At 34.4% G+C, this 57671-nt stretch carries 44 protein-coding genes (2 of these 44 running past the window's edge); 27 read left to right on the top strand and 17 right to left on the bottom strand.

All coding sequences use genetic code 11. The features are described 5' to 3' along the window. The 5 genes from PL77_RS08915 to PL77_RS08935 all read right to left on the bottom strand — a co-directional run. A protein-coding gene (locus tag PL77_RS08915; RefSeq protein WP_044203918.1) for a M1 family metallopeptidase crosses the window boundary here: on the bottom strand, window positions 1–568 show its 5' portion. The gene continues 1772 nt to the left of window position 1, outside the view; 568 of the gene's 2340 nt are visible here — the first part of the coding sequence; it begins with the start codon at window positions 566–568; its stop codon lies beyond the left edge, outside the window. A gap of 258 nt (window positions 569–826) precedes the next feature. Next, complete coding sequence (locus PL77_RS08920) at window positions 827–1972, bottom strand: glycerate kinase (RefSeq protein ID WP_044203920.1); 1146 nt, start codon at window positions 1970–1972, stop codon at window positions 827–829. A gap of 8 nt (window positions 1973–1980) precedes the next feature. Continuing rightward, window positions 1981–3096: a DNA-processing protein DprA gene (gene dprA / locus PL77_RS08925; RefSeq protein WP_044203921.1), complete on the bottom strand. Its 1116-nt coding sequence runs from the start codon at window positions 3094–3096 to the stop codon at window positions 1981–1983. Window positions 3097–3246: 150 nt separating this feature from the next. Next, window positions 3247–4029, bottom strand: coding sequence for a 16S rRNA (adenine(1518)-N(6)/adenine(1519)-N(6))-dimethyltransferase RsmA (gene rsmA / locus PL77_RS08930; RefSeq protein ID WP_044203923.1), 783 nt, complete (start codon window positions 4027–4029; stop codon window positions 3247–3249). Window positions 4030–4205: 176 nt separating this feature from the next. Beyond that, window positions 4206–7715 (bottom strand): T9SS type A sorting domain-containing protein, encoded by a 3510-nt coding sequence (locus PL77_RS08935; protein ID WP_044203925.1) that lies wholly within the window; start codon window positions 7713–7715, stop codon window positions 4206–4208. Between the two features lie 374 nt (window positions 7716–8089). On the opposite strand from PL77_RS08935, the gene pdxA reads away from it, so the two are divergent. From pdxA to PL77_RS08950, 3 genes are read left to right on the top strand one after another with little or no spacing between them, the layout of a single operon-like run. Beyond that, window positions 8090–9460: a 4-hydroxythreonine-4-phosphate dehydrogenase PdxA gene (gene pdxA, locus PL77_RS08940; RefSeq protein ID WP_063769005.1), complete on the top strand. Its 1371-nt coding sequence runs from the start codon at window positions 8090–8092 to the stop codon at window positions 9458–9460. Between the two features lie 19 nt (window positions 9461–9479). Next, the gene (locus tag PL77_RS08945) at window positions 9480–9899 is read left to right on the top strand and encodes a hypothetical protein (protein WP_052444278.1); all 420 of its coding nucleotides are present in this window, start codon (window positions 9480–9482) and stop codon (window positions 9897–9899) included. A gap of 3 nt (window positions 9900–9902) precedes the next feature. Continuing rightward, complete coding sequence (locus tag PL77_RS08950) at window positions 9903–10367, top strand: Fur family transcriptional regulator (RefSeq protein ID WP_044203929.1); 465 nt, start codon at window positions 9903–9905, stop codon at window positions 10365–10367. Between the two features lie 32 nt (window positions 10368–10399). Here the strand turns inward: PL77_RS08950 and PL77_RS08955 are convergent, their stop codons facing one another. Then, entirely contained in the window at window positions 10400–11518 is a 1119-nt protein-coding gene (locus tag PL77_RS08955) for a DegT/DnrJ/EryC1/StrS aminotransferase family protein (RefSeq protein ID WP_044203931.1), read from the bottom strand. Then, window positions 11519–12799, bottom strand: a complete 1281-nt coding sequence (murF, locus tag PL77_RS08960) for a UDP-N-acetylmuramoyl-tripeptide--D-alanyl-D-alanine ligase (RefSeq protein ID WP_044203932.1) — start codon at window positions 12797–12799, stop codon at window positions 11519–11521. Window positions 12800–12993: 194 nt separating this feature from the next. Between murF and PL77_RS08965 the strand changes: the two genes are divergently transcribed. From PL77_RS08965 to PL77_RS08990, 6 genes are all read left to right on the top strand, one after another. Then, window positions 12994–13926 carry a malate dehydrogenase gene (locus tag PL77_RS08965; protein ID WP_044203934.1) on the top strand — a complete coding sequence of 311 codons (933 nt, stop codon included), beginning with the start codon at window positions 12994–12996 and terminating at the stop codon, window positions 13924–13926. Window positions 13927–14150: 224 nt separating this feature from the next. Next, window positions 14151–15479, top strand: coding sequence for a protoporphyrinogen oxidase (hemG, locus tag PL77_RS08970; RefSeq protein ID WP_044203936.1), 1329 nt, complete (start codon window positions 14151–14153; stop codon window positions 15477–15479). 140 nt (window positions 15480–15619) lie between these two features. After that, window positions 15620–16276 (top strand): fructose-6-phosphate aldolase, encoded by a 657-nt coding sequence (gene fsa, locus PL77_RS08975; protein WP_044203938.1) that lies wholly within the window; start codon window positions 15620–15622, stop codon window positions 16274–16276. Window positions 16277–16417: 141 nt separating this feature from the next. Then, the gene (locus PL77_RS08980) at window positions 16418–16621 is read left to right on the top strand and encodes a hypothetical protein (protein ID WP_044204043.1); all 204 of its coding nucleotides are present in this window, start codon (window positions 16418–16420) and stop codon (window positions 16619–16621) included. Window positions 16622–16623: 2 nt separating this feature from the next. Then, window positions 16624–17340 (top strand): cell division ATP-binding protein FtsE, encoded by a 717-nt coding sequence (locus tag PL77_RS08985; RefSeq protein ID WP_044203939.1) that lies wholly within the window; start codon window positions 16624–16626, stop codon window positions 17338–17340. Beyond that, complete coding sequence (locus PL77_RS08990; protein ID WP_044203940.1) at window positions 17333–17701, top strand: DUF983 domain-containing protein; 369 nt, start codon at window positions 17333–17335, stop codon at window positions 17699–17701. The genes PL77_RS08985 and PL77_RS08990 overlap by 8 nt, the downstream gene beginning before the upstream one ends. A gap of 65 nt (window positions 17702–17766) precedes the next feature. On the opposite strand, the gene PL77_RS08995 is transcribed toward PL77_RS08990, so the two are convergent. The 3 genes from PL77_RS08995 to PL77_RS09005 form a co-directional block, all read right to left on the bottom strand. Then, on the bottom strand, window positions 17767–20679 hold the full coding sequence (locus tag PL77_RS08995) for a glycosyl hydrolase (RefSeq protein ID WP_044203941.1): 2913 nt from the start codon (window positions 20677–20679) through the stop codon (window positions 17767–17769). A 78-nt stretch (window positions 20680–20757) separates the two neighbouring features. Then, window positions 20758–22155, bottom strand: a complete 1398-nt coding sequence (locus PL77_RS09000) for an outer membrane protein transport protein (protein ID WP_156152300.1) — start codon at window positions 22153–22155, stop codon at window positions 20758–20760. Between the two features lie 79 nt (window positions 22156–22234). After that, window positions 22235–23515: a citrate synthase gene (locus tag PL77_RS09005; RefSeq protein WP_044204044.1), complete on the bottom strand. Its 1281-nt coding sequence runs from the start codon at window positions 23513–23515 to the stop codon at window positions 22235–22237. A gap of 409 nt (window positions 23516–23924) precedes the next feature. Between PL77_RS09005 and topA the strand changes: the two genes are divergently transcribed. From topA to lpxK, 3 genes are all read left to right on the top strand, one after another. After that, window positions 23925–26363 (top strand): type I DNA topoisomerase, encoded by a 2439-nt coding sequence (gene topA, locus PL77_RS09010; RefSeq protein ID WP_044203945.1) that lies wholly within the window; start codon window positions 23925–23927, stop codon window positions 26361–26363. Window positions 26364–26624: 261 nt separating this feature from the next. Then, on the top strand, window positions 26625–27815 hold the full coding sequence (gene sucC / locus PL77_RS09015; protein ID WP_044203947.1) for an ADP-forming succinate--CoA ligase subunit beta: 1191 nt from the start codon (window positions 26625–26627) through the stop codon (window positions 27813–27815). Window positions 27816–27884: 69 nt separating this feature from the next. Next, entirely contained in the window at window positions 27885–28901 is a 1017-nt protein-coding gene (gene lpxK / locus PL77_RS09020; protein WP_044203950.1) for a tetraacyldisaccharide 4'-kinase, read from the top strand. Here lpxK and PL77_RS09025 read toward each other — a convergent pair. Then, window positions 28856–29545 carry a hypothetical protein gene (locus PL77_RS09025; RefSeq protein WP_044203951.1) on the bottom strand — a complete coding sequence of 230 codons (690 nt, stop codon included), beginning with the start codon at window positions 29543–29545 and terminating at the stop codon, window positions 28856–28858. The genes lpxK and PL77_RS09025 overlap by 46 nt on opposite strands. 84 nt (window positions 29546–29629) lie before the next feature. Next, complete coding sequence (locus PL77_RS09030; RefSeq protein WP_044203952.1) at window positions 29630–30193, bottom strand: Crp/Fnr family transcriptional regulator; 564 nt, start codon at window positions 30191–30193, stop codon at window positions 29630–29632. 123 nt (window positions 30194–30316) lie between these two features. Here PL77_RS09030 and PL77_RS09035 point away from each other — a divergent pair, with 123 nt between their 5' ends. The 8 genes from PL77_RS09035 (at window position 30317) to greA (ending at window position 39897) form a co-directional block, all read left to right on the top strand. Continuing rightward, window positions 30317–31231: a hypothetical protein gene (locus tag PL77_RS09035; RefSeq protein WP_044203953.1), complete on the top strand. Its 915-nt coding sequence runs from the start codon at window positions 30317–30319 to the stop codon at window positions 31229–31231. Between the two features lie 78 nt (window positions 31232–31309). Next, entirely contained in the window at window positions 31310–31630 is a 321-nt protein-coding gene (locus PL77_RS09040; protein WP_044203955.1) for a hypothetical protein, read from the top strand. A 113-nt stretch (window positions 31631–31743) separates the two neighbouring features. Beyond that, complete coding sequence (locus tag PL77_RS09045) at window positions 31744–32184, top strand: hypothetical protein (RefSeq protein WP_044203957.1); 441 nt, start codon at window positions 31744–31746, stop codon at window positions 32182–32184. Window positions 32185–32326: 142 nt separating this feature from the next. Continuing rightward, a complete protein-coding gene (locus PL77_RS09050; protein ID WP_044203959.1) occupies window positions 32327–36682 on the top strand; it encodes a CusA/CzcA family heavy metal efflux RND transporter in 4356 nt (1451 codons plus the stop codon). A gap of 12 nt (window positions 36683–36694) precedes the next feature. Beyond that, window positions 36695–37882, top strand: coding sequence for an efflux RND transporter periplasmic adaptor subunit (locus PL77_RS09055; protein ID WP_044203961.1), 1188 nt, complete (start codon window positions 36695–36697; stop codon window positions 37880–37882). 217 nt (window positions 37883–38099) lie between these two features. Beyond that, on the top strand, window positions 38100–38810 hold the full coding sequence (locus PL77_RS09060; protein WP_063769007.1) for a 4Fe-4S binding protein: 711 nt from the start codon (window positions 38100–38102) through the stop codon (window positions 38808–38810). Further along, window positions 38810–39319 carry an NADH-quinone oxidoreductase subunit J gene (locus tag PL77_RS09065; protein ID WP_044203962.1) on the top strand — a complete coding sequence of 170 codons (510 nt, stop codon included), beginning with the start codon at window positions 38810–38812 and terminating at the stop codon, window positions 39317–39319. The genes PL77_RS09060 and PL77_RS09065 overlap by 1 nt, the downstream gene beginning before the upstream one ends. 107 nt (window positions 39320–39426) lie before the next feature. Next, window positions 39427–39897 carry a transcription elongation factor GreA gene (greA, locus tag PL77_RS09070; protein WP_044203963.1) on the top strand — a complete coding sequence of 157 codons (471 nt, stop codon included), beginning with the start codon at window positions 39427–39429 and terminating at the stop codon, window positions 39895–39897. A 64-nt stretch (window positions 39898–39961) separates the two neighbouring features. Here the strand turns inward: greA and purU are convergent, their stop codons facing one another. The 4 genes from purU to PL77_RS09090 form a co-directional block, all read right to left on the bottom strand. After that, on the bottom strand, window positions 39962–40834 hold the full coding sequence (gene purU / locus PL77_RS09075) for a formyltetrahydrofolate deformylase (RefSeq protein WP_044203964.1): 873 nt from the start codon (window positions 40832–40834) through the stop codon (window positions 39962–39964). A gap of 6 nt (window positions 40835–40840) precedes the next feature. Beyond that, the gene (locus tag PL77_RS09080) at window positions 40841–42352 is read right to left on the bottom strand and encodes a GH3 auxin-responsive promoter family protein (protein WP_044203965.1); all 1512 of its coding nucleotides are present in this window, start codon (window positions 42350–42352) and stop codon (window positions 40841–40843) included. A 205-nt stretch (window positions 42353–42557) separates the two neighbouring features. Beyond that, window positions 42558–43298 carry an LPS export ABC transporter ATP-binding protein gene (lptB, locus tag PL77_RS09085; protein ID WP_044203966.1) on the bottom strand — a complete coding sequence of 247 codons (741 nt, stop codon included), beginning with the start codon at window positions 43296–43298 and terminating at the stop codon, window positions 42558–42560. A 130-nt stretch (window positions 43299–43428) separates the two neighbouring features. Next, window positions 43429–44301: a DUF4178 domain-containing protein gene (locus PL77_RS09090; protein ID WP_044203967.1), complete on the bottom strand. Its 873-nt coding sequence runs from the start codon at window positions 44299–44301 to the stop codon at window positions 43429–43431. Window positions 44302–44464: 163 nt separating this feature from the next. On the opposite strand from PL77_RS09090, the gene PL77_RS09095 reads away from it, so the two are divergent. Both PL77_RS09095 and scpB read left to right on the top strand, forming a co-directional pair. Beyond that, a complete protein-coding gene (locus PL77_RS09095) occupies window positions 44465–44842 on the top strand; it encodes a TraR/DksA C4-type zinc finger protein (RefSeq protein ID WP_044203968.1) in 378 nt (125 codons plus the stop codon). A 67-nt stretch (window positions 44843–44909) separates the two neighbouring features. After that, window positions 44910–45503 carry an SMC-Scp complex subunit ScpB gene (gene scpB / locus PL77_RS09100; protein WP_044203969.1) on the top strand — a complete coding sequence of 198 codons (594 nt, stop codon included), beginning with the start codon at window positions 44910–44912 and terminating at the stop codon, window positions 45501–45503. Between the two features lie 29 nt (window positions 45504–45532). Here scpB and PL77_RS09105 read toward each other — a convergent pair whose 3' ends face one another. Beyond that, on the bottom strand, window positions 45533–46687 hold the full coding sequence (locus PL77_RS09105; protein ID WP_082026460.1) for a helix-turn-helix transcriptional regulator: 1155 nt from the start codon (window positions 46685–46687) through the stop codon (window positions 45533–45535). A 487-nt stretch (window positions 46688–47174) separates the two neighbouring features. Between PL77_RS09105 and PL77_RS09110 the strand changes: the two genes are divergently transcribed. From PL77_RS09110 to PL77_RS09130, 5 genes are all read left to right on the top strand, one after another. Then, window positions 47175–48917, top strand: coding sequence for a hypothetical protein (locus PL77_RS09110; RefSeq protein ID WP_156152301.1), 1743 nt, complete (start codon window positions 47175–47177; stop codon window positions 48915–48917). A gap of 174 nt (window positions 48918–49091) precedes the next feature. Further along, entirely contained in the window at window positions 49092–52160 is a 3069-nt protein-coding gene (locus PL77_RS09115) for a TonB-dependent receptor (protein ID WP_052444279.1), read from the top strand. 13 nt (window positions 52161–52173) lie between these two features. Then, a complete protein-coding gene (locus PL77_RS09120) occupies window positions 52174–53601 on the top strand; it encodes a RagB/SusD family nutrient uptake outer membrane protein (protein ID WP_044203975.1) in 1428 nt (475 codons plus the stop codon). A gap of 59 nt (window positions 53602–53660) precedes the next feature. Continuing rightward, on the top strand, window positions 53661–55106 hold the full coding sequence (locus PL77_RS09125) for an FISUMP domain-containing protein (protein ID WP_044203976.1): 1446 nt from the start codon (window positions 53661–53663) through the stop codon (window positions 55104–55106). A gap of 17 nt (window positions 55107–55123) precedes the next feature. Next, window positions 55124–57671 carry the start of a S8 family serine peptidase gene (locus tag PL77_RS09130; protein WP_082026461.1) on the top strand. Its footprint extends 4925 nt past the window's final position, so the window shows 2548 of its 7473 coding nt (coding positions 1–2548); its start codon is at window positions 55124–55126; the stop codon falls past the right edge of the window.

Raw genomic sequence — 57671 nt, forward strand, 5'->3', positions numbered from 1 at the left:
GGTCGTTGATGTTATAATACCAATCAATGTTGAATGTAACTTTTTCACCTGGGTTCAAAGCCTGAGGTAAATCCAAACGCATCATTGTTTTGTTGATGGTATATTTAATAGGATTTCCAGAAGCATCCGTTACTTTTTGGATTTTGTGACCTCCATCATATTCAGGGAAACCGTCAATGCCAGCCAATTGGTTGATGTTGACACTTTTTCCCACTTTGTTTTGTCTGATTTTGTAAGTATCAGAATCAGTGGCTCTCATGTTTTGATCTAACTGAATCCAAAGGTAAGTTAGAACGTCAGGAGAGTTGTTGTAGTAGGTTACTGTTTCAGCACCTGTCAGTCTGTGCAATTTCTCATCAATTGATGCTTCAATTACATAATCTGCTTTTTGTTGCCAATATTCGTGCCCTGGAGCACCAGAACCTGTTCTATAAACGTTCGGTGTAGGTAGTTCTTCATCAAGTTGTTTAAACTTGTTATTGTTGTAGAACTCCTTCTGACCAAAAACTAATCCCGTACTTGACACTAGTACAACGAACGAGATAAATAATTTGGTAATTCTAGTCATAAGAATGGAAGTTGCTAAAAAATGAAAGTTAAAATAATTATTAATTGCTGAGCCTAAAATATTAATTGGCGTAACTAATAGATAGAATTTCAAAACTTTAAAAAGGGTAAAAGGTTTTGAAAATTCGGGGGTTTATCCTACCTGTACCTTATTTTAGTGATAAGATTTGGTACTCTAAACGGTTTCCTATCATATTAAAATGCAATTTGATAAAATTTTAATGATTAACGCCATTATGAGTGTGAAAATCTGTTAATCTTAGAATTCTTGATCTGCCTTATTTTTACTTAAGTGGAATATTTTAGCCACCTGAAAAGTAGTGTTTTCTAAATTATACTTGGTTTTTTGGATTGCTTTTTCAATACTATCAAATCTTTGGTTTATTGAGAAAATAGAGAAGAAAGGGTGCTCATCTTCAAAATTCAATATATTACTTCCAACGAAGCAGATTGTTGGAACGTAAAATTGGTTGCCATATTCAGCAATTGCACAAGGTATTTTACCATCAAGTGATTGTTGATCTAAACATCCTTCTGAAGTGATTACTAAATCTGCTTTTTCGATTTCATTTTTTAATCCCATAACCTTCATCATAAATTGACTTCCGTTCATGGGTTCTGCATCAAGATAGGCCCAAAGCCCTGCAGCTGTTCCTCCTGCTGCACCGCCGCCAACTAACGTAGTAGTGTCTTTTAAAGTGATGTTTTGAGTTACTTTAGCGATTGCACTTAAATTTTCATTCAAATGTTTTACTTCTGTCACTGATGCTCCTTTTTGTGGAGCAAATACAGCGGCAGCACCTTTTTCACCTAATAGTAGATTTTCAACATCAATGGCCATAAAAAAACGAATATCATGAATAGTCTCGTTTAACGCACTAATGTCAATACGCTTAATTAAGTGGAGATTTCCTCCATTGGGGATGATTATTTCATTGTTATCAGACATGAATTTTGCCCCGAGTGCATGAATAGCACCAAGGCCAAAATCAGTAGAAGCACTTCCTCCAAGCCCAATAATAATTTCTTTACAACCATCCTCAATGGCTTTTTTTATAGTAATTCCTAATCCTTCAGTATTTGCTTTTAAAGCATCTTGATGACCTTCCGCTAAGGTTTGCATACCACAGTTGGAGGCCAAATCAACAATTGCTGTAGCATTATTTACCTTGTAATAATACCCTTGGTGTTTTCGACCCAAAGCGTTTTTAGTGGAGACTGTTATTTTTTCTCCATTTTTTTCTTCCCCTACAATCTGAGCAAAACCATCACCTCCATCGGCCATTGGCTTCACAATTATTGTATCGGTAGGTCTAACTTTTAACCAAGTATTTTGAATGATTTGTCCTGTTTCTGATGCATTAATGCTGTTTTTGAAAGCATTAGGAGCTACTAAAATTCTCAATGGAGGGATTAATTAAGTGTATAAATATTTCCGGCTTTTAGTTTGACAACTCCTTTCAACTCCAATTGTAGCAGTAAGCTTGCTAGTTTTGGTAAAGGAATTTGTGTCTGGATTGCAATCTCTTCAATTTGTAAAGGATGTTCAAAGATTATCTTTGTTATTTTTTGCTCCAGTGTAGTTAAGTTGTTTTTTTGAAATAGTGACATTTGGTTATTTTGTTTAGAATTTTTACTCCAATTCATTTCGGTAAGAATATCATCCACCGAAGAGAAAAGGTGTGCTTTTTTATATTTAATTAAATTATTACATCCCTCGGCAAGAGGGTCCGTGATTAATCCAGGTACGGCAAATACATCTTTATGATAACTATTGGCTATATCAGCAGTGATCAAAGCCCCTCCGCGTTTTTTGGCTTGAACTACAATTACTGTATCCGCTAATGCTGCAATTATTCTATTTCTTGCAGGAAATTTAGGTGCGTCAGGTAGTGATAACATACTATTTTCTGAAATCAATCCACTTTTTTGGTCCGCTAACATCTCATTTGCTGTTTTTTGATGCAATTTTGGATAGACGCTTTTTAAGCCGTTTGCCATTACGCCAATAGTTCCTAATTTGTATTCAAGGGCAGCTCTGTGAGCGTGAATATCAATACCATAGGCTAAACCACTAATGATATTAATTCCTGGTAGTTCAGAAAGCTTTTCTACAATCCTTTTGGTGACATAGTGGCCGTAATTTGTAGCAGCCCTTGAACCAACAATTGCTACATTTTTACTAGCATTTAAAGCCAAAGCTTTTCCTTTTACATAAATAAGGTAAGGAGCATCTTTTTGAAGTTTTAAACGTTTAGGAAACTCCTTGTCCATGTAAGTAAGGATACGAGTATCGTTTGCCTCTGCTAACTGAAATTCTTTTTCTGCTTTCTCTAGTTTGCTTTTAGAATTTAGGATGGAATTAGTGATAAACTCACCAATGTTTGGTATTTTGATTAAGTCCTTATAAGAGCTATTATAGACATTTTCAGCACTTTCTAAGTAGCTAATTAATTGTTTACAAGTTGCTCCACCAATTCCGTTTATATCATTAAGCCATAGTTCATATATTTTTTGAGTTTCTGTCATGTTTAAGTTTGATGAATCATATAAAAGCGTTTGGAAATAGTTGTTTTTTAAAATAGGTATTACAATTTAGTGAATTTATCAAAAAGATCAATAAAAAAGCCATTAACCTGAATAGATTAATGGCTCATTATGTTCAAATAGGAGTGATACCTATTTTCTTGATTCTTCAATTCTAACAGTAAGATCAATAAAATCTTCCACCGAAAGTTCTTCTGCTCTTTTCTTAAAGATTGGATCTTCAAGTAATTCAGCAGGAAGGCCATAAGGTTTCATAGCGTTACGAAGCGTTTTACGTCTAGTACTGAAAGCTTGTTTTACCACTTTAAAGAAGGTTTCTTCTTTGCATGGAAGTGACTTTCTATCGTTTCTTTGAAGTCTGATGACAGCAGAATCTACTTTTGGAGGTGGAATAAACACTCCTGGAGGAACAGTGAAAAGGTATTCAACGTCATAGAATGCTTGTACTAAAATAGTCAGAATACCTGCAGTACGTCCTCCTTTTTTAGTGGCTATTCTTTCAGCTACTTCTTTCTGAATCATTCCTACACATTCGGTAATTTGATCCTTATTCTCTAAAATCTTAAAATAGATCTGCGTAGAAATATTATAAGGGAAGTTACCAATAAGACCTACTGGATGTGGAGCAATATTTCCAAAGTCAAGTTTTAAGAAATCCCCTTCAATGATTTGTTCTTTTGGTAAACCAACCTCCTTTGCTAAGTAGGCAACAGATTCAGTGTCTATTTCTATTACAGTGGTTTTGTACTCTTCTTTTTGCATTAAGCGAGTAGTTAAAACACCTGTACCGGGGCCGATTTCATAGATTTCTTTGTAATCACCAAAAGAAGTCATTGCATTCACAATGTCATCTGCAATTTGTAGGTCATTCAAAAAATGTTGTCCTAAATGCTTTTTAGGTTTGACTTTAGACATAAGTATTATTTATGTTTTTATAGAAGTAAGTACTAAGACAAAATAGTATAACACGAATTCATGTAATTTTTGACTTAGTACTTAAGCACGTTTTGTACTTAAAATATTTTCGCAAAAAACGGATATTAAAATATACAAAACAAATCCATTCAAGACCGATTGCAATCTTTTAAGATCTATTGTACGGCTATTTTGAAAGATTTCTTTATTTCATCATTATATAAAACCAAAATATAAATTCCCTTATCGTTGGTATTTAAAGTAAGAGGAATTTTATTTTTCCCTGACAATGTGGTGAAAGAGGAGGATTGGAGCACTTTTCCTTCAATGTTCACCAATTGATAGTAAAAAGTTTCACTACCATTTGTTTCCAATTCTACATTTGTCTCATTATTTACCACTTCGGTAGGATACACTTTTATTGATTGAAACAATGCTTGATCGACATTATTACTTGTAACAGGGTCTTCGACTTTACTCTGAATATTTAAGTAAGTTACAGCCCAACCCCAATTTTGGTTGGATTCACCTGAACTTAGTTTAAATCGAATTAAAATAGTATCTCCTGCACTGTAAAACTCTTTTAAATTGATTTGGTGTCTAATCTCTAAGTTTTGTGCACCATTTGAGCCTAAGTTTGAATAATGTTCCCAGAATCGATTAAAACTAGCGTCATAAGAACCTGATATATTTACCCAATCACCATCACCTTTTTTAGCTTCTATACTTACATAATCATCATCGGTTGCAACAAGTGTAACATCCTTATAGAAAAAATTTGGATTATCATCTTTAACAATGATTGGAGTTCTTAAATAACAATAGTTTAACGTATTGTTAGTGTAGGGATGTTCACTATGCAGTGCCGCAAAATCAAAATTTGTGACTGATGATTGGAAAGAAATCCCTTTTGCTATAAAATCAGAAGAAGTGCTGTAATCCGTGAATTCATTGTAGTATGAATCACTTGGCGTATAATATGGAGTGATATTTAGTGCAGTTACTTTTCCTTTGTAAGGTGTATTATTTTTATAACTAATAAATTGTATTTCATTTTCAATTAAATCTGAGCTATCCAATTCCAATAAATGTTCTCCTTCATCATAAGGAGTATTGAAACCTTTTAAACGTTCTTTTGATTTTGAATACACTACAATTGAATCAGCTGCTGCATCTATATTAATATTGACTTCAATACCTGAAAGGGTTGAATTATAGCTTAGAATTTCAGGTTGAGGATTGATTGGAATATCAATTGACCAAATGCCTCTACCATGAGTGCCTACATAGACTTGATTGTCACTGTATTTCATATCCCAAATACATACATTTGGGATGATACCGTCTAGAGGATGCCAAGACGTACCTCCATCTAATGATTCGAAGATACCAATTTCAGTACCCGCCCATAAAAAGTTGTCATTGAAAGGGAAAACTAATAAATCATAAACAGCTACGTTAGGGAATCCAGTTGCTGAAGATTCATTTTGATGAAAACCACTGATGTCTACCCAATTTTCTCCGAAATCTGTAGTCTTTAATATTTTTGGAGCGTTAGCATAAGAAAATAGTACATAGGCGTTCTCCTCATAAATTGGATCGGGGACGATCCCTGAAATTGACCCTGAAACAAAAAGATCGTTTACATTATTACTCGTTGGGCTAAATGAAACACCTTCATTTGTAGAAACATAAAGAGCGTCACTGAAATTATGACCTGCCCAAACAATATCTGTGTTTGCTTCTGAGATTTCCACATCCATGAAAGTAGAAACACCCCATTGATTGCTTGAAATAGGAGATAAAGTCCAATTGCTGCCAAAATCTGAAGATTTCCATACACCTTGTTTGCCAATCGCAAATACTACATCAGGATTTTGTTTAGAGTTCGCCAATTTTGTGATAAAGGGGGCATCTTCTCCTTGATCTTCTAAGCCATTAGTACTTTCAAAATAAACACTTCCTCTGTTATTACTTTTAAAAATAATATTATTGTAAATAGACCCAAGCAATTTATCTTCATCTTCACTATGCCATATAGCATCAAAGCCATCACCTCCAATAAACATTCTGTAATTTGAATCTTTTGTTGGGTTTGTGGACGAAATCCAAGTGCCGTTATCTTGAGAACCTCCAATATATTGGTTTACACCTGTACGTTTATCAATGCCGTAAAATTGAGTCGTATTGTATCCATAACCTGCAAAAGTCCAATCTCCATTTTCTTCGCCTGGATTAGTCCCGGTATTGGAGTAATAAACACCTCCATCGTTAGTATTGATGATATAAAATTGATTTTCTGTTGTTTTTACAGAGACAAAAGAATGATGATCGGGGTGAAGTCCTTCTATAATAGTGCTTCCATTTCTAAAGAAAGAAGGATTGATTGTTCTTCCACTTGCTCCGTAAGCATCAGAAACTCTTTGGAACTCTACATTGTTATCTTCATCCAAAATATTTATCTTCCAAATATCAACACCACCAACGTAGAAAGAATTCTCATCATAAGGGTGAGCTAAAACAGCGTTATCATACCAACCTTGACCTCCAAGTACCTTTATTTCATCATTTGCTCCTAACAATGCCCAACTATTTCCAGCATCCCTAGATAAGTACAAATTTCCATCTTCACTTGCATCTCCATCGCCTGCAATTGAGGCATAAATGAAGTTAGGGTTAACTTCAGAAATTCCTAATTCAATTCTACCTGTTACTCGATACCCGCTCAACAAACTCCAAGTTTGTCCCATATCCGTAGATTTTAAAATTCCTTTGTTATTGATCGTAGCATACTGAACATTAAAGTCGTCTGGACTTGCAACTACTTGATGGATCGCAAACGAAAAACCACTTCTTCTTTCTTCATACGTCTTTGTCCATGATTCACCGCCATCTTTACTCACAAAAAGGGATGACCTGTAACTGTTACCTGGATTGGCGGAGGTACAAACCGTTAAATTATCTGCATTTGTTGGGTCAATTATTAATCGATTTACGATTTGGAAATCTTCATTGTTTAGAGTGTTTTCTAAACTAAACCAAGTATTACCACCGTCAGTTGATTTAAAAACACCATCACCTTTTACGCCGTCAATATTTCCATATCCTTCACCAGTACATGCATATAATATGTTAGGATTGCTTTCAGATTGACTAATATGGGAGACAGAAAGAGTGGGTAATTCATCTGTTAAGGGAGTCCAGTTTTGCCCTTTGTTGGTTGTTTTCCAGATGCCACCTGATACAGAACCAATAATCCATGTGTTGTGAGAAGGATCATTTCTATCAACAATTAATGTTCTAGTTCTTCCAGGAACATTTTTTGGTCCTCTTTCAATCCACTGTTCGTCTGTAACTGTTTGTGTTATACGTCTATTACTTTTAAAATATGCATTAGCCTTCAAGGTTTCCTTTAGCTTATAACCTTTCTGATACTGAGCCTCATTTTGTCCGTCTCTTACTTTTAAAGAACGCATGAGTTGAAGAAATTTATCAGGTTTATCAGACTTGATATATCCTTTCGCATTTTTTTTTAATCTTTTTTCATTATATCTCTCAAAGACAATGTCTTTTGACTGATGTTGAATGATTTCCTCTGAATGGCGATTTTCTTGGTAGAAATAATAAAATGCACCAAAAGTCATAAGGAAGAGTAGTCCTGATAAAAAGTTTTTTTGATTGATCATTGTTATTTATAAAGTAATTCTTTATTCGAGATGAATTATTGATAAACAAAAAAGTATAAACCTCCATATTACTACAAAGGGTTATAAGATAGAGCTGTACTATAAGGAACTCCAAATATATGTAAAGGTTGTGAAAGTAATAGATATAAGAGGTTTTAGATTAGATTTTTAGAAATATTAAGAATATACAATTTTTGAACCGTCGCTTTTGAAAAGTTTTATACTTGTATCAAGATTAAAGTGTAAACTTTTATCATTAATTTACTTGAATAATACAATAAAAAATCTTTAAAAGTATTACTTTTGAAAGAAGACTATTATTATGAACATTTAGTTGAGGAATTGAAGGCTTACAAAAAAAGTCTACCTAAGTTATGAGAGAGAATAAAAATCAAAAAAATAATAGAAGATCTGACAAACCTCGTATTGGTATTACTATCGGTGATTACAATGGAATCGGACCGGAGGTTATCGTAAAGGTTTTACAAGATAAACGTATAACAAATATTTGTACTCCTGTAGTATATGGTTCAGGTAGAATACTGACTAAATACAAAAGGATTTTAGGAATAGAGGATTTTACTTATCATCAATTTAATAACAATAGTTATCTGCATGATCAAAAAATTAATGTTGTCAACTGTTGGTCTGATGTTCAGGAATTAGACCCTGGAAAAGTGAGTGAATCAGCAGGGAAGTGTGCTTTTTTATCTATTGATAAAGCTTCTGAAGACTTGAAAAGCGAAGTAATTGATGCAGTAGTGACAGCACCAATTAACAAAGAAAACATTCAAAGTGATGACTTCAAATTTGCGGGTCATACCGAGTACTATCAAGAAAACTTCGCCACCAATGGAGATACACTCATGACCCTTTGTGAAGGTGATTTGAGAGTAGGCGTTGTGACAGGTCATATCCCATTAAAAGATGTAGCAGATAGCATTACCAAAGAGCGATTGAGCTCTAAATTAAATGTCTTTCTAGAGTCTTTGAAGAACGATTTTGGTATTACTAAACCTAAAATTGCTGTAATGGGGTTAAACCCTCATGCTGGTGAGGGTGGTTTATTAGGAGATGAAGAAATTAACGTGATTGCTCCTGTAATCAAAGAATTTAAGAAAAGAGGAAACCTTGTTTTTGGCCCTTTCCCTTCTGACGGTTTCTTTGGAACTATGTCCTTTAAAAATTATGATGGTGTACTTTGTATGTACCATGATCAAGGATTAATACCGTTTAAATTACATGCTTTTGAAAATGGTGTGAATTACACCGCTGGATTAAGTATTGTTAGGACATCTCCAGACCATGGAACAGCGTATAATATTGCAGGAAAAGGTATTGCTGATGAGAAATCATTTAGAGCTGCACTTATGCAAGCGGTAGATATTGTAAAAGTTAGGACTAATGTGATTACAAATAAAATTCGTCCTAATGCAAAACAAATGCTTCAAGATCGTAAGGATCAAATGAAGGTTCAAAAAGCTTTAGAAGTAGCAACAGAAGGAGCAGAAGAGTTTGATCTGAGCGAGTTGGAAGCTGGTGAACGTAAGGAAGAACAAGTGACTCGTCAGCAAAAAATGCTTGAAAATAAGAGTAAAGGGGGGAATCAAAAGCAAGATCGCCGACCTAATCATCAAAATAAAGAGCATTGGAAGCCAAGAAAAAACTTTAATAAAGGAGGAAATAGAAATGCGGGTGAGCAAGAACAAAAATCAATTAAACAAAATAAAGAAGCTAAGCAGTAAGGCAATAGTATTTCCACTATTGTTTTCCTTAATTATTTTATCGGGATTTGCAGGACCAAACCCCAATTATGAATTATGGAAAAAGCTTTTAAATGTTGATTGGGAGTATAAATACAGTGAGGAATTTGAAATGGATGTACCATTACCAATTTTTCCAAGAGATGTGAAAAAATTGGACGGTACGGAAGTTACGATTAGAGGATTTGTATTACCTGTAGAAACTACTGATGGTTCAATTATAGTTTCTTATTACCCTTTTTCAAGTTGTTTCTTCTGCGGTGGAGCTGGTCCTGAATCTGTGGTAGCAATCTTTCTTAAAAATGAAAGAGAAATAGATGAAGAGGAGGCTACTTTCAAGGGTGTTCTTCATTTAAATGATGAAGAAACTGGATTAATTTACGAACTTAAAGATGCTGTTGAGGCAAATTCTAATTTCTAAGATATGGACGAGATAAAAGAATTATTTATTAAATACCTTGAGGAAAAGAAATTAAGGAAAACTCCTGAACGCTTTGCCATCATGGAAGAGATATACGGTAGAGGTGGACACTTTGATGTTGAATCGCTGTATATTAATATGAAAAACAAAAACTATAGAGTGAGTAGAGCTACGGTTTATAATACATTAGATTTGCTTTTAGATTGCAATCTGATCACTAAACATCAGTTTGGAAAGAACTTAGCTCTTTATGAAAAAGCTCATGGTTTTAAACAACATGATCATTTAATCTGCAAAGAGTGCAATAAGATTCTTGAGTTTTGTGATCCACGTATTCAAAAAATTCAACAAATGGTTGAAGAGATTTATAACTTCGAAATAGAAAGTCATTCATTAAATTTCTATGGAAGTTGTAAGAATGAAAATTGCGAAGGAAAGCAAAATAAAGAAGAAGTTACAGAAGAATAAACTGAATATCTTCAGAAAAAAATAACCTACTTTTAATCGAGTAGGTTATTTTTTTTATAGAAGTAATTTATCTTTTCTGAAACAAATTGGATATCCAATGTAGTAAGTCCGATATAAAGAGGTAAACTTAATAAAGTGTTCGATAGTTTTTCAGTGATTGGTAGATCTCCTTTTTTATAACCAAGCTTGCTGCAAGCCTTTTGTAAATGTGGTGGAACAGGGTAGTGGATTTGTGTATTGATTCCTTCAGTGATTAAGAATTCCTGTAATTCATTTCTTTTATCACATTCAATTGTGAATAGATGATAGACTGAAATCGAATTAGTATCAATATGTTGTGTTTTAACGCCAGGATCAAGATACTTTTTATATTCTGATGCCATCTTTCGGCGTTCACTGTTCCATTTATCTAAGTATTTTAATTTGATACTCAAAATTCCAGCTTGAATTTCATCTAGTCTAGAATTGCAACCACTTACATCCGAAAAATATTTCTTTGAACTTCCATAATTTCTATACATCAATAAGTATTCTTGTAGTGCCTTTTGGTCTGTTGTGATTGCACCCCCGTCTCCAAAACACCCTAAATTTTTAGCAGGGTAGAAGCTTGTTGCGTTTAATACACCAAAACTTCCTGTTTTTTGACCTTTATATAGAGCTCCATGAGCCTGAGCATTATCTTCGATGACAAATAAATCGTTCTTTTCAGCTATAGAACATATTTGATCCATTTCACAAGGATTACCATAAATATGAACTACTATAATTGCCTTCGTTCTAGTTGAGATTTTTGCTTCTACTTGATGATAATCAATGGTATAAGTCTCAGGATGAACATCTACTAAAATTGGCGTTGCTCCAACATCCATTATTGCCAATATTGTAGCAATAAAGGTATGAGCAGGAGCAATCACTTCGTCTCCTTTTTTGATTCCTAATGCCAATAAAGAAAGTTTTAAAGCATCAAATCCATTTCCAACTCCTATACATTGAGAGGTATTAGAATAAGCAGCATATTCCGTTTCAAATTTTTTCAACTTATCTCCAAGTATGAAATAATTTGATTGAACAGTATCTAAAATATCTGCTTCTAATTCTTTTTTAATCAATGCATTTTGATGCTCTAAAGAAACGAACGGGATGTTTTTCATTTACAGAATATCTTTGATAACCTCAAGTCCCATACTTCTTGAACCTTTGATGAGAATAAGATGATTACTAATGGACTGTTTTTCTAAAAACGATATTGCTTCTGACTTTGTTTTGAAGAATTGTCCAGATTCATTTTTATGTTCAAAGAATCGTTCACCAATAAATATATTGATCTCAAAATTCAGTTTTAAAGCTTGATCAACTATATTTTGATGCTCTTGTTTACTGATTTCACCTAGCTCAAACATATCTCCCAAAACAAATGCTTTTGCAATTGAGCTTTCAATCTTATCTAAATTTTCTAAAGCAACCTCTACAGATGAAGGGTTCGCATTATAAGCATCTAAGATTAATGTATTTTTTTCGGTTTTAAGAATTTCAGATCTATTGTTAGTCGGTTTATAAGAAGCGATGGCTTTATTCATATTTTCAACGGAGATACCTAATTTTTTACCTACACAAAACGCTGTAAGGATATTTTCAAAATTATAAGCACCAAACAATTGAGTCTCAATCTTATTTTCCTGTCTGTCTTGATATACAATAAATGGATTGACTTCTATAAACTCAAGATTTGCATAATCATATTCCTGACCATAGTAGACAGGAGATTTCATTCGCTTTGACATATTATACAGAATAGCATCTTTAGAGTTAATATAAATGACTCCTTCATTTTTTATAAGGTAATCAAAAACCTCACTTTTAGCTCTCACATTTTGTTCAAAGCTTCCAAACCCTTCGATATGATCCTTTCCTATATTGGTAACGAAACCTTGATTAGGTAATGCAATTTGGCACAACTCAGCCACTTCTCCGACGTGATTATCACCCATTTCAATAAGTGCCACTTCCGTATCTAATGGCATAGAAAGTAATGTCAGTGGAACTCCAATATGATTATTAAAATTACCTTTAGTCGCGTGTGTCTTAAAGGTAGTAGAACATATTTTCAATAAGATCTCTTTGGTCGTTGTTTTTCCGTTTGAACCTGTCACGGCAATCACCGGGATATTGAATTGCTTTCTGTGATACTGGGCTAACTCTTGTAAAGTAGTCAATACATCTTCAACAAGTATATATTGATCAGAAACGGCTACTTCTTTATCGTCAACAACACAAAATTTCGCCCCTTTTTCTAAAGCAGATTTAGCATATTTATTACCATCAAAATTTCCACCTTTCAAAGCAAAGAAAAGGGAGTTTTCTGGTACATTTCTAGAATCGGTTGTTATAGTACTGTGTTCTAGGTAGATAGTGTATATTTTTTCAATATTCATATCAAAGATGGATTTTTTTTATGCAATCTGTTAAGATATTTTCTATTATGCAATTATCTCGAAATTTAGAAAGTGACAAAAGTCATGTTTATGAATTTCTATAATCACTCAAAAAAGTAACAAAAATATCGCAAATTGCGAGAGTAAAACATTTACAAATAAACTTATAATTAATTTTTTAAATCTCGCATAAAATGAAAGTAACTGTAGTTGGAGCTGGTGCAGTAGGTGCAAGCTGTGCTGAGTATATCGCTATCAAAGATTTTGCAGACGAAATCGTAGTAGTTGATATCAAAGAAGGATTTGCAGAAGGTAAAGCAATGGACTTAATGCAAACTGCATCTTTAAATGGGTTTGATTCTACAATCACTGGTGTAACGAATGATTATGCTGCAACTGCAGGTTCTGATGTAGCGGTAATCACTTCTGGTATTCCAAGAAAACCAGGTATGACTCGTGAAGAGTTAATCACTACAAACGCTAACATTGTAGAAACTGTAGCGAAGAATTTGATCGCAAATTCTCCAGACGTAATTATCATCGTAGTATCTAATCCAATGGATACAATGACTTACTTAGCTGCTAAAGCTACTGGTCTTCCTAAAAACCGTATTATCGGTATGGGTGGTGCATTGGATAGTGCTCGTTTCAAATATCGTTTAGCGGAAGCTTTAGGTTGCCCACAATCTGACGTTTCTGGTATGGTAATCGGTGGTCACTCTGACGTAGGAATGGTTCCACTAATCGAGAAAGCTACTCGTAATTCAGTTCCTGTATCTGAATTCTTAACTGAAGAGCAAAAATCATCTATCGTTGAAGCTACTAAAGTAGGTGGTGCTACACTTACTAAATTATTAGGTACTTCAGCTTGGTATGCTCCAGGTGCAGCAGTTTCTGAATTAGTTAAAGCTATCGCTTTAGATTCTAAGAAAATGTTCCCTTGTTCAGCATTATTAGAAGGTGAGTATGGTTTAAGCGACCTTTGTATCGGTGTACCTGTAGTATTGGGTAAAAACGGTATCGAGAAAATCGTTGAAATCGAGCTTTCTGAAGACGAAAAAGCAAAATTACATACTTCAGCTGAAGGTGTGAAGAAAACTAACGGTCTTTTAGACGTTAAAGCTTAGTTTATAAGCCAACGGAATTTATAAGAAGTGCTCATCGCTATTAATTTAGTGGTGGGCATTTTTTTGTTAAGAAGTTTTTGTATTTCAACCGTTATAAATCGTGATTTATATGTATAAGATCAATATGAATTTATTAGTTTTGTAATATGTTTCTTCTAATTTTTCCCAAACCAAACATTAGCTGAAACACTTATTAATTTATACAAAGAATTATTCCCTAAAATATGAGAATCGGTGTTATAGGAGGAGGAATATCAGGGCTAACAGCAGCCTATTATTTACAGAAAAAAGGTCATACTTGTATTGTTTTAGAAGCAAGTGATAGGACAGGAGGGTGCATTAAAACGGAGAAAATTGATGGACGCCTGTATGAAAATGGACCTAATTCCTTACTTTTTAACGATGATCACCTCTCTCTCATCAAGGAACTTGGCATCGAAGACCAATTACAAGAAGCTGCAGACGTTAATAAAGATCGATTTATTTTAAAAAATGGTAAATACAATGTATTGCCATCGGGTCCACAAAACTTCTTTTCTAATAAGTTTTTTAGTTGGAAAACGAAATGGACTATAATGACAGAATACTTCAGAAAAAACACTCCTAATTCTGAGAATGAGTCATTGTATGATTTCTTTGAAAGGCGCTTTAATAATGAAATTTGTGATTATGCAGTTGATCCTTTTGTAAGAGGCATATATGCTGGTGATCCAAAACAATTAAAAATAAAAGCATCATTTCCTTCTCTTTACAAAGCTGAAAAAAATCACGGTTCAATCATCAAAGGAATGATTCAACTAAGAAAAGAGAATAAAGCTAATGGCGTTGCTGTCAAAAGAAAAACAGCGTACAGCTTTAAAGATGGAATTCAAACTTTGACGAATGCATTAGCTAGTAAAGTTGATGTTAGCTATAATTCTGAAGTTGAAAGTATTACAACTATTGATGATGTGTTTTCTGTAAAAACATATAATGATGAATTTTTATTTGATAAAGTCATCATTGCAACACCAGCCGAAGCTACATCTCAAATCCTCCAATACCTTTTACCTAAAGTGGCAGAGAAATTAGAGAAAGTGTATTGTCCTCCAATGTGTGTGGTACATTCTGTCTTTGCAAAAGACGCTTCTCAGAATACACCGATTGGTTTTGGAGGTTTAAACCCATCTATCGAAAAGACATTTACTGCTGGTTCCATCTGGTCCTCATGTATTTTCCCAAATAGAACTACTAATAATGAAGTATTAGTGACTTCTTTTGTAGGAGGGACACATACTCCTGATAATGCTAAGTTAGAGGAAACAGCGATAAAGAATAACGTAGGAAACGAACTTCAATCCACACTGGGCTTTTCTGCTGACCCTGTTTTTCAAAAAACATTCAAGTGGAGAAAAGCTATTCCTCAATACGATCAAAACATATTGAATCTTTGGGAAGCTATGGAAAAGTCACCTATTGAAAACCTGTATTATACAGTGAACTGGAAAGATGGAATTGCAGTTCCTGATTGTATTGAGAAAAGTAAAAAATTGGTTGAAGAACAATTCTCTTAAAGTTCGTGGTTAAAAGACCTCAATAGCCATGTTAATGAAAATATAACTTTCAAACTTTCAAAAATCTCTTTCAGTTTTTCTAAAAAACATTGAGATTTATGTATGTTTGCTACATATAAATTTTTAGACAAAGAATACTTATGAAATTTTTTATAGACACCGCAAACCTTGACGAAATCAAAGAAGCTCACTCAATGGGAGTTTTGGATGGTGTAACAACTAACCCATCACTAATGGCGAAAGTTGGTGTGAAAGGAACAGAAGCTGTAAACGCTCATTACAAAGCAATTTGTGATATCGTTGATGGTGATGTTAGTGCTGAGGTACTATCAACAACTTATGAGGAGATGATCAAGGAAGGAGAAATCTTAGCCGCAATTGATCCTAAAATTGTCGTTAAAGTTCCAATGATCGAAGACGGTTTAAAAGCTATTAAATATTTTTCAAGTAAAGGTATTGATACAAACTGTACTTTAATCTTCTCAGCTGGTCAAGCATTATTAGCTGCAAAAGCTGGTGCAACTTATGTATCTCCATTTATTGGTAGATTAGACGATGTTTCTACAGATGGTTTACAATTAGTAGAAGACATCGTAACAATCTTTGAAAACTATGGTTTCGGTACTCAAGTTTTAGCTGCATCTGTAAGACACCCTATGCATATCTTGGATTGTGCTAAGCTTGGTGCAGACGTTGCAACTTGTCCATTAAAAGCGATCAAAGCATTATTGAACCATCCTTTAACAGATAAAGGCTTGGCTCAATTTATTGAGGATGCTAAGAAAATGGAAGAATAAGAAACTTTTCTTTAGTGAATAAGTTACAATTACCTCATAGAAGGTAATTATTGAAAATATGGGGGCATTGTTTTACTACAATGTCCCTACATTTATACCATGCCTTTTGTGGAAAATGGCGTATTAAATTTAATTTTTTACATGTATATTATTAAAGTAAAAGGCAAAGCCAAAATTCCAAACTACATTCAGTTAAGAGACGAAGACTTCGTCTTAATTGCTTATTTTAGAGCTGACAGGCCTTTGACAAAACTTGAAAAATATGGTTTAGAAGGTAAAGAAGAAGCCTTGAAAGCTGTAATAGAGCAATTGCCTTTCGGTAAAATTCAAAAACTAGAAATCTAAAAATGGATCAAATTGTAACAATTCGAGATGTCAAAGTCGTTTATGAGGGAGCAGTTATTCTCAAAGACATCAACTTTGATATTGCGAGAGGTGAGTTTATATATTTATTAGGGACAACAGGTAGTGGTAAGTCCACTCTATTGCGCCTTTTATATGCTGATCTTTACCCAACTGAGGGTGTTGTTAGAGTCAATAACTTCCAAGTCAACGATCTTCAAAAAAAGGAAATCCCTTTTCTGAGAAGATCAGTTGGTGTTATCTTCCAGGATTTTGAACTTTTGACAGATCGATCCGTGGAAGAGAACTTATTATTCGTAATGAAAGCTACTGGTTGGAGCAGTCAGCTAAAGATGAATAATAAAGTAGATGAACTTCTAGCAAAAGTAAATCTACCTAAAATCACAAGAGAAAAAATGCCGCATCAACTTTCTGGAGGTGAACAACAGAGAGTGGCTATTGCAAGAGCTCTTGTAAACAACCCTGACTTAATCATCGCTGATGAACCAACCGGAAACCTAGATCCAAAAGTATCAAGAGCCATCCTAGACTTATTTAAAGAAATAAATGAAAGTGGAACCAGTATCATAATGGCAACTCACCAGCATTCATTTTTAAGGCTACACCCAGAAAGAGCTTTAATATGTGAAGGAGGGAACATTAAAGATATTTCTAAAGAACAGGTTCAACAGAAACTAGACTTAAATCCTAAACATGAGTAAAAGTAAGCTTCAAGCTATCGTTCAAAAAAAATGTCCCCAATGTAGAGAAGGGGATCTTTTTAAAAATTCAGCTTTATCTCTGAAATTCAATCAAATCAATCACAGATGTACAGAATGTAATGCAAACCTTGAACCTGAGACGGGTTTTTATTACGGTGCAATGTACGTAAGTTATGGTATTAATACAGCGCTGATGTTTGTAATGCTTGTCATTACCGCAGTGGTAATTGATCCAGAAGACACCCTCACTTATATCATTATGGCAGTAATTCCTATGATCGTATTACTTCCTTTTACCTTCCGATTATCAAGATCAATCTATCTCCATCTTTTTGGTGGAATCGATTATAAAGGAAAATAAAAAAATGCTCCATTGTTGCTTTGAGACTTCAATGGAGCATTTTCATTTACAGTTTATTCCAGTGATTATGGAATCTTTTTCTTTTTTACCCTTTTATTAGGCTCATCCTTTTCTTTAATGTTCAAAATGCCTTTTACTTTCTCATTACCCATTGATACATAAACTGTATATTGAGCAGGCTTAAGATAATTGACTTTATTATCTGTCTCTTTTAATTTTACTGCTAAGGCTTTTTCTAATACTTTTTTGTTATTTGAATCAATAGAAAGGTCATAATGAATATAATTCAACCCTTTCTCTACTTCTATTGAAAATGTTTTTAGAACTTTACCTTCTAACGCAATACTAATTTCAACTGTTCCTTCATTTTTATTATAAATTGGAATCTGAACTTTACTTTCTATAGGTTCTCCCCATTCAAAATAACCTTCTATCATTCCCCACTTTGGATTTTCAGTCACTTCATTGATTGAAAACACTTTTAACGGTGTTTCAAAATCAGCCTGCTTAAAAGTTTGACTGATAGCAAGGTCACCTACATAAATTGCTCTACCATGAGTTCCTACTACAATTTCATTATCTCGTGGGTGAACGACTAAATCATGTACAGCAACATTGGGAAGATTACCTAATGTCATAAATGAATTGCCTTTGTCATAAGAAATATAAAGCCCATTATCAGTACCGACATAAAGAATATCTTGATTATTTGGATCTTCTTTTACGACATTAATGGGTTCGCAAGGAAGATCATTTCCAAGTTTTTTCCAAGTTTTACCTCTATCTGAAGAAGAATATAGATAGGGTTTGAAGTCATCATTTCTATAACCATTCAGAGCTACATATACTGTATTCAAATCATGTTTAGAAGCAATTACCCTAGAGACCCAAAGGTTTTGTGGTAACCCATTAGAGATATCATTCCATGAAGCCCCAACATTTTCCGATAAAAATACCTTGCCATCATCTGATCCAGTATAAAGTAAACCAAACTGAATAGGGGATTCAGAAATGGAGGTGAGTGTTCCATATGGTACATTTCCCTTTTTACCTTTATTTGTCAGATCCTCTGAAAGGGCTTCAAATTCTTCCCCCTTATTCATGGATCTATGGAAACGGTTTGAGCCAAAGTAAATAATATCCTCATTATGACTAGAAACTTGAAGAGGGGATTGCCAATTCCAACGTAAAGGCTTTTCACTTAAATCATGCCTGGGAGTAATGTATTTTTCAACTCCTTTTTTCGTATTGATTCTATAATAGTTTCCAAACTGATAGCCAGTGTAAACAGTTTGATTATCACGAGTATCAACGCCTATTTGCATACCATCTCCTCCCATGATTTCTTGAAATGGATATTTTCCAGAATTTTGCCAAGCTCTATCTACCTTTGCTTTAGATGAACCTACCCAAACTCCATTATCCTGAAGTCCTCCATAAATATTATAAGGTTCTGCCATATCAACATTGACAGCATAAAACTGCCCAACAGGAATAGAGTTGGCTTTGAAATAGGTATTGCCACCATCATGAGAAATATTAAGCCCGCCATCATTACCTAAAATAATATGCTGATCATTTTTAGGATTAATCCATAATGCATGATGATCTACATGCACATTGGGATCTCCTTTATCTTTCCATGTTTTTCCTCCATCAATAGACTTTAATACAGGTACACCAAGAATATATAAGGTTTGATCATCCTGAGGGCTAACTCTAATGTTACCGAAGTAATAACCAAAAGTATATACTACTCGGTCAAGGTCCTTGGAATGAGTTTTCTTCCATGTTTTTCCTCCATCTGAGGATTGATACACCTCAGCACCTTTGATCTCTGTATTAAACAGATCATCTTCTGCATCACCTAGATATTCTACGAGTGCAATAGGGGCATATTTACCTAATTGAATATCGTTTTTAATGGATTTTGCTGTGTAGGCTTTTGGAAAACTATAATGATCTAAATACTTATTAATACTTTCATCAGATTGCTCTAAAAACTTCTCTGTAGATATCGTTTTGAGTTGTTTTTTGGTGAGTGGTAATTCCTCTTTTTCTTTCTGATTTTCTTTTGGATCTTGATTATCCAAGAAAGCATACAATTTGTTAGAATCTTGATGAGAAATCGCTAGGCCAATTCTGCCAACTCCTTCCGTAATTGGAAAACCTGACTTTTTGGTCGTAATTCTATTCCAAGTTCTTCCTCCATCAATAGATTTGTAAATTCCGGATTCTTTTCCAGAGGCTTTAAAATTCCACGCTTTACGTGTTCTTTCCCATGCGGAAGCATAAAGTATTTCTGGATTTTTGGGATCAATGATTAGATCAATAATACCTGTGCTGTCTGAAATGTAGAGCGTTTTATCCCATGTTTTTCCTCCATCATTTGATTTATAAACACCTCTATTTTCATCTCTGGAATATAAATTTCCGATAGAGGCCACCCATAGTGTATTTTCATCATTAGGATGTAAGACAATACGTCCAATGTGTTGAGTGCCTTCTAAACCTGAATGTGTCCAAGTTTTTCCTTTATCATTTGATTTATACAAACCAAGACCTGCATAACTAGAACGACTCGAATTATTTTCACCAGTACCTATCCAAATCGTATTTTGCTCACTTTTCCAATTGACAGCAATATCACCAATCGTCATTGTTGCTTCATGATCAAAAAGAGGATTGAAATCGATGCCAGCAGTAGAGGAGTACCATAAGCCACTAGAAGCATAAGCAACATAAAATTCATTCGGATTATCAGGGTTAACATCAATGTCTGTTACACGGCCACTCATGACCGTTGGCCCTACATTTCTAAAAGGAATGTTTCTGAGGTAGGATTTCTCATCAAGTTGTTGGTGTTTTTGAAAACTAGGAAGTCTGCTCGCATTTTTTTCTTGAGCATTAGTAGTTGATATAAAATTCAATGCTACTAATAGACTTAGTAAAAAACTAAGTGCGTAAGTTTTTTTCATGTTGAAGATTTAAATTGAATTGATTGATTATAAATATAAATATTCAAAGAGATCAATTCAAAATAAAAGCCTCAGGTTTTACAGTTGTGTTCTATCTTTAAAGTGGTAAGTGATACCAAAGATTAAGTTGAATTGAAGATATGTAGTACTTGTGTTCGACTTTCTATCAAAAACCTCTGAATAGGGCCTTGTTGTAAGGTTTGCTATTTGAATATCATTTTCAGAGAACCCCATGTCACAAACAAGTCCTCCTATAATATTAAACCTTGGTCCAAACCACTCAAAACCAGCCGATAAATGGTATAAATCCCAATAATCAAAAGACATTCGGTTATCCTTAATTGGGTCAATATCTCCAAAATCTAAAAAGTTAAAATCTGTTCGAAAACCCATCAAAACATTGACATCCTCAACTAGTTCATGCTTAACACCCACCGCAATATTGGTAATAGTTTTATTCGCTACAAAATATTGACTGAACGCATCATCATTAGATGAAAACATAGAGTTTTCGGGTTTAAGACTTAAAATTCCATATTTCTGTACTTTACCAAAAAAGCCAATCCGTGCAGAATACTCTGTCTTCTTAGTAATGTAACCAATATTCAGTTCAGCAGTGATTGGTAATTTATATTTGGAGTCTACTTTTTCTTGATCACTGACCTCTTTGAGCACTTCACCTGAAGTTTCCATAGTTTCAATGATTCGCCTAGAGTTAGATTTTGATAAAAATTGAACATTAATATCAGATGTTTCGAAGTTGAAACCAATGTTTAAACGGTCATTATAATGCCATGCAAGTCCAATTTTCCATAGGATAGATACCTGATTAAATCTTAGGTTTTTATAATCATTACTATAATTGGTAATTTGAGTACCTCTCGACCAAGTTTCATTGGTGTTATTCGTTAGTTCGGCGTTTTTAATATCTATAAAGTGGGTAACACCGACGCCCAACGACTCACTGATTCTGTACGTTGTTCCGATGGCTATTCGATCATTCCTTAGCTGGTTTTTATAGTTAAAATACCCTTCATAATAGTCATTCGAATTAGGGATTTGTCCTTGATTTGAGCTCGTATATTCACTCTTTGTATTTAAAAGATTGATAATAGCATAAGTGACTTTGAAATGACGTTTTTTAAGGTTGAATGCAGTACCTGAAATCATTTGAGGCTTGGTTTCAAACTGATTACCTTTTATATCCACACCCTGTCCAGCTCCATTTTCAATATTAAAAAATGTATAACTCAAAAGGTCAGAAGTAAATGAAACGTTTGGAGTTTCGGTGAACGCTAAAGCACCAGGATTATAAAAAATCGCACTGTTATCGGTGGCTCCAGAGGCGAGGGATCCACCCAATAAGTTACCATTGGCACCTTGTTGTTGTTGCCAATAGAAATTACCTTGTGCCATTATTGTAGCAATTGGGGTAATAAAGCAAAGCAATAGAAGAGGGAAATAGATTCGGAGCATGGGTTAAAAATAGAAGAAAAATAACATAAAAAAAAGCCATCATTTCTGATGGCTTTCATGAAAGAAATTCTTTCAAAAATTATTTTGTAGGATAAGGTCTTGCAACTGCACCAGTATAAACCTGACGAGGACGAGAAATTGGTTGTCCTAAGTTTCTTGACTCTTTCCATTGTGCAATCCAACCTGGAAGACGACCCAATGCAAACAATACTGTAAACATTTCTGTAGGGAAGCCCATTGCTTTGTAAATAATTCCAGAATAGAAATCCACGTTTGGATATAATTTTCTCTTTTGGAAGTATTCGTCGTTTAATGCTTTTTCTTCTAAACCTTTAGCGATTTCAAGAAGTGGATCGTTGATACCTAATTTATCAAGTACCGCATCGGCATGCTTCTTAATGATTTTTGCTCTAGGGTCGAAGTTTTTGTATACTCTATGACCGAATCCCATTAAACGGAATGGATCGTTAGGGTCTTTTGCTTTCGCGATAAATTTATCAACATCGCCACCGTTAGCGTGAATGTCTTCTAACATTTCAATTACAGCTTGGTTAGCACCACCGTGAAGAGGTCCCCAAAGTGCATTGATACCTGCAGAAATAGCAACATATAATGAAGCTTGTGATGAACCTACTACTCTTACTGTAGCAGCAGAACAGTTTTGCTCGTGATCAGCATGTAAGATTAATAATTTATCCAATGCATCCACTAATACTGGATCGATATCGTAATCCTCAACAGGTAAACCGAACATCATTTTCATGAAGTTTTCGATGTAGCTTAACTTGTTTTCAGGATACATCAATGGATGTCCAACACTTTTCTTGTATACCCATGAAGCTAAAGTAGGAAGCTTAGCAATCAATCTATGGATTGTTAAGTCTACCATTTCATGATCTCTATTAGGATCTAATGATTCAGGGTGGAAAGCTGTCAATGAAGTTACCAATGAAGATAAAACGCCCATTGGGTGAGCATCTGCAGGGAAACCATCAAAGATCTTTCTTACATTTTCGTGTACTAACGTGTGACGAGAAACGTCTGATTTGAACTTGTCGAATTCTTGGGCAGTGGGTAATTCCCCATTTATTAATAAGTATGCAACTTCTGAGAAAGTAGAATGTTCACATAAATCTTCAATAGAATAGCCTCTATATCTTAAAATACCTTTCTCTCCATCAAGGAAAGTAATATCACTTGTTGTAGAACCAGTATTTTTGAATCCTACGTCCAAAGTGATTAATCCACTTTGAGCACGAAGCTTACTGATGTCAACACCAATTTCTTCTTCTGAACCTTTAACTACTGGTAAGTCATATGTTTTACCAGCATATGATAATTGCGCTGTCTTTTCATCCATGTTTTTGTCGGAATTTGTTTGAGGTTTGTTGTGGTCAAGTTCTACTTCTTGCATAACTAAAAAGTGTTAATTATTCTTTATTTTCGCACGTGTTTCATTCCAAAACCGATTGATCCTCGTTTTGAATGCCTAAATATATTTCAGATTTTACGTTTTTGCAAAAAAACAGGGGTAATTCAATACATATATGCGCTAAAAACACTAAAAATCAGAAGAATTTATTTTTTTTATATTTAAATGACATTTATCATTAAAAAATGGTAATTTCATGTAAAATCAATCTAAAAAAAATAAAAACGTAAAATTCTTTGAACTTTATTTAAGTTTGTAATAAGTTGTTTCGCGCGGGAGATATACCATTTATCATTCTGTTGTTTTTAAGAATTAATAGAGATTATTATTTATATATATGACTAAGAATTTACTGATTGTCGAATCGCCAGCAAAAGCCAAGACTATAGAGAAGTATTTAGGAGGTGATTATACGGTTAGATCAAGCTATGGTCATGTTCGAGATTTGAAGAAAGGGAATGACGCCATTGATGTTGAACATGATTTTAACCCAACCTATGAAATATCGTCTGATAAGAAAGATGTTATCAGAGAACTAAAGAAATTATCCAAGGAAGCTGAAATGGTATGGTTAGCGACCGATGATGACCGCGAAGGAGAAGCTATTTCATGGCACTTAAAAGAAACTTTAAAATTAAAAGAGACAGATACTAAAAGAATAGTTTTTAGAGAAATCACTAAGACAGCGATTAAAGCTGCGATTCAAGCTCCAAGAACTATTGATATCGATTTAGTAAATGCTCAACAAGCGAGAAGAATTCTAGACCGATTAGTAGGTTTCGAGCTTTCACCCGTACTATGGAAAAAAATCCAAAGAGGATTGTCTGCAGGACGTGTACAAAGTGTAGCCGCTAGATTGGTAGTAGAAAGAGAGAGAGAAATTGAAGCTTTCAAGCCAAAAGATTATTTTAGAGTTGTAGCAACGTTTGATTTAGGTAATAATAAAGCATTAGAAGCTGAATTGTCTACTAAGTTTAACTCTAAAGCGGAGGCAGAGCAATTTTTAAATGATTGCCTGGGTGCTGATTTTAAAATCAATGATATTAAAACAAGACCAGGTAAGAAAACACCAGCTCCTCCTTTTACAACCTCTACGTTACAGCAAGAAGCTAGTAGGAAGTTGGGGTATTCAGTTGCTTCTACCATGTCTATTGCTCAAAAATTATATGAAGCTGGGCATATTACTTACATGCGTACTGACTCTTTAAACTTATCAGAGGAAGCAATTCAATCTGCAACCAATGAAATTTCAACAGTATACGGAGAGGATTATGTACAGGTAAGACATTTCAAAACATCAAATAAAGGTGCTCAAGAAGCCCACGAAGCCATTCGTCCTACCAATTTCAACAACCACAAGCCTGACCTTTCTGACAATAGAGAGGCTCGCTTGTATGATTTGATTTGGAAAAGAGCAGTAGCTTCGCAAATGGCAGATGCAAAATTAGAAAGAACTACAGCAGAAATCACAACAGCTAAACGTTCTGAAAAATTTGTAGCCAAAGGAGAGGTGATCGTCTTTGAAGGTTTCTTAAAGGCTTATATCGAATCAAATGATGATGATCATGAAGAAGATGAGGATACAAAAGGAATGCTTCCTCCATTATCTGTTGGTCAAGATATGCCTTTAAATATAATGTCGGCAACACAACGTTTCTCAAGACCTCCTGCAAGATATACTGAAGCTAGTCTTGTTAAGATGTTGGAAGAAAAAGGAATTGGACGTCCATCAACATATGCACCTACAATCTCGACTATTCAGAAGAGAGAGTATGTGATCAAAGAAGCAAGAGACGGTAAAGAAAGAAACTACTCTCAGTTTGTTTTAGAAAATAATGCTGTTTCGGAAAAGAGCCTTACTGAAGTATACGGTACAGAAAAAGGTAAACTTTTCCCAACAAATATGGGTATGGTTGTTAATGATTTCTTGGTGAAACACTTTACTAACGTTATCGATTACTCATTTACTGCTAAAGTAGAAGAGCAGTTTGATGAAATTGCTCATGGTAACCTAGAGTGGCAATCGATGTTGGGAGACTTCTATAAGCCTTTCCATCACACTGTAGTGGATACTGAAGAGAATGCCGATAGAGCTGAAGCACATGCTGAAAAAGAACTCGGTGTTGATCCAGCAACGGGCAAGAAGGTATTAGTACGTTTAGGTCGTTTTGGTCCGATTGCTCAAATCGGTGAGCAGGATGATGAAGAAAAGAAATTTGCTTCATTGAGAAAAGGACAATACCTTGAAACAATCACTTTAGAAGAAGCTTTAGAATTATTTAAGTTACCTAGAACCTTAGGTAAGTTTGAAGATAAAGTAGTGGTGGCTGCAATTGGGCGTTTTGGTCCATATATCCGTCACGATGGTAAATTTGTTTCTTTAGGAAAAGAATACGCACCAGAAACTGTTGAATTAGATACAGCTATCGAACTGATCCTTGCAAAAAGAAAAGCGGATGCTGAAAAACTAATCAAAGTATTTGAGGAAGAAGAAAACCTTCAACTCTTAAATGGTCGATGGGGGCCTTACATTTCTTATAATAAGGCAAATATTAAGATCCCTAAAGAATTAAAAGAAAAAGCTAAGGAATTGACCTATGAAGAAGTAAAGAAAATCATAGAAGAAGCTCCTGAGCCTAAAACTAGAGGTAAAAAAGCAGCAGCAAAGAAAGAACCTGCTAAAAAGGCAACAACTGCCAAGAAAACAACTGCAGCGAAGAAAACGACTGCAAAAAAAACAACCACTAGGAAAAAGACAACCACTAAAAAATCATAATTAAAGATTTTTTATTTTGGAGTTCGGCTTAAAAACAAGGCATTATTTGGCCAAGTTTTGAGTCGAACTCTTTTTTTATCATTTTTTCAATTAAAAATGTTAAGAAAATCGCATTACATAGGCATGTATTCGCGTAAGCAAATTAGACTTTACATTTATTTTAATTAGAATTGTATTACCAAACGAACATGATGCTTGTCATTGTGTTTTTTTTAAGTAGCAATACGTAAACAAACTTGTGCACCCAACGGGTCAATTGTCATGAACATTCACGAATACCAAGCAAAAAGCATCCTTAAGGAATACGGAGTAAAAGTTCCAGCAGGATATGTAGCAGAGACTCCAGAAGAAGCTGTGGAGGCTGCAAAAAAACTTACTGAAGAAACAGGCACCAATTTCTGGGTGGTAAAAGCTCAAATTCATGCGGGTGGCCGTGGAAAAGGCGGTGGAGTAAAAGTAGCTAAAAGTATGGACGATGTACAAACGCTTTCTGAGCAAATCATCGGCATGCAGTTAGTAACACCTCAAACAGGACCTGAAGGTAAAAAGGTTAATAAAGTGATGGTTCAACAGGATGTATATTACCCTGGTGAATCAGAAATCAAAGAATATTATATGTCTGTATTGCTTGATAGAGCTACAGGTAAAAATATGATCATGTACTCTACAGAGGGTGGTATGGACATCGAGGAAGTTGCGGAAAAAACTCCAGAACTTATCTTCAAAGAAGAAATCGATCCAGCTGTAGGTATCCAAGGTTTCCAAGCTAGAAGAGTTGCTTTTAACTTAGGAACTTCTGGTAAGTCTTTTAAAGAGATGACTAAATTTGTTACTGCTCTTTACAACGCTTATGTAGATACAGATTCTGAAATGTTTGAAATCAACCCTGTTTTCAAAACTTCAGACGATCAAGTAATGGCAGTAGACGCTAAAGTAGGTATCGATGATAACGCTTTATACCGTCACAAAAATATCGCTGAAATGCGTGACATCACTGAAGAAGATCCAACTGAAGTAGAAGCTGGTGAATCAGGTCTTAACTATGTAAAACTTGACGGTAACGTTGGTTGTATGGTAAATGGTGCTGGTTTAGCAATGGCAACTATGGATATGATTAAGCTTTCTGGTGGTGATCCTGCTAACTTCCTTGACGTAGGAGGTGGAGCAAACGCAACTACTGTTGAAGCTGGATTTAGAATTATCCTTAAAGATCCTAACGTAAAAGCTATACTTATCAATGTATTTGGTGGTATCGTTCGTTGTGATCGTGTAGCAAACGGTGTTGTTGAAGCTTACAAAAACATTGGTGACATTCAAGTGCCAATCATTGTACGTCTTCAAGGTACTAACGCTGAAGAAGGAGCTAAGATCATTGACGAGTCAGGATTAAAAGTAACTTCAGCTATTACATTAAAAGAAGCTGCAGAGAAAGTAAAAGCTGCTTTAGCTTAATTACTTTTATTACAATATTTTCAACCCATCTGTTTTTCAGATGGGTTTTTTATTGCCTATTTTTGAAGTATGAAGTATATATTAAAGCCTTTTTCTACGCTTTACGACTATATTACAACGGTTCGTAATCAAAACTTTGACAAAGGGAGAAGTCGAGTTGTTTCTTTTACATTGCCTATTATTTGCGTCGGCAACCTATCAGTTGGAGGAACGGGTAAAACTCCTTTTGTAGAATTCTTGATCCAAAACTTATCCGATAAGTATAAAGTTGGGATTTTGAGCAGGGGCTATGGTAGAAAAACAAAAGGGCCTATATATGCTGACGAAAATGCTACTGCTAAAACTATTGGAGATGAACCTATGCAGTATCATTCAAAATATGAACATGTAGAGGTAGTCGTCGCAGAACAAAGGGTTTTAGGTGTACCATTCTTTGCGGACTCAGATATAATAGTATTAGACGATGCTTTTCAGCATAGAGCAATTCATAGAGACCTGAATATTATGCTTTCAGATTTCAGTGCTCCTTTCTTTAAAGATGAAGTATTACCCTTGGGGAGATTAAGAGAAAATCGAAATGGTGCATCAAGAGCTGATATTATTATTTATACCAAAGTGAAAGATGTAATCTCACCATCTGAAATAGAACACTATAAGAAGGAAACACATCAATACGCTCCAAATGCCAAAGTTTTCTTTACTTCTATCAAATACGGGAACCTTTATGCATTAAATGAAAAAAGTAAGAATGCTTTAGACGAAAAAGACGTTTTTGTGATGACCAGTATTGCAAAACCGGAACCAATGCTCGATTACATCAAGGAACAATTGCACTGTAATGTTATCAAACACTTTCGCTTTAGAGATCATTATTCATTTACTGAAAAAACCATTCAAAGAATTGAAAATGAGATAGGGAAGGATAAAGTTGTGATTATTTCTGAAAAGGATGCTGTTAAACTAAGACCTTTGGTGAAAAATAGTACGCTTCAATTTGTGGTACTTCCAATCTTGCCTGAAGTATTAAATAACGAACAAGATCAACTTTTAGCACTTATTGAAAGTGCTTTTTCAAAAACTGAATAATCGATCCATTTGTCTTTATCCCACAAGTAGGTTTCCATTGCGGCAAATTTCTTTTTGTAATCATAGAATGATGGAACATCATAGCAATAGCCGTGATAATAGTAATCGCATTCTAATTGTTTGGCATACATGATTTCAACCAGCATCGTAAAGATACCCAAGCTATAGCTTTTGTATTCTGGATGAAACATTCCATAAATACTCGAAAGAGCATTTTCTCCAACACCAAAATAACTTACAGCTATTAATTTATCCTCATCGTATACTCTTAAATCTAATATTGTTGTTGGCGTAGTCGCTGTTTTTTCCTTAGAAAGAAAGTCAAAAATATTCTGAGGAACATTATCCACAAATTTTTCTTTATGTATTTCAAAAAGTTCTTCAGACAAATCATCAATCACAACTTTTTGAATACTCAATTGGAATTCTCCACATTTACGTAAAATTTTACGTTGTGATTTTGAAGGTTGAAAGTCATTCACTCGTAAACGTAACGGCAATACGTTGCAAACTTTTTCATTGTGAATACTGATATTATACCTAAAAAAGTTTGATCCAAAATGCCTCCAACCCTTAGCCAATAAATAGTCATATTGTGAGGGGGAGACCCACGTTCTTGAAAACTCGTCTAGTATATAGTTCATCGATTGATAATTTTAAACCTGAATCTTAGGTAAAGAGTGTTATCTGAACTTTAAATCTACAAATAATTTCAAGATAAAAGGAAACTATTTTTCTTCTTTCATCAGATCTCTTTCCTTCTTCATGATCCTGCTAAGTGTTTCTGGCTTCATTCTCAGATAAGAAGCAATGTATTTCATGGGTACATGTTGAAACAGTTGAGGACTTCTAGTTATCACTCTTTCAAACCTTTTCAAAGGTGAGGTGGTCAATAAATCAATCTCTCTTTCGATTTGCTGTTTGAAAAAGTTTTGGAGATAAAGTTCATACTCTTTTTGAAAATCAGTATTTGAATTCACAATCTCAAAAAAGTGCTTTTTATGAATTTTCTTTATGACAGAACTCCTTATACACTCAATAGTGAATAGAGAAGGGCTTTCATCAAAAAAAGAGGGAATAGATGCAAGAATTGAATTTTTATAGCCAAACCGAATAGTATGCACTTCTTTATTGTCATCTTCAAAGTACGTTACTCTGACAGCTCCATCCAAAACGACATACATGTGTTTTTCGATTTCTCCAACTCTAATTAATAAATCTCCCCTTGATAATTTTTGAAGTTCAGATATATTTTCGTTTGAATTTATAAGAGCATGAAATAATGAATCCATAATATTTTTAATTCTCAACAACAAATACGAATTGGTGCTTTATTTTAAATAGATTTAATTCAAAAGCTAGTCAAAAACAAAGAAAAAACCTTATTTTCGCAATCTAACACTTACAAAAATACAATGATCAAATATTTAATCTTGCCTTTTTTACTTGTTTATACACTACAAGTTCAAGCACAACAAACAAATTATTCTTTCGAAGGCTTAATCAATACTGAACTAAAAGTTAGACTTCGATTTTCCGTTGAAGATCAAAAAGCGGAAGGTTATTGTATTTATATGGATACAAAAGACAAGAAAACCCTAACTGGTGAATTTGCTGAAGATGGAACGTTGACATTACGTCAGAAAGATGGAGAGCGATTTGAAGGAAAAATCATTGCTAATTACATGTACAAAGGTGAATTTTTCAATACCGACAATGTCGACCAAGGTACTTTCTTATTTTCAAAAATTGAAACTCCTATTGCAGAAGACGACGCCATTTTAGCTAATGCTACAACACCAAAAAATGAAAGCTCATCTGCCAATGTAAAGAAATCCCTGACAGAAGTTGAAGTTTCTGATATTTTAAATAAGTATATCAAAGAATACAAAGAATGTTACCAAAAAGGGATTGACCCAATGAAGTGTCGTCAATATACATCAAGAGCAATTACAGAGATTTTTAATATAGATGATTTTAAAGATCCCTACGTAGGAGGTAGTTTCTTGACAATGACAGAATCATATGATAAAATTGCTGCTGATTCCAATTGGAAAATGCTGGGAGAAGCTAGTAATAAAGGAACACTTGATGAGGCGATTAAAAAAGCAAACAATGGAGAACTGGTTTTGGTGGCTTATGCATTTAAAGGATTTATCCAACTTTCATTTATAAGAAAGGGAGAAGGAAAGATGTCATCTAAATGGGGAACAAAAGTTCCGGAAGTTGCTATTTTCTTTAATAATGATCCTAATAAGTCTTATTCTTCTAAAGGATTGAACTATTTATGGAGAGATGCTTCCAATATTGAAATTTGGGTAAAAAAATAATGCTTTTTGACGATCCATTTCTTATCTTATAGTTAACCAATTAGTATATATATTATCAATTAACTAAAGTATTCTGAAATGAAAACGTCAAAGGAAAAAGTACTATCATTTTTACAAACACACATCAGAGAATCAAAAGAAAGTACAAAAACCAATTTCCAAAATGTAGTACGACTCATGCATCAGCCTTACTTAAATGAAGGTATTGGAAAAGGTAGTGTGTTTGAAACTGAAAGTTCTCTCTTTGTTGTAGGAGTAAAACTCCCTGCATTAAAATACAAAGGAAAAAACATCATCGGGTTAACTACTGATTCACCTTTCTACCGCTTCTTCAAAGACAAGAAAGATGGAGATGAAGTAAGATTCGGCAATGATATTGAGCACATCAAAATAATATAAAACATTGAGCATCTATCCTCTAAGGGTAGATGCTTTTATTTTTAACAATAATTTGAATTCTTTTTATATTATTGCCTAACTGTTGCACATTATTAATTTCTATTTTTGTTGTAATGAATAATGCAAAGCAATACATATCATTTTTTATATTATTAATCTATTCAATTGGAGTAGGACATACTTTTATTGAACATTCGGATTTTGATGTACATTGCTCAGCTGAGCAGAAGGGCTGCTGCATTGAAAATGATAGTCAAGACCACAAGACATATAACTTCGTGAATCATTCTGAACTAGATTTGTATGATTTGTTAGCATGTCTTTTAGGTCACATTAATCATTCTGCCGTGGTAGATACAAAGATCTCTACCGATAATGAAATGATCTTGAAAGCTCCGAAAGTAATCCGAGAAGCCATTGCTTTTTATATTCTTTGGAGTATTCCCAAAACATTTACAGAAGTAATCTCTCACTTCGTTGCTGATGATATCTCTGTAAAACCACTCCTCTATATTACCGGCTCCGGTAAACGTGGACCTCCTGTATTATTGTAATTTCTTTTGATATATCATTTTTGACGCTTCTCTGAAAAGACTAGCCTTAATTGCTATATCCATTTTTTTATCTCACAGGTCAAAATAATAAGCTTTTTACCTGAATGGGAATTTTATATACAATCAATAATACAGAAGAAAGATGATAAGTAGTATCATATCATTTTCAATAAAAAATAAACTGGTTATTGGCGTTTTTATCATGGCTTGGATTTGCGGTGGTATTTGGTCAATAACTAAAGTACCTGTTGATGCCGTACCAGACATCACCAATAATCAAGTACAAGTTATAACACAAGCTCCTAGTTTAGGAACTGAAGAAATTGAACAATTTATAACCTACCCTGTAGAATTGGCAATGTCCAATCTACCCGATGTGGAAGAAATACGATCGGTGAGCCGCTCAGGTTTATCACTTGTAACCATTGTATTCAAAGATGAGATAGGTACTTATCTTCCAAGACAATTAGTTGTTGAAAAACTGGCCGAAGTAAAGGAAAATATTCCTACCGGATTCGGAGAACCTTTTGTCGGACCAATTAGTACAGGACTTGGTGAAATCTATCAATATACAATAGAAGTTGATTCCGCTTACAAGGACCAATATTCTTTAACAGATTTAAGATCTATTCAAGACTGGATCATCAGAAGACAGATGGCTATGGTGCCTGGAGTTGTAGAGGTCAATGCTTTTGGTGGTAATATTAAACAATATGAAGTGGCTGTCGACCCAGATGTGCTCAATGCAATGGACATCACTATTACTGATGTTTATAATGCTTTGACCTTGAATAATCAAAATTCAGGAGCTTCCTATATTGAAAAGAATCATAAAGCAAATTTCATTAAAGGAGATGGTTTAATACGTTCATTGGATGACATTAGAAACATTGTCGTTAAAAATGAAAACGGTATACCTGTACATATAGGTGATATAGCAAAAGTCCAATTTGGTAAGGCAGTAAGATATGGGGCACTAACCAAAGAAGGTGAAGGTGAAGCTGTGGGCGGTATGATTTTAATGCTCAAAGGAGCAAATTCTAATGAAGTAATCAAGGCTGTACAGGAAAGGGTAGAACTTATCCAACCCTCACTTCCCGACGGTGTTCGAATAAAGGAATTTCTTGCTAGGAATAAACTCATTGAAAAGACAACTTCAACTGTCTCCAATAACCTGATAGAAGGTGCTTTGATTGTGATTTTTGTATTGGTACTCTTGCTTGGCAATTGGAGAGGAGGACTTGTAGTAGCATCTACGATTCCTTTATCACTGCTTTTTGCTTTTATGATGATGTACTTGTTTGATGTTTGGGCCAATCTAATGAGTTTAGGTGCAATTGACTTCGGGATTATTGTTGATGGGGCTGTTATTATTGTTGAATCAACAGTCTTCCTGATGCATAAAAAAGTAGTGAACAACCAAGGTTTGAATCAGGATCAAAAAAATGAGGTGAGCAAAATAGCTTCTACAAAAATGATGAATTCAGCCTTTTTTGGTCAATTAATCATCCTTATTGTATTTGCTCCAATACTCACTTTGGAAGGAGTAGAAGGTAAGATGTTCATTCCAATGGCATTGACGTTTATGTTTGCCATGATTGGTGTGATGATCCTTTGTCTCACTTATGTACCAATGGTTTCTTCTCTTTTTATCAATGTCAAATATAAAAACAAGCAATCCTTTGGAGATAAAATCATAGCCTCAATAGAAAATGCATATGAGCCTATTTTATTACAATCTCTCGCAAAAGGAAAGTTTATTATTGTGGCTTGCATAACAGTATTGGGAGCTACATTCTATATTTTCTCAACTTTAGGTGGGGAATTTATGACACAATTAGATGAAGGAGATATTGCATATCATGTTATTATGAAGCCGGGAACTTCTTTGGAAGAGACCATTAAGGCTACAACGAAGATTGAAAATATCATGAAGGAAAATTTTCCTGAAATAGAACAAGTCATGAGTAGAATAGGTGTAGCAGATGTTCCTACTGACCCTATGCCGATGGATGTCGCGGACTGTTTGGTTATTCTAAAACCTAAAAGTGAATGGACTAGTGCCACAACAAAACCAGAATTGATTCAAAAAATTAAAGAGAAAGTTTCAATGGTTCCAGGGATTAATTTTGAATTTACCCAGCCCATTGAAATGCGTTTTAATGAGTTGATTTCTGGAGTGCGAGAGGATGTTGCCATTAAACTTTATGGAGAAGACTTGGATATTTTGGCAGAAAAAGCGGAAGAGATCAGTTCAATCATTAGTGATATAGAAGGTGTAGCAGATAAAAGAGTTGAAGCTACGGCAGGCTTACCACAAATTGTGGTACATTATAATAGAGATAAAGTTGCTCAATACGGCTTGAATATTAATTACCTCAATGATTTAGTACAAACAGCTTTTACTGGAAAATCTGCAGGAATGATTTTCGAAGGTGAGAGAAGGTTTGATTTAGTGGTGAGGTTCCAGAAAAGTAGAAGAAGTGATATTGATGATTTAAAGAATCTCTATGTAAACCTTCCAAATGGTCACCAAATTCCGCTTTATCAAATTGCTGATGTGGTATATGAGCCCGGCCCAATGCAAATCAGTAGAGATAATACTCAACGTAGAACTTATGTTGGTTTGATGGTAAGAGGTAGAGATATTGAGTCTGTCGTAAATGACATAAAGGAAAAATTAGAGCAAGAACTAGTATTGCCTGCTGGTTATTTTATTCGTTATGGTGGACAATTTGAAAACCTTGAAAGAGCCTCAAAAAAATTAAAAATCGTTGTGCCTATAGCACTTTTCTCCATATTCATCTTACTCTTTTTAGCTTTAAAATCAATAAAGGAGACACTTATGATTGCCATGGCAATCCCCTTTGCAACCATTGGTGGTATCATTTCATTGTGGCTTAGAGGAATGCCGTTTAGTATTTCTGCAGGAGTAGGTTTTGTGGTATTATTTGGTGTTGCAGTACTTAACGGTTTGGTTTTGATAGAAGGGTGGAATGAATTAAAAACCGAAGGAGTAGATAACTTAATGGAGCGTATAAAAATAGGTGCAAGACGTAGGATTCGTCCTATTTTACTCACTGCCTTAACCGATATATTAGGTTTCTTGCCAATGGCTATTTCCACTTCAGCAGGAGCAGAGGTGCAACAACCTTTAGCTACAGTTGTGATTGGAGGAATGATTACATCAACATTTTTGACATTAATCGTTCTCCCTATTTTATATGCTATGATTGAAACATCAAGTGTAAAGAAAATGAACCCTAAACCGGTTATCGCATTATTTATAGGTGGTTTAATCTTTATTACCGGTAATCAAACGTATGCTCAGGATACTCCAATCGTTTCTTCTTTGGATCAAGCAATTGCTATTGGTTTACAACAAAATGGTAATATAAAAATCGCTCATTCTGAAATTGAAATTGCTGAATTAGGAAAAAAGCAAGCAATAAGTATTCAAAAGACAGAAGTGACTTCCACTTATGGTCAATACAATTCTTTCAGAAATGATTTAGGTATTGAAATCTCACAACGTATTGAATTTCCTACCGTTTATTCTCGCCAAAAAGATTGGGCTAAGGAGAATACAATCGGAAGTGAATTGAAACTCAATATGACTCAACAGGAAGTGAAAAGGGAAATAAAAAAGGCTTGGTATCAATTAAGTTATTTGAATGAGCAATATGATTTGATGTTATATCAGGATAGTTTATATCAAAGGTTTTTACATGCTTCCGCTATTCGTTTTGAAACAGAAGCCACCAACTATCTAGAAAAGGCTTCTGCTGAAACTCAAGTGATGGAAATTGAGAATAAGTTGTTTGTTTTGAAGTCTGATATCACTATTCAGAAGAATACATTAAGGGTATTGTTGCAAGACACTTTGGGTTTACAATTCCAGCCCGAAAAATTGAAGAAAAAAAGTACTCTTAATTCTTATTCAATAGATCATAACCCCACTTTAGGTTTTGCTCAACAGCAAGTAAATATTGCTGAAGCAGCACAAAAAGTAGCTTCAGCAGAAATGCTTCCAGGCATAAAGCTAGGTTACTTTAATAACTCAATGAACGGGGTTCCACTTTCTAATGAAGGTGGCGTAGCCAATTCATCCAATCGTTTTCAAGGTGTGTCAGTCGGCCTAGCCATCCCCATTTTTTATGGCTCAAGCAAGGCAAAAGTCAACGCTTCAAAACTAAAAGCTCAAAATGCACTCACCCGTTCACAACAATATAAAATTCAATTAGAGGGTGATTATGTTCGACTTGAACAGCAGATCAATCAACTCAATGGAAGTTTGAGTTACTATGAAAATAAAGCACTTCCACAAGTTGATCACATCATTCAAAATGCTCAGAAAAGCTTTGAACATGGTGCCATTAATTATATAGAGTATTTCCAGAACATTAACCAAAGCCTGGATTTAAAATACAATTACCTTAAAACCCTAAATAACTTCAATCAAGCAATGATTGAGTTAGAGTACATTACAGGTCAATAAAAAGAAATTACAATGAATTACTATAAATATATTTTAGCTTGTCTCACTCTGGGATTAACAACATTGGGTTGTCAGTCTACTTCTAGTCATCAACATGAAAGCGATCAACATGCTCATAAAGAAGGAGAGCATGATGACCATGAAAATAAAGTGCATTTATCTTTGCTGCAATTTAAAAGCTTGAACATGCAGGTTGGTAAAATTCCTGAAATCAATATCGGTGATTATGTTTTGACTAACGGATCATTGGAAGTGCCTCCTCAAAATGAGGCTTCTGTTACAGCTGTCATTGGAGCCAATGTCAAAAAAATTAATGTGATTGAAGGAGAAAAGGTGAAGAAGAACCAAGTTCTAGCATATCTAAATCACCCAAACCTAATCAAACTTCAAACTAATTATGTTACGAAGATGAATCAATTAATTTTTCTAGAAGAAGAGTTCAAAAGACAGAAAAAACTTTATGATGAAAATGTGGGTTCTGGTAGAGAATATCAAAAAGCTTCTTCCGATTTCTTCTCCACAAAAGGAGAGGTGAAAGGGTTAGAGGCTCAGTTGAGGATGCTTCATTTAAACCTGAACAAAATAAAAGAGGGATACATTTATGAAAACGTTCCTGTAATTAGTCCTATGAGTGGGTACATCAAATTAGTTGAGGTAAAAACGGGACAGTATGTAGATCCTCAAAAAGAGATGTTTGAAGTGATCAATTTAGATGACATTCATGTCGATTTGATGGTTTTTGAAAAAGATATCTCTAAAATAAAAGTTGGACAAGATGTTTTTTTTACCACTGAAGTGAACCCTAAACAGAAAATGAAGGCAAGTGTTTTCAACGTGGGAAAATCATTTGAAGAAGGCCCGAAAGCAATTCATCTACATGCAGATATTGACGGCAGTAAAGAAGGATTAATTCCTGGAACGTACTGTAAAGGGAAAATTATGATCAATAATACCTTCACTTCAGCACTTCCCGAAGAGGCTTTGGTAAAAGAAGGTGGGAATATGTATTTTTTTACTGTTGATAATGAAGGAGGTAAATATTCATTTGAAGCACATAAAGTGATTACTGGCAGTAAAGACAATGGATATGTTCAGATTTTTTTTCTTGATGATTTCAATATGGATCAAAAAGTCGCATTAAACAACGCTTATTATTTAATGGCAGAAATGAAAAAGGCGGAGGCTGAACATCATCATTAATACTTTTTAGTTCTATTTTATAAACGCACCTGAGGTTTTTATTATTTCGGGTGCGTTTTTTTCAATTAAAGATCTTCATTCATTTTGGATAGCAGACAGTAAACAGAAGTTCAACAGTATTAAAACATTAAATCTTCCAAAACATAATTTCCTCTCAAACGGTTATTAAACTCCAAGAAATTATTAACTTTACAATAATTATTATAAAGATTTGCGAATGAGTAAAAAAATAGGAGCAAATAATTCATACTTCGGAAATATTAAAGAAGCATTCAATACATCCAAACATGGTCTGAAAATTACTATCGACCACTTTAAAGATGCTTTGAAAAATGAAAGGAGAGATCCTATAGGAACCAGTGATGATAATTATTTTGAGAAACAAAATGCGATCGTAACACTGAAATACCCTGAAGAGGTATTGCCTGTTCCTGATAATGGTAGATATAAATTAGATCTTGAGATAGATGATTGTATCGTTTGTGATAAATGTGCAAAAATCTGTCCTGTAGATTGTATTGATATAGCACCGATCAAATCTTCGGAAGTGATTGGTGAGTGTTCTGATGGTACTCCAAAACGTATTTATGCCGCCAAGTTTGACATTGATATGGCAAAATGTCTCTTTTGTGGTTTATGTACTTATGTCTGCCCAACAGAATGCCTTACAATGACTAAATCATATGATTATAGTGAGTTAGATATGCGTAGTCTAACGTATGGTTTTGCAAATATGTCTCCTGAGGAAGTGAAGGAGAAAAATAGACTTTATGATTTAGAACAAGAGAAAAAGAAAGCCGCCAAGTTAGGTACTACTGCTGCCAAAACTCCTGTTGCTAATATTGAAGAAAAGGAGGAGGAAGCAAAACCCGTGAAGAAAGCAGCTCCAAAACCGAAATTCAGACCAAAAGTGATCAAAAAGAAATAATGATTGAACTAATAGTATTTTATTTTTTTATAGGGGTAATTGCATTATCATCTTTCGCTTTATTTTTCACAAAGAACGTTATCCATAATGCCGCTTACTTACTTTTTTCATTATTAAGTGTAGCAGGTTTATTTGTACTTTCAGGTGCTGATTTCATTGCTATTACTCAAGTGATGGTTTATATAGGAGGTGTATTAGTCCTTTTATTATTTGGAGTGATGTATACCAAAAACTCTATTGATCATGAAATGGATAGTGGTTCAAAGAGAACTTTTATAGGCTTCTTATTTGGAGCAGTACTTTTTGGTATTTTGGCTTTTGGAATTTTAGAAGAAGACCTGGATAGAGATTATACAGTCAATAACGAAGGAATTACATCTAATTTAGGTGTCAGTTTTATGACCGATCAGATCTTTGCATTTGAATTGACAGCTATCCTTTTATTAGTGGTATTAATAGGGACAGTTTTCGTAGCTGGTAAAGCTGATAAATCATTAGATAATCAATAAAATTCTTTCTAAATAATAGAAGAAGACATATATTTGTTTTCTTACACGATTATAATTCGATCTAATTTATTTGGATCGTTTTTCATTTATAGATAAATATAAAACTTATGGCACAAGTTACTTATTATACAGCTGAGGGCCTTCAAAAGTTATCAGACGAACTAAACGAGCTCAAAACGAAAGGGAGAGCTGATATTGCTCGTCAGATTGCAGAAGCGACAGATAAAGGAGATTTAAGTGAGAATGCTGAATATGATGCAGCGAAAGATGCTCAAGGCCATTTAGAAGCTAAGATTGCCAATTTAGCGAACCTAATTGCAAACGCAAGAGTTATAGATGAGTCAAAATTAGATAACTCAAAAGTTGGTATTCTTTGTACTGTTAAGATTAAAGCTCCAACAGGTGCAGAGATGTCTTATACATTAGTATCAGCTAAAGAGGCGAATGTTAGAGAAAATAAAATTTCAATTGATTCTCCTATTGCACAAGGTTTAGTAGGTAAAAAAGTAGGGGAGATTGCTGAAGTAAAAACTCCTAGAGGAATGATGAAATTTGAGATCTTAGATATTTCTCTATAGACCTCCAATTAAAGCATAAAAATAAAGGGTGATACAAATGAATGTATCACCCTTTATTGTTTTATTAATCAAATATGATTGTCTTGTTTTTATACGTCATCAGTTTGCGGTTAACATGCTGATAAAGTGCTCTAGATAAGACAATTTTTTCTAAATCTTTACCCTTACGGATCAGTTCTTTTACAGTATCCTTATGACTTACTTTAGCTACATCTTGTTCGATGATTGGACCTGCATCTAAATCAGATGTTACATAATGTGAAGTGGCTCCAATAATTTTCACACCTCTTTCATGTGCTGCATGATAAGGTTTTGCACCCACAAATGCAGGTAAGAAGGAGTGATGTATATTAATGATCTTATCTGGATAGCTCTTAATAAATTCAGGAGAAAGAATTTGCATATATCTCGCTAAAACAACAAAATCAATATGATGTTCTTTCATTAATTTCAACTGAGCTTCTTCCTGTTCTTTTTTATTTTCCTTATTCATTTCGAAATGATAGAAAGGAATCTTGAACTTATCCGCAACTTTTTTCAAGTGTTGGTGATTACTGATAATCATAGGAATTTCAGCTTGTAACTCTCCTGAGTCCGTTCTTGATAAAATATCATAGAGGCAGTGAGACATTTTAGTGACAAAAAGAGCCATACGAGGCTTTTGGTCACTAAAGTAGAGCTTCAAAGTCATATCAAACTTTTTAGCTAAAAGTGTTTCTATATAATCTCTAATTTTATCTTTTGGAATTAAGAAAGAATCAATTTCAAATTCAATTCTCATAAAGAAACGTCCCACTTCACGGTCAACATACTGATCAAGGTAAATAATATTGCCTTGGTTTTCGTGAATAAATTGAGTTGTATATGATATAATTCCTTTTTGATCCGGACAATGCATCAATAAGATGGCCGTCTTCGGTTGTGTTTGTTGTTTCATGTTTAGTTATTTTAATGAGGCTAATAAAGAGTCTAAATATTCTCTATGGTTAGCCAATCTAGGTACTTTGTTTTGTCCTCCTAACTTGCCTCTTGACTTCATCCAATTATAGAAAGATTTAGGTTCAAGAAAATGAATTTTTGGAGCAATTAAAGCGATGTCTTTATAACGCTTTGCATCATAATCTGAATTGACCTCTCTCAATTTTTTATCAAGTGTTTCAATAAACAAATGCTGATCATTAGGAGTATGTTTAAATTCGATGGCCCATTCATGACCACCTTTTTGACCTTCTTGTAGATAAACTGGAGCGGCGGTAAAGTTCCTAACCTCTGCTTGAGTAGCTTTACATGCAGCTTTTATCGCTTCCTCCGCATTTTCTATTACTACTTCTTCTCCAAATGCGTTGATAAAATGTTTAGTACGGCCAGATATCTTTATTCTATACGGATATTTTGAGGTAAATCGCACTGTATCTCCAATCAAATACCTCCACAAACCTGCGTTTGTAGTAATAACAATAGCGTAGTTCTTTCCAATTTCAACATCTGCTAACTGCACTACTTTTGGATTTTCTTTATCAAACTCAGACATAGGTATAAATTCATAATAAACACCATAATCCAGGAGTAGTAAAAGTTCGTCGTCGTTAGTAGTATCCTGTATACCAAAGAAACCTTCAGAAGCATTATAGACATCCATGAATTGCATGTCATCTCTTCCTATCAACTTTTTAAATGTTTCTCTATAAGGTCCAAAAGCTACTGCACCATGGAAAAACACCTCCAAGTTAGGCCAAACTTCTGACAAGTATGATTTGCCAGTTTGTTCTAGTATTTTTTCAAATAAAACCAATGTCCAAGTAGGAACTCCGGCTATACTTGTAATATTTTTTTCTATTGTTGTTTCTGCAATCCTTTGAATCTTGGATTCCCATTCATCCATCAATGCTACCTCCAAATTAGGAGCTCTCATAAACTCTGCCCAAAAGGGGAGATTCTTCATGATAATAGCAGAAACGTCACCCAATAAACTATCATTATAATGGTGATTTTTCTGAATACTACCTCCAATTCCCAAACTTTTCCCAAACATCACTTTAGAGTTTGGATGGTTATTGAGGTATATTGTCACCAAATCTTTTCCTGCTTTATAATGGCAGTCTTCCAATGCTTCTTTTGAAACTGGAATAAACTTACTCCTAGCATTTGTAGTTCCTGATGATTTAGAAAAATCGGTAATCTTAGTAGGCCACAAGATGTTTTGTTCTCCACGAATCATTCTTTCAATGTAGGGATTCAAATCCTCATAGGTTGAAATTGGAACCCTTTCATCAAAAGTATTAATATTCTTAATAGAACTATAGCCATACTTCTTACCCCATTCTGTTTGGGAAGCACTTGATACTAAATCATTAAATAGGTGATCTTGCACTTCTATAGGATGCATCATAAAATGCTCAATCTGATGCATTCTTCTCTTTGAAATCCAGCTAATAGCAGAAGTAAGTATTTCCATATAATAAAAGATAGTTCTAGATCATTAAAGAAACTAACCTATACCATAGCAACCCAACATATCACAGGTATTTAAAAAATGAGTTACTACTGTTGATGTTTGTCCATCTTGTTAGTTTCAAGCTAACTACTAAAGTAATATTAAAATTTTGGGTATCAAAAAAAGGACACCCAACTGAGCGTCCTTATCATGATTTATGGCTTTCTTACTCAGAAAAATCTTTCTTTTTGTATTCAGCGTATTCACCAAAGTAAGCTTTTCTAACCTCAGGGTCATTGATAAGCTGATCAGGAGTACCGTCTCTAAATACAACACCACTTTGTAAGATATAAACTCTATCAGTAATTGATAAAGTCTCTGTTACGTTGTGGTCAGTAATAAGAATACCAATATTTTTCTTTTTCAAGTTGTAAACAATTCTTTGAATTTCTTCTACTGCGATAGGATCAACACCAGCAAAAGGTTCATCAAGAAGTACAAAACTTGGGTTTGTTGCCAATGTACGTGCAATCTCTGTTCTTCTTCTTTCACCACCTGAAAGAGACATACCTAAGTTGTCACGAACATGTGTAAGAGAAAATTCATTTAATAAGTTTTCTACTCTTTGTTTTTTCTCTTCTTTAGAAATCTTCTCCATTTCTAAAGGCAACATAATATTTTCTTCAACAGTCAATCCTCTAAAAACCGATGGCTCTTGAGCTAAGTAACCAACGCCTTTCTGAGCACGTCTAAACATTGGAAGTGTCGTGATATTTTCTGTATCAAGATGAATCTCTCCGTTGTTTGGCTTAATCAACCCAACAATCATATAGAAACATGTAGTTTTACCAGCACCGTTTGGCCCTAACAAACCAACAATTTCTCCCTGCTCTACTTGAATAGAAACATCATTAACTACTGTACGCTTACCGTACTGCTTAATAAGATTATCTGCTTTTAGTATCATTATATAAAAATAATATCTTCTAAATTTTTATTTGAGGAAATATAATAGGTATTGCTCAAATTTTCCCTCAAAAATAATATAATTTTTTGGTGGTTGACTAACCTTAAAGTTAGCTAACTTTTTTTAACAGTCATTTCTTGGGTAAAATATCAGAAAAGGCTGTTTCGTGCACTAATTTACCAATATAAGCATGGAAATTTTTAGCCCCAACCTGTTCTATTGCCAAGTATTCAACACGGCTTTCATCATAATAATCCCATCGAGCATATTTATGTGTTACTTTATTTTCTGTAAAGGAATAAAAAGAACCTGCATAGTTGGTATCTCGATAGAACTTCTTCCCATTAACGGTAAGAATAGATTTAGGCTGTTGTTTTAATAGTATTTCCGTATCTAAACTTTCATCAATACTATAAATATTCACCTTTTCCGTGACTCTAATTTTCAGATTCACTTGATCGAAATATTTAAAAACAACGAGTTCATTGATACCTGATAATAGTACAATTTTCTCTTCTTCCGCATTGTTATTGGCATTCAACTGATAGTGCTCTACAACTTGATATGTCTTTAGATCATAGTCTAATAAATAACCTAATTGTATATCATTTATACCAATTGATGTGGGATCATAATTGAAAGACCTTTTTTGGAAAGCTTTTGTAGGATTATTTGTATGTATTTGATGCCCAGAGATAAGATTGAATACCTTCTCTGGAGTATTTTTAATTTTTTTGGCTTGATTGAAAAGATAAATCGCTGATCCTGCGAATAACGCGAAAGAGACATCTGAATCATACATGAACGCAAGTACATTTGCAGCTACAATCCCTTTTCTTACTACATCAAATTTGTAAAACTCTTCCTCTATTTTTTTGAAGAATGTTACTTTTTTTTGAGCAGGTAATGCTAGTTCGTATTTTTTTTTCTCAGTGGTTAATTTCTCTTTTGATAATTTAGGCCAAAAATTATTTTCTAAATATTTTCCTATATTCTCTTTCATAAAAAAAGTCTGAATTCAGATTAATAGTTTATATTTACACAATAATAATGAGTTTAATTCTATTTTTTAAGTTTATTTTTCTCGAATACTCTTATGGTACGATTTTTTTAGATTTATATTCATTAACTTTGTAAAATCATATTACCTTAACCGTTTTTTAGATATGGCAGTTGAAAAATTACGCTATTCTGCAGAAGATTTAAAGGAGTTTGAAATCCTTTTAAATAAGAAGCTAGAGAGGACTAATAAGGAACTTGAACATTTAAAACATTCTATTACCAAAGATACTAGTGGTCAAGATTCTAATCACACAGGTGGGAAAACTCTAGAAGATGGAGCAGATGCCTTTGAAAAAGAGCAGTTAAACCAATTAGCTGCCAGAACAGTAAAATACAGAACCCAATTAGAAAAGGCGTTAGTAAGAATCAAAAATGGTACTTACGGTGTATGTGTGGATACTGGAAACTTAATTTCTAAAGATCGTTTACGTGCAGTTCCGCACACACAACATTCGATTGAAGCTAAATTGAAAAGAAGTTAATTTACAAGGTATTAATTAATTTTAATGACACTTGGTTGATGACAGATACCAAGTGTCATATTTTTTTATGGAAAGAATAGATATAGCAATTGAATCCCTAATTTTTGTCTCTAACGAACCCGTATCAGTTGACGAAATTTTTAATACACTTCAAGAAACTTTAGAGGTAGAGGAAATCACTAAAGAAATGATTCTTGAAAATATCGAGAAACTAATCAAAAAATATAAGCGTAAAGATTATTCTTTTGAAGTCATCAAAAGTGGAGAAGGGTACAGTTTCTTGACAAAGAAAGAAACCAGTAATGTGGTCAATACTTTCTTAAAAAATAGATCTAAAAAACGTTTGTCAAGATCTGCCTTAGAGACTTTATCAATCATTGCTTATAAACAGCCAATTACCAAAGGGGAAATTGAAAAAATCCGTGGGGTAGGTAGTGATTACGCAATGAAAAAACTACTTAATAGAGGATTGGTGAAGATGAAAGGAAAGTCTGAAGCAATTGGAAGGCCCATGCTTTATGGAACCACTGATCAATTTTTAGAATACTTTGGAATCACAACTTTAAGAGATTTACCATCACCGAAAGAATTTTCTGAAGAAGATTTAGGAGATGGGCCAGACGATGTTCAACCTACTACAGAAGAATCCTCCAAATCATAAATATTATCACCCAAAAACTTTTACTCTTATTACCCAAGTTTCTTAATGTATTCAGAAGGTGTTTGACCTATTTTTTGTTTAAATATTCTATTAAATGTAGTCTTAGAGTTAAAACCTGCCTGTTCACCTATGTGAGGTAAATTGTACTGAATATGCTTTCCTTCATCAATAAGCTTCAATACTTCTTTCAATCTAAAATCATTCATCAACTCATAAAATGAAGTATTCAATTCATTATTCAAGAGTTGGGATATCTTTTTGTAAGAAAAATCAGTGATATCTGCCAACTCTTGCATTTTCAAATCATTCTTCAAATACGGTTTTTTCTCTTCAATCAAATCTAACAAAAGTTGACTTTCTTCATTTAATCTTTGAGTTTCCTCAACGTCTTGAACTTTCACACTCTCTTCTTTAGCAACAACGGTTTTTATTGATGCTTCTTCCTCCATAACTGTATTAAGTTGTAAGAATAATTCTGGCCATTTAAAGGCACAAAAACCAATTGTCAACATTAAACAAGTTAAACCAAAATAGAAGAAGTGGAAAAAATTGATGGTTACCTGTACTTTTAGGATTTGAAGTACTACGCCAGCGGTACCTAAAGCCCAAAGAAAGATATTACTAAATATGAAAAACTTCATGAATCGGATAGACCATCTAAAGTCTTCTGATATTTTTGAGGTGTCATGATATTGATAGAGAATCTTTGCTGATTTCAATGAATAAATGACGCCCTGTACGATGATAATAGAATCGAAAAATAAACTATAAGGCAAAAACCATTCTGGTAACCCGTTGGTGAGGTGTTCAACCTTCTCATGGGATGGTAATATCAGAAAGGGTGAAAATGCCAGGAAGTAAAACAATACAGGAAGGAAATGTAGTAAAAGTTTATAATTCCATTTTGATGCGGGTGTAAAATAAAACCTGATATAAAAATACATCAGCGGAAAGAAGAGTAATACTATAGGATCAATGAGTGAATAGAGATGAGGATATTCAAGAAAAAACTCATCTGATTTAAAAACATAGACAAACACTGTTGTAGCCCAAACCAAAATCAAACTTCCCAAAGTAGTGTTAGAAGGATTTTTTGGTGGAACAAAAAAAATGTACATCGAAAGTAAGAAAGATAATATTACTCCAATTAGTAGTGATAAATGAAAAATACTGTCTAAGATCATGAATGCTATTATTTTGTAAGTTATACGGCCTAGTGAATCATAATCAAAGTTTGAATAAAATGTTACACAAAATGATTACACACTAGCTATGAGATGGTTTTAGTCCTTATTGAATGGGGAGACTTTCTATTCTTAAATAGCAAAAACCTCCAAATACAAATGTAAATATCGTCTGACTAAAAAACATCATTTAGAATGTTAGAATAAGCTAATAATTACCTAAATCTCACTTGAAGCCCATTTATCACTTCTAACATCTATACTAATGAAAAAAAGATGAAGTAATATTAAGTAACAAACTAACAGCTACTTAGGGTGTACCACTCGTGGAATTGAAACTGTACCACTCATGGAAGTTGTACCAATAACAACGGTGACACAACTTGGACTACTGTAAATTAGGGTGAAACATATTTTTAACGAAAATTTACAAAAAATTACTAAAGAGAGATACAACTCCTTTCTATTTATTTAAACTTTTTAAATTATGTTTCGCAACAAACTCGTACTATCATTACTAGCAATTTCTAGCTGTATGGTAAGTTGTCAAGACGACAGCATTCAAAGTCAAATTGATGACTTAAGCGGTAAAGTAGAAGATCTAAACTCCAACTTAGATAGTTTAGACAACGAACTTGCTTCATTAAAAGAGCAACATCAGAATACATTACTTGAAAAAATTCAAGATATGGATGACATGATGGCCAGTCTCATTGCTGAAAATTCTAAACTTTCAGATCAATATAATGACATCTCAGATAGTTTGAAGTCTATCCATGATGAAGTTGCTGAAAGTGGCAGCTCTATTTATTATGGTGATTTATTAACTCCTGAAAACTTTGCTCAATACACTGCGCAAGGAGCTTCAATTGTAACAGGTAATATCTTAGTTACAACAGAGGAACAATTGAATGCTTTGGCGAACCTAAGAGTAACAGGCGGAAACATTCACTTATCTAACCTAATGGATATTACACTTCCTGCATTAGAAACAGTAGGTGGTGATTTAGTAGTTTCTTCAGCAAAAGGAACAGTTGTTTTTGAAAGTTTATTTACTGTTGCTGGTGGATGGTTTAACAATGACAATGCAGAGCAAACTTCATTAGTCGCTGACAAGCTTGCTTTTGTTTCAGGAAATGTTGAAATCAACCACAACCTTCTTTTAGAAACAGTTTCTTTTGATGCATTAGCTTATATGAAGTCATTATCGATTAATAGTTTCTGGGCAGAAGATCCTACTTATAATCATTATGGTTCTTTAGCTTCAGTGAATATTTCAGATGTAGATACTGAAGGCGATCTAACAGTTGCATATGGCGGTACTGGTACTCTAAATATTGGTAATGTTGGAGGAAATTTAAAGCTTGAAAAAACTAAATTCACTGATATCAATATTTCAGGTACACATCTTGGTGGCTTTGAATTGAAATATAATCATTCGCTTGTAAACCTTGTTGTTGATAATGTAACATCAATTCATGGAGATATTGATTTTCTTCAAAACACTCCAGATTCAGGCCTTGGTACATTCTCTACTACAAGTACTAATGGTTTTGAAGTTTTCCCAAGTTTTGAGAATCTTACTGAAATTAAAGGTAACATCTCTATCTCAGGTAACAGTGCATTGACTTCTATTGAATCATTTAATGCTGTAACAACAATTACTGGAGCTGAAATTTCATTTAATAACAATGGTACTCTAACTGTATTAGACATTTTTAATAATGTAACAGATGCAAGTGTTCCAGTTTCTCAATTCAGATCTGAAAACACTAAGGTTTATATTTACGAAAAAACAAGCTGGTTCAATGGCTTCTCAAACCTTTTACTAGGTGGTGACATCACAATCAATATTCAAAACCCAGCAGCTGATGATGGTGGTTTTGGTATATTCTCTACAGACGTTGTAAGATTTGAAGGTTTCTCAGCAATGACAGTAGCTACTCGTCTTCGTTTAAACATTGGTGTAGTAACAGACTTCAACGCATTCAATGCATTGGAAAGATTACAACCTGGTTTTGAAGACTATACTTATCTTTCATTACAATTACCTGAAGATACTAATGTTTCATTGTGTCCTTTATCAACTCTTCTTACAAAAATCAAAAACGATGAATTAGGTAATCCAAATTACAGAGTTTACATCCAAGCAATGAATGAATGGGGATGGCATCAAGATGTTGAAGATCAAAATGCTACAATTGAAGAATTGTTGACTTCTTGTGACTAAAAATACACTACTTGATAAAAAGCAATAACTGCTTTTGTAACTGGGCATCACAACAAATTATCTGTGGTGCCCCCAATCACTTTTCTTTTTAAATCCAGCTTATAAAATCCATCAAAATTTATCTAACCTGAGCGTTTCAACTCGGTTTTATACTACCAATTCAAATCTTATTTAATGAAGAATTTATTATTATTCTTTCTTCTACAATCATTTACTACAGCTGCTTTGTTTGCACAAGACAGAATTGTAAGAGGTAAAATTGTAGACGAAAAAGGTGAAGAACTGCCTATCGTAAATATTAAAGTTCTAGGGTCTAATATTGTTACTGTCTCTGATATGGGGGGTAACTATCAAATTACCGTTCCTTCTGACACTTCCACTTTAGTTTATACCTTCATTGGTATGGCTACTCAATACGAAAGAGTAAATAACAGATCTATTGTTAATGTAACAATGGAACAAGACCTTCAACACTTGGAAGAGGTAATGGTTGTTGCTTATGGAACAACTACAAAAGAAGCTTTTACGGGTTCGGCTGAAACGATCGATGACGAAGTTTTAAAAGATAGAGCAGTCACCTCATTTGATAAAGCATTACAAGGTACTACACCTGGTTTAATGGTATCAAGTAGTTCAGGACAACCTGGTTCTGCTGCAACAATTCGAATTAGAGGAATTGGCTCAATCAGTGCGGGTAGTGCTCCATTATACGTATTGGATGGTGTACCGATGACTGGTTCTATTACTGACCTTAACCCCAATGACATTGCCAGTATTACTGTATTAAAAGATGCGGCCGCGGCTTCATTATATGGTTCACGTGCTGCTAATGGTGTAATCCTTATTACCACAAATCAAGGTAAATCAGGTGAAACTAAAATTTCATTGAACTCTCAGTTTGGTGTTTCTAGCAGAATTTCTGATGGCTATGCATTAATGAATTCAAGCCAAATTTATGAACATAGTTGGAGAGGTTTATACAATAGAGCGTTGAATGATAACCTTTCTGCTGAAGAAGCTATAGAGCATGCCCATGAAAATGTTGAAGGTGTTGTAGGTTTCAATCCTTTTAGTTCAGAAAGACCGTTAGGTGATGACGGAAAAGTGATCGATGGAACACATTTACATACTAACACTAATTGGAGAGATGAACTTTATAAGAATGGTTTAGTCAATAATCATAACTTAAATATTAGTGGTGGAAATGATTTAACTAAAGTCTTTTTCTCACTTGGTTATTATGATGACACTGGAATTATATTAAGTTCTGATTATACAAGATATACGAGTAAGGTAAACGTTTCTCACAAAATTAATGACTTCTTGACTGCAGGTGTCAACTCAATGTTATCTTACTCAAAAACAAACGCTCCTCCTAATGGAAGTCAAGGTTCTAACCCTGTAAGATCAGTTGAAGTAATTAATGCTGCTTCTCCCGTGTATAATGATGACGGTACTTACAACTGGGATAACAAAGCTGTTCTTGACTTTAACCCAGTTGGCTTAGCTGAAAAAGATAAATACTTATACGAAACAAAAAGAGGTGTTTTAAATTCTTATTTGAACGTTGACTTTACTAAAAGCTTATCATTTAAAACAACCTTAGGCATTGATAATTCAATCAATAAAGGTCTAAATTATTACAATAGAGAACATGGTAATGGAGAAGGTGTAGACGGTAGAAGTGTAATGTCACAATCTGATAACTTAACATGGAACGTTTCTAACTTATTCAACTACAACCTTTATAGAGAAAACTTCTCTGTTACATTATTAGCAGGTCAGGAAGCTGCAGGACAAAGTATTGCATCATTATCAAGTGGCGTTACAGGGTTTGCAGTAGATGGATATTATGATCTACTTTGGGGTTCTCAACCTTCAAAACCATCAAGTTCTACAACGGAGTGGACATTAGTTTCATACCTAGGCCAAGCAAAATTCGATATTAAAGACCGTTACTATTTTAGTGGTAGTATCCGTACAGATGGTAGTTCAAGGTTTGGACAAAATCACAAATATGGTGTTTTCTATTCAATTGGTGGTGGTTGGAGAATCAACAATGAGAATTTCATGAGAGACATATCGTGGATCAATCATTTAAAGATCAGGTCTTCTTACGGTACATCTGGTAATAATAACATCGGCAACTATTCATTCTTAGGTTTATACGGTGGTGGAGCTGATTACAGTGGCTTCCCAGGTTTGACTCCAACGCAATTGGATAACCAAGATATTCGATGGGAAAAAATTAGCAACTTCAACGTAGGTTTTGAATCTAGATTAGTTAGAAACTTAACACTATCTGCCGAATACTATATTCGTCATTCAGATGGATTATTATACTCAAAACCTTTATCTGCATCCAAAGGTATCGGATCGGTTCTTACCAACTTAGGAGCAATGGACAACAAAGGTTTCGAAGTAGCGATGTCTTATGATATTAAAACAAACTCAGACTTCTACAGCACTATTGGTTTCAATATCTCAACCAATAAAAACACTGTTTTAAAATTAACAACAGAACAAGTTGTATCTGGTACTAAACTAATAGAAGAAGGAGCAAGTTTATACCAATTCTATCTTACAGAGTGGGCGGGTGTTGACCCTTCAAATGGTAAACCGCTATGGTATGTGAATTACACAGGCCAAGATGGTACTGAATTACCTGCTTCAGCATTCCAAGACCCTAATGGTTCTGATCGATTAGTGACAAGCGAATACGGTGATGCTGAAAGAGTACGTTTGGGTACCGCTTTACCCACTGTATTTGGAGGTGTGAATTACAGTGTTGGATATAAGAATCTAGAATTGAGTCTATTGTTCTCCTATAGCTATGGAAATAAGGTGTATAATCACGACTATGCTACAAACATGCACGATGGTCAAGCACCTGGAAATAACCTAGCGGCTGATGCCCTTAACGCATGGACTCCTGACAATATTTATACAAACGTACCTCGTTATGTGGTCAATAATACTGATCGTGGAAATGAAATGTCATCACGTTTCTTAGAAGATGGTTCTTATGTCAGATTAAAGAATGTGACTTTGGCTTACCGACTACCATCAAGACTTTGCAATAAAATGGGGATCAGTGGATTGAGGGCCTATGTATCTGGAGAAAACTTATGGACATTAACGAACTATAAAGGTTTTGATCCAGAGATGAGTATCAATGGAGTTACGGGAAGTAACATCCCAGGTGTGAAAGTAGTTTCAACAGGTTTCAATTTAGATTTTTAAGGAGAAAAACAATATGAACACAATCATTAAAAAGAGTATAATCGCCCTATTCTCATTAAGTCTTTTATTTTCATGTACAAATGACTTTCTAGAACTTGAGCCTAGTTTTGCCTTAAAGGAAAAGGATGTATTTAGCAAATATTCAAGTGCTCACTCTGCATTAGTAGGTGCATATGACCAATTAAGTTCTCCTAATTTTGATGGTCTTTACAATCCGATCATGTCAGACATTATGGGTGAAGATGTAATGATCAATTCTGAAGACAACTGGAACTGGTTTACAGATGTATATCAGATGAACTTACTACCTACATTTTCCTACATCAACAGTCCTTGGTGGATCGGTTACAAAATCATTTTTGATGCCAATCAAATCATTGAGAATATAGATAATATTCCGGATGCTACTCAAGAGCAAAAAGACAATCTTGAAGGACAAGCAAGAGCACTAAGAGCTTATGTAAACCTTAAATTGGTACAGATGTATGCTCCCGCTTACAAACGTAACAACATGGCTCCGTCCATCATGATTGTAGACCAAGTTCTTCCAATTGAAGCCGAAGATCCAGGAAGAAGTCCTATTCAAGATGTATATGATTTAATTGAGTCTGATTTATTAAAAGCAGTGGAGTTATTACCTGAATTAGAGCCCAATGATATAGATGAAGGTTTTATTTCTAAAAAAGGAGCTCATGCTTTATTGGCAAGAACTTACCTTGATCAAGAAAAATGGGAAGGCGCTAAGGAACATGCTCAAAACGCTTATAAGGATTTAGACCTTATGACTGCCAATGAAATGTACGGAGGTTTTATGAGTAGAAATTCGGAAACTATTTTCACAATCGCCTACACTGAAGAAGACAACAATGTATACCTAAGTTTACCTTCTTTCTACTGGCCAGTAGGTGGATATAGCTCGATGAGAGCAAATGATAAATTCATTGAAAAATTCTCTACTGAGGACTTACGATTTTTCTTCTTTTTGAAAGAGGAAGAAATTGATGAAAATAGAAATCTCATTTTAAAATTTGGTCATAATAGAATTGTAGGTAATGCAGAACGAATTGTAATTAGAGCTTCAGAAATGTACCTAATAGAAGCAGAGTGTGAAGCGGAGTTAGGAAATTATTCTAAGGCACAAGATGCATTACATGTGATTCAATCAAGAGCTTACCCTGGAGTGCCAAAGAGTAAGAACGTTGGACAAGAATTGATCGACGAAGTCCTATTGGAAAGAAGAAAAGAGTTGTTCGGTGAAGGCTTTAGATGGCATGACATCAAAAGACGTCAATTACCATTTGTTCGTGAAGGAGACCACTGGGTAAAATTCAACTTCACTGCAGATGATTATGATTACTACCGAATGACTTTCCCTATTCCTCAATCAGAAATTGATGTAAACACAAACATTTCTGAGGCGGATCAAAATGTAGGGTACTAAATAACTAAACCAATTGATGATCTACACTATCATCACAATTGCTTAAATGGGAATTCGTAATGAACAATAGACTAATTCAAAAAAGTATCAGTCTGCTTTTATTGCTAGTCTTCGGATTTAGTTGTAAAAATGATACTGATATCGTAAAAATAACCCCTGATGCAGGCCCAAGCTTTCTGGATATTGAAAGTGAAGGGTACATGGTGGAATTGTCAGCAAGACCCGTTGACAAGGGACAAACAGGAACTTGGAAAGTTTATATTGGGGATAATGGAAGCTTTGAAGATATTCATAATCCAACTTCAAAGTTTTATGGTGAGCCAGGCGTAACTTATCAGTTAATCTGGGAAGTCACTGAAGGAGACCAATATAAAACGGACTTGATCACAGTTTCTTATAAGGAACTTAAGCCTTCCATTCTGACAGAAATACCTCAGGATACACTTTTTCATAATATATCGACATACTTAACTGCAGCGGCACCTAAATATGGTGCTGCTGGTAGTTGGACTATTTTAGAAGGTGAAGGCGGAAGCATTGAAATGGTCAATGATAGCACAGCTGCTTTTATTGGTGTAAAAAATAGTGCTTATAAAGTACAATGGACTTTATCATTTGGAAATAAAATCGTTTCAGAAGAACTAGATTTTGTAACCGATGAGCTCAAAGCTTTTGCAGGTGATGATCAATTAGATATCATTACAGACTTGAATAGTGATGAGAAAAAGTATTATACATTACAGGCCTTTTTACCCGCTGGAGCAACAGGCAGCTGGACTTTATTGAACGGTACAAACGGTGAAATTTACCATAATAATCTTCCTCACTCTTTATTTAAGGGGGACCCAGATACTGAATATGAATTAGCCTGGAAAGTGGAAATTGGCAATACTGTCTCAGCTGATACCGTAAAACTTCGTTTCAGAGGAAAATGGGGTGTTTGGGTTGACGAACGTGACAATCAAGAGTACCGTTTTGTTGAAATCAATGGCTTAGAATGGATGGCAGACAACTACAATTATGCTGAAGATCCAGGTAATATGTCATGGTATTATGGATATGGTTACAGAGCACTAATTCAAGACGGACATCCACTTGATGATGAGGAGGAAAGAAAACGCTATGGACGTCTTTACTATTTAGGAGCTGCAATGAGCAGACCTCCTGAAGGCTGGAGGTTACCTACTGCTATCGAATTAGATGATGTGATCCGTCTATATGGCGGTGAATTATATGCAAAAGAAGCCTTAAAAGTAGGAGGTGAGTCCGGATTGGAAATCAACTATCCTGGTTATTTGTCTTTCAGTGATCCATCTGATCCTGCATTCAGACACATTTTTAAAGGTCAGGAAAAAGAAACTTTGATTATGACTTCAGATATCAATCCAAATACGGGAATGGGATATGTTTTCGTAATGAATACATCCATTCCAAATGTAGGATTTGCTGTCATGAATACCAATTTCAACGGTATGACTGTTCGCTATGTACGTGAAAAACAATAAGGGCTAAAATTAAGAGAATGAAAAAATTAATGATATTAATGTTCTTAAGTATTGGCTTTATTTTCAATACTTTTGGACAAATAAATTTACCTCAGGGTGAAGAGATAGTTAGCGGTAAAATCAGAGTAAAATTTACGAAAGATGCCGTCAATGCTTCATCCAATATGAGGTTATCTTCATCCAACGGAAGAGTTGGAATTGCTCATGTGGATGATGTGAATCAAAAAACGGGAATTTACTCTATTAAAAGAGTCTTTCCTTTTTCAATGAAGCATGAAGCAAAACATATAGAATATGGATTACACCTTTGGTATGAAATAGACTTTGATACGCTCATCGACCCTTATGTAATGATCGAAAATTACAAAGGTTTAGCGGAGATTGACATTGTAAAGCCAGTCTATTCAAAAATCAATATAAACAATGACTCTAAACCTGTAGTCTTCAAAAAAGACGCCTTTAAAACAGAAAGCACATCAGAAGAAGAGTTTAAATTTGACGACCCTCTTTTAACAGATCAGTGGCATTATATCAACCACAGAGAAATTGGAGGTGAGTTTCATATAGATATCAACCTCAAAGAAGGGTGGGAAATCCAAACGGGTAACTCTGATATTATTGTAGCTGTTGTCGATCAAGGTGTTGATCCTTATCATGAGGACTTAAGTGCTAACATGTGGGTCAACGAAGCCGAATTGAATGGTACTCCAGGAGAAGATAGCGATGGAAACGGCTATGTGGATGATATTTATGGCTATAACTTTATTGTTCCCGGACCGATAACTCCAGGTGACCATGGTACTCACGTAGCAGGTACAGTTGGTGCTGTAAACAACAATGGAATAGGTGTTGCAGGTGTAGCCGGTGGTGATGGTTCTGGCAATGGTGTGAAAATTATGTCATGCCAAGTATTTGACTACAGAGAAAGAGATGGAGCTAACTTCGCCGAAGCTATTGTATATGGAGCAGATAACGGTGCCGTAATTTCACAAAACTCTTGGGGGTACAATACGGAGAACTATTATGAACCAGAAGTTTTAGAAGCCATTCGCTATTTTGTAGCTGAAGCAGGTCAATACGAAGGAAGCCCGATGAAAGGTGGTGTTTTATTCTTTGCCGCTGGTAATACTGGCTTAGAGCAAAATAAGTATCCAGGTGCGTTTGACGAAGTAATTGCGGTTTCTGCATTGGGACCATCTGGTTTGCCTTCTTACTATACCACTTACGGTGAATGGGTTGATATTGCTGCTCCAGGTGGTGATATGAGAAATTTTGACCAAGAAGGAGGTATCTTAAGTACGCTTATCAATAACAACTACGGATACATGGAAGGTACTTCTATGGCTTGTCCTCATGTGAGTGGTGTAGCGGCATTAATTATTTCAAAGTTTGGTGGTGAAGACTTTACTGCTGACGACTTGAAAAGAATTCTACTGAATTCAGCTGAGCCTTTTAACTTCAGTAATCATGATAATAAATTTGGCAGAGGAGTATTAAACGCTGCTAATGCGTTAGCCGATGATAACAGAATTCCTCCAAATGCTATTACAGATTTACGCACCTCAGAAATTTTGCATAATGAGGTTACATTAGAGTGGACTGTACCCGAAGATGAAGATAGCCAAGGACCAAGTCTCTTTTATTTAGCTTTTTCTACGGAAGAGATTACAGACGAAAATTTCAATCAACAATTAATTTTTGGAATTGAAAATTACCTTGCTGAAGGTGATACAGTTCGTATTCGCTTTAATCAGCTACTCAAAGAATCTGAGTATTGGTTTGCTTTAAAATCGGCCGATCAGTTTACTAATATATCTGATATTTCAAATATCTTAAAAGTAACAACAGTAGATGAACCTCATTTCATGTCATCAACAGATCAAATTTATGTTTCAATTGATGTGAAGGAGAAAACAACAGCCGAAGCACCGTTGGAATTTTCAAATGTAGGAGATGGTACTGTTTACTGGGCTGCAGTAGTAACCAATGAACATAACTACCATGAGGAATTTGGCATAGAATCTCAATCAACAGCAGCAGTGGCACAAACAGAAGTAAACAAAGTGTTGAGTATGCCATTGAATTATAACAATGAGGTTTCATTAAATACTGTAGAACAGACTGCTGAATTTGCCACTTCTGAAGATGTAGGCGATGTAGGAGAAGGGGTATTACATTCAAATGAGCATTGGAAAAATGATGTTACAGAGTTTACATCAGGAATGTCTTATGAATTGTATGAAGGTCCAAGTATCATTGTAGGTTCAGGTAACCCAAATTCAGGACTCATCTATGCCACAAGATTTCATATTCCTTATGATTACGAATTCAATTTAACTCATATTGAACTAGGAATGCTTCCAACAGTAAGCGATAAACCATTCTTTATTGAGGTAAGAAAAGGAGGATATAGAAATTTCTTAGAATCTGAGTTAGTATATACACAGGAGTATTACCCTGATACTACCGGTGTAATGAAATATTACAGAATGCCATTATATGAACCTCAATTTTTTGAAGAGAATGAAACGTTCTGGACTGTCATTCATTTCCCTAAAGAAATTG

The organism is Flammeovirga sp. OC4, assembly GCF_000812565.1.
GTDB lineage: Bacteria > Bacteroidota > Bacteroidia > Cytophagales > Flammeovirgaceae > Flammeovirga.

Excerpts from the sequence above, each read along its gene's own strand:
- PL77_RS08950 (WP_044203929.1), top strand. The coding sequence starts at position 9,903 with ATGGACGAGATAAAAGAATTATTTATTAAATACCTTGAGGAAAAGAAA.
- PL77_RS09125 (WP_044203976.1), top strand. The coding sequence starts at position 53,661 with ATGAACAATAGACTAATTCAAAAAAGTATCAGTCTGCTTTTATTGCTA.
- lptB (WP_044203966.1), bottom strand. The coding sequence starts at position 43,298 with ATGATACTAAAAGCAGATAATCTTATTAAGCAGTACGGTAAGCGTACA.
- PL77_RS09090 (WP_044203967.1), bottom strand. The coding sequence starts at position 44,301 with ATGAAAGAGAATATAGGAAAATATTTAGAAAATAATTTTTGGCCTAAA.
- PL77_RS09005 (WP_044204044.1), bottom strand. The coding sequence starts at position 23,515 with ATGGATGAAAAGACAGCGCAATTATCATATGCTGGTAAAACATATGAC.
- hemG (WP_044203936.1), top strand. The coding sequence starts at position 14,151 with ATGAGAATCGGTGTTATAGGAGGAGGAATATCAGGGCTAACAGCAGCC.
- PL77_RS09030 (WP_044203952.1), bottom strand. The coding sequence starts at position 30,193 with ATGGATTCATTATTTCATGCTCTTATAAATTCAAACGAAAATATATCT.
- purU (WP_044203964.1), bottom strand. The coding sequence starts at position 40,834 with ATGAAACAACAAACACAACCGAAGACGGCCATCTTATTGATGCATTGT.
- scpB (WP_044203969.1), top strand. The coding sequence starts at position 44,910 with ATGGAAAGAATAGATATAGCAATTGAATCCCTAATTTTTGTCTCTAAC.
- PL77_RS09055 (WP_044203961.1), top strand. The coding sequence starts at position 36,695 with ATGAATTACTATAAATATATTTTAGCTTGTCTCACTCTGGGATTAACA.
- PL77_RS09025 (WP_044203951.1), bottom strand. The coding sequence starts at position 29,545 with ATGAACTATATACTAGACGAGTTTTCAAGAACGTGGGTCTCCCCCTCA.
- topA (WP_044203945.1), top strand. The coding sequence starts at position 23,925 with ATGACTAAGAATTTACTGATTGTCGAATCGCCAGCAAAAGCCAAGACT.
- PL77_RS09110 (WP_156152301.1), top strand. The coding sequence starts at position 47,175 with ATGTTTCGCAACAAACTCGTACTATCATTACTAGCAATTTCTAGCTGT.
- rsmA (WP_044203923.1), bottom strand. The coding sequence starts at position 4,029 with ATGTCTAAAGTCAAACCTAAAAAGCATTTAGGACAACATTTTTTGAAT.
- PL77_RS08980 (WP_044204043.1), top strand. The coding sequence starts at position 16,418 with ATGTATATTATTAAAGTAAAAGGCAAAGCCAAAATTCCAAACTACATT.
- PL77_RS09035 (WP_044203953.1), top strand. The coding sequence starts at position 30,317 with ATGATCAAATATTTAATCTTGCCTTTTTTACTTGTTTATACACTACAA.
- PL77_RS09080 (WP_044203965.1), bottom strand. The coding sequence starts at position 42,352 with ATGGAAATACTTACTTCTGCTATTAGCTGGATTTCAAAGAGAAGAATG.
- PL77_RS08990 (WP_044203940.1), top strand. The coding sequence starts at position 17,333 with ATGAGTAAAAGTAAGCTTCAAGCTATCGTTCAAAAAAAATGTCCCCAA.
- PL77_RS08985 (WP_044203939.1), top strand. The coding sequence starts at position 16,624 with ATGGATCAAATTGTAACAATTCGAGATGTCAAAGTCGTTTATGAGGGA.
- PL77_RS08955 (WP_044203931.1), bottom strand. The coding sequence starts at position 11,518 with ATGAAAAACATCCCGTTCGTTTCTTTAGAGCATCAAAATGCATTGATT.
- fsa (WP_044203938.1), top strand. The coding sequence starts at position 15,620 with ATGAAATTTTTTATAGACACCGCAAACCTTGACGAAATCAAAGAAGCT.
- PL77_RS09000 (WP_156152300.1), bottom strand. The coding sequence starts at position 22,155 with ATGCTCCGAATCTATTTCCCTCTTCTATTGCTTTGCTTTATTACCCCA.
- PL77_RS09105 (WP_082026460.1), bottom strand. The coding sequence starts at position 46,687 with ATGATCTTAGACAGTATTTTTCATTTATCACTACTAATTGGAGTAATA.
- PL77_RS09065 (WP_044203962.1), top strand. The coding sequence starts at position 38,810 with ATGATTGAACTAATAGTATTTTATTTTTTTATAGGGGTAATTGCATTA.
- PL77_RS08995 (WP_044203941.1), bottom strand. The coding sequence starts at position 20,679 with ATGAAAAAAACTTACGCACTTAGTTTTTTACTAAGTCTATTAGTAGCA.
- PL77_RS09060 (WP_063769007.1), top strand. The coding sequence starts at position 38,100 with ATGAGTAAAAAAATAGGAGCAAATAATTCATACTTCGGAAATATTAAA.
- pdxA (WP_063769005.1), top strand. The coding sequence starts at position 8,090 with ATGAGAGAGAATAAAAATCAAAAAAATAATAGAAGATCTGACAAACCT.
- PL77_RS09050 (WP_044203959.1), top strand. The coding sequence starts at position 32,327 with ATGATAAGTAGTATCATATCATTTTCAATAAAAAATAAACTGGTTATT.
- greA (WP_044203963.1), top strand. The coding sequence starts at position 39,427 with ATGGCACAAGTTACTTATTATACAGCTGAGGGCCTTCAAAAGTTATCA.
- PL77_RS09045 (WP_044203957.1), top strand. The coding sequence starts at position 31,744 with ATGAATAATGCAAAGCAATACATATCATTTTTTATATTATTAATCTAT.
- lpxK (WP_044203950.1), top strand. The coding sequence starts at position 27,885 with ATGAAGTATATATTAAAGCCTTTTTCTACGCTTTACGACTATATTACA.
- PL77_RS09115 (WP_052444279.1), top strand. The coding sequence starts at position 49,092 with ATGAAGAATTTATTATTATTCTTTCTTCTACAATCATTTACTACAGCT.
- PL77_RS08965 (WP_044203934.1), top strand. The coding sequence starts at position 12,994 with ATGAAAGTAACTGTAGTTGGAGCTGGTGCAGTAGGTGCAAGCTGTGCT.
- dprA (WP_044203921.1), bottom strand. The coding sequence starts at position 3,096 with ATGACAGAAACTCAAAAAATATATGAACTATGGCTTAATGATATAAAC.
- PL77_RS09040 (WP_044203955.1), top strand. The coding sequence starts at position 31,310 with ATGAAAACGTCAAAGGAAAAAGTACTATCATTTTTACAAACACACATC.
- sucC (WP_044203947.1), top strand. The coding sequence starts at position 26,625 with ATGAACATTCACGAATACCAAGCAAAAAGCATCCTTAAGGAATACGGA.
- PL77_RS09095 (WP_044203968.1), top strand. The coding sequence starts at position 44,465 with ATGGCAGTTGAAAAATTACGCTATTCTGCAGAAGATTTAAAGGAGTTT.
- murF (WP_044203932.1), bottom strand. The coding sequence starts at position 12,799 with ATGAATATTGAAAAAATATACACTATCTACCTAGAACACAGTACTATA.
- PL77_RS08935 (WP_044203925.1), bottom strand. The coding sequence starts at position 7,715 with ATGATCAATCAAAAAAACTTTTTATCAGGACTACTCTTCCTTATGACT.
- PL77_RS09120 (WP_044203975.1), top strand. The coding sequence starts at position 52,174 with ATGAACACAATCATTAAAAAGAGTATAATCGCCCTATTCTCATTAAGT.